At 66.3% G+C, this 53035-nt stretch carries 66 protein-coding genes (2 of these 66 running past the window's edge); 45 read left to right on the plus strand and 21 right to left on the minus strand.

Annotated features, from left to right (window positions below; all coding sequences use genetic code 11):
* The 11 genes from HFK18_RS20855 to HFK18_RS20905 all read right to left on the minus strand — a co-directional run.
* A protein-coding gene (locus HFK18_RS20855; protein ID WP_180167704.1) for a peptidase crosses the window boundary here: on the minus strand, positions 1-135 show its 5' portion. 1071 nt of this gene lie to the left of the window's left edge; 135 of the gene's 1206 nt are visible here — the first part of the coding sequence; the start codon lies at positions 133-135; the stop codon falls past the left edge of the window.
* Positions 136-351: 216 nt separating this feature from the next.
* On the minus strand, positions 352-921 hold the full coding sequence (locus HFK18_RS20860; protein ID WP_180167705.1) for a phage virion morphogenesis protein: 570 nt from the start codon (positions 919-921) through the stop codon (positions 352-354).
* Positions 921-2198, minus strand: coding sequence for a phage minor head protein (locus HFK18_RS20865; protein WP_180167706.1), 1278 nt, complete (start codon positions 2196-2198; stop codon positions 921-923). The genes HFK18_RS20860 and HFK18_RS20865 overlap by 1 nt, the downstream gene beginning before the upstream one ends.
* Positions 2199-2201: 3 nt before the next feature.
* Positions 2202-3728, minus strand: coding sequence for a DUF935 family protein (locus HFK18_RS20870; protein ID WP_180167707.1), 1527 nt, complete (start codon positions 3726-3728; stop codon positions 2202-2204).
* Positions 3725-5461, minus strand: coding sequence for a hypothetical protein (locus tag HFK18_RS20875; RefSeq protein ID WP_180167708.1), 1737 nt, complete (start codon positions 5459-5461; stop codon positions 3725-3727). Before HFK18_RS20875 ends, HFK18_RS20870 begins: the two co-directional genes overlap by 4 nt.
* A complete protein-coding gene (locus HFK18_RS20880; protein ID WP_180167709.1) occupies positions 5462-6019 on the minus strand; it encodes a DUF3486 family protein in 558 nt (185 codons plus the stop codon).
* Between the two features lie 4 nt (positions 6020-6023).
* Positions 6024-6347 (minus strand): hypothetical protein, encoded by a 324-nt coding sequence (locus tag HFK18_RS20885; protein WP_343202983.1) that lies wholly within the window; start codon positions 6345-6347, stop codon positions 6024-6026.
* Entirely contained in the window at positions 6344-6661 is a 318-nt protein-coding gene (locus HFK18_RS20890) for a hypothetical protein (RefSeq protein ID WP_180167710.1), read from the minus strand. Before HFK18_RS20890 ends, HFK18_RS20885 begins: the two co-directional genes overlap by 4 nt.
* On the minus strand, positions 6658-7164 hold the full coding sequence (locus HFK18_RS20895; protein ID WP_180167711.1) for a lysis system i-spanin subunit Rz: 507 nt from the start codon (positions 7162-7164) through the stop codon (positions 6658-6660). Before HFK18_RS20895 ends, HFK18_RS20890 begins: the two co-directional genes overlap by 4 nt.
* Complete coding sequence (locus HFK18_RS20900) at positions 7164-7682, minus strand: lysozyme (protein WP_180167712.1); 519 nt, start codon at positions 7680-7682, stop codon at positions 7164-7166. The genes HFK18_RS20895 and HFK18_RS20900 overlap by 1 nt, the downstream gene beginning before the upstream one ends.
* Positions 7683-7920: 238 nt before the next feature.
* Positions 7921-8286 carry a hypothetical protein gene (locus HFK18_RS20905; protein ID WP_180167713.1) on the minus strand — a complete coding sequence of 122 codons (366 nt, stop codon included), beginning with the start codon at positions 8284-8286 and terminating at the stop codon, positions 7921-7923.
* Between the two features lie 479 nt (positions 8287-8765).
* Between HFK18_RS20905 and HFK18_RS20915 the strand changes: the two genes are divergently transcribed.
* Genes HFK18_RS20915 through HFK18_RS21035 form a run of 25 tightly spaced genes read left to right on the plus strand, consistent with a single transcriptional unit; the run spans position 8766 to position 20949 of the window.
* Positions 8766-8969 carry a DNA-binding protein gene (locus HFK18_RS20915; protein ID WP_080353083.1) on the plus strand — a complete coding sequence of 68 codons (204 nt, stop codon included), beginning with the start codon at positions 8766-8768 and terminating at the stop codon, positions 8967-8969.
* The gene (locus HFK18_RS20920; protein WP_180167715.1) at positions 8966-9187 is read left to right on the plus strand and encodes a hypothetical protein; all 222 of its coding nucleotides are present in this window, start codon (positions 8966-8968) and stop codon (positions 9185-9187) included. The genes HFK18_RS20915 and HFK18_RS20920 overlap by 4 nt, the downstream gene beginning before the upstream one ends.
* Positions 9184-9477, plus strand: coding sequence for a helix-turn-helix domain-containing protein (locus HFK18_RS20925; protein ID WP_008267142.1), 294 nt, complete (start codon positions 9184-9186; stop codon positions 9475-9477). The genes HFK18_RS20920 and HFK18_RS20925 overlap by 4 nt, the downstream gene beginning before the upstream one ends.
* 14 nt (positions 9478-9491) lie before the next feature.
* Positions 9492-10427, plus strand: coding sequence for a hypothetical protein (locus HFK18_RS20930; protein WP_180167716.1), 936 nt, complete (start codon positions 9492-9494; stop codon positions 10425-10427).
* A gap of 1 nt (position 10428) precedes the next feature.
* Entirely contained in the window at positions 10429-12243 is a 1815-nt protein-coding gene (locus HFK18_RS20935; protein ID WP_180167717.1) for a DDE-type integrase/transposase/recombinase, read from the plus strand.
* Positions 12243-12401, plus strand: a complete 159-nt coding sequence (locus tag HFK18_RS20940) for a hypothetical protein (protein ID WP_180167718.1) — start codon at positions 12243-12245, stop codon at positions 12399-12401. Before HFK18_RS20935 ends, HFK18_RS20940 begins: the two co-directional genes overlap by 1 nt.
* The gene (locus tag HFK18_RS20945; RefSeq protein WP_180167719.1) at positions 12398-13573 is read left to right on the plus strand and encodes an AAA family ATPase; all 1176 of its coding nucleotides are present in this window, start codon (positions 12398-12400) and stop codon (positions 13571-13573) included. Before HFK18_RS20940 ends, HFK18_RS20945 begins: the two co-directional genes overlap by 4 nt.
* 1 nt (position 13574) lies before the next feature.
* The gene (locus tag HFK18_RS20950) at positions 13575-13973 is read left to right on the plus strand and encodes a hypothetical protein (RefSeq protein ID WP_180167720.1); all 399 of its coding nucleotides are present in this window, start codon (positions 13575-13577) and stop codon (positions 13971-13973) included.
* 1 nt (position 13974) lies between these two features.
* A complete protein-coding gene (locus tag HFK18_RS20955; RefSeq protein WP_180167721.1) occupies positions 13975-14211 on the plus strand; it encodes a hypothetical protein in 237 nt (78 codons plus the stop codon).
* Positions 14204-14443 (plus strand): hypothetical protein, encoded by a 240-nt coding sequence (locus HFK18_RS20960; RefSeq protein ID WP_180167722.1) that lies wholly within the window; start codon positions 14204-14206, stop codon positions 14441-14443. The genes HFK18_RS20955 and HFK18_RS20960 overlap by 8 nt, the downstream gene beginning before the upstream one ends.
* Entirely contained in the window at positions 14443-14751 is a 309-nt protein-coding gene (locus HFK18_RS20965; protein WP_180167723.1) for a hypothetical protein, read from the plus strand. The genes HFK18_RS20960 and HFK18_RS20965 overlap by 1 nt, the downstream gene beginning before the upstream one ends.
* A 1-nt stretch (position 14752) precedes the next feature.
* Positions 14753-15142, plus strand: a complete 390-nt coding sequence (locus tag HFK18_RS20970) for a hypothetical protein (RefSeq protein WP_024957596.1) — start codon at positions 14753-14755, stop codon at positions 15140-15142.
* Positions 15132-15407, plus strand: coding sequence for a hypothetical protein (locus HFK18_RS20975; RefSeq protein ID WP_111111857.1), 276 nt, complete (start codon positions 15132-15134; stop codon positions 15405-15407). The genes HFK18_RS20970 and HFK18_RS20975 overlap by 11 nt, the downstream gene beginning before the upstream one ends.
* Positions 15400-15627, plus strand: coding sequence for a hypothetical protein (locus HFK18_RS20980; RefSeq protein ID WP_088611135.1), 228 nt, complete (start codon positions 15400-15402; stop codon positions 15625-15627). The genes HFK18_RS20975 and HFK18_RS20980 overlap by 8 nt, the downstream gene beginning before the upstream one ends.
* Positions 15624-16103: a hypothetical protein gene (locus tag HFK18_RS20985; protein ID WP_180167724.1), complete on the plus strand. Its 480-nt coding sequence runs from the start codon at positions 15624-15626 to the stop codon at positions 16101-16103. Before HFK18_RS20980 ends, HFK18_RS20985 begins: the two co-directional genes overlap by 4 nt.
* On the plus strand, positions 16103-16357 hold the full coding sequence (locus HFK18_RS20990; RefSeq protein ID WP_180167725.1) for a hypothetical protein: 255 nt from the start codon (positions 16103-16105) through the stop codon (positions 16355-16357). The genes HFK18_RS20985 and HFK18_RS20990 overlap by 1 nt, the downstream gene beginning before the upstream one ends.
* Positions 16354-16965, plus strand: a complete 612-nt coding sequence (locus tag HFK18_RS20995; protein WP_180167726.1) for a DUF3164 family protein — start codon at positions 16354-16356, stop codon at positions 16963-16965. The genes HFK18_RS20990 and HFK18_RS20995 overlap by 4 nt, the downstream gene beginning before the upstream one ends.
* A gap of 1 nt (position 16966) precedes the next feature.
* Entirely contained in the window at positions 16967-17659 is a 693-nt protein-coding gene (locus HFK18_RS21000) for a hypothetical protein (protein WP_180167727.1), read from the plus strand.
* A complete protein-coding gene (locus HFK18_RS21005) occupies positions 17646-18551 on the plus strand; it encodes a recombination-associated protein RdgC (protein ID WP_180167728.1) in 906 nt (301 codons plus the stop codon). Before HFK18_RS21000 ends, HFK18_RS21005 begins: the two co-directional genes overlap by 14 nt.
* An 8-nt stretch (positions 18552-18559) precedes the next feature.
* Entirely contained in the window at positions 18560-18928 is a 369-nt protein-coding gene (locus HFK18_RS21010) for a DUF2528 family protein (RefSeq protein WP_180167729.1), read from the plus strand.
* Positions 18921-19721 (plus strand): hypothetical protein, encoded by an 801-nt coding sequence (locus HFK18_RS21015; RefSeq protein WP_180167730.1) that lies wholly within the window; start codon positions 18921-18923, stop codon positions 19719-19721. Before HFK18_RS21010 ends, HFK18_RS21015 begins: the two co-directional genes overlap by 8 nt.
* Positions 19714-19953, plus strand: a complete 240-nt coding sequence (locus tag HFK18_RS21020; protein ID WP_148239615.1) for a hypothetical protein — start codon at positions 19714-19716, stop codon at positions 19951-19953. The genes HFK18_RS21015 and HFK18_RS21020 overlap by 8 nt, the downstream gene beginning before the upstream one ends.
* Entirely contained in the window at positions 19941-20141 is a 201-nt protein-coding gene (locus HFK18_RS21025; RefSeq protein ID WP_180167731.1) for a hypothetical protein, read from the plus strand. The genes HFK18_RS21020 and HFK18_RS21025 overlap by 13 nt, the downstream gene beginning before the upstream one ends.
* A complete protein-coding gene (locus HFK18_RS21030; protein WP_180167732.1) occupies positions 20138-20602 on the plus strand; it encodes a regulatory protein GemA in 465 nt (154 codons plus the stop codon). Before HFK18_RS21025 ends, HFK18_RS21030 begins: the two co-directional genes overlap by 4 nt.
* Positions 20599-20949 (plus strand): Mor transcription activator family protein, encoded by a 351-nt coding sequence (locus HFK18_RS21035; RefSeq protein WP_158229107.1) that lies wholly within the window; start codon positions 20599-20601, stop codon positions 20947-20949. The genes HFK18_RS21030 and HFK18_RS21035 overlap by 4 nt, the downstream gene beginning before the upstream one ends.
* A 132-nt stretch (positions 20950-21081) precedes the next feature.
* Here HFK18_RS21035 and HFK18_RS21040 read toward each other — a convergent pair whose 3' ends face one another.
* The 3 genes from HFK18_RS21040 to dmeF form a co-directional block, all read right to left on the minus strand.
* Positions 21082-21405 carry a hypothetical protein gene (locus HFK18_RS21040; RefSeq protein ID WP_180167733.1) on the minus strand — a complete coding sequence of 108 codons (324 nt, stop codon included), beginning with the start codon at positions 21403-21405 and terminating at the stop codon, positions 21082-21084.
* A 75-nt stretch (positions 21406-21480) separates the two neighbouring features.
* Positions 21481-21897, minus strand: a complete 417-nt coding sequence (locus HFK18_RS21045; RefSeq protein ID WP_089238360.1) for a hypothetical protein — start codon at positions 21895-21897, stop codon at positions 21481-21483.
* A 91-nt stretch (positions 21898-21988) separates the two neighbouring features.
* Entirely contained in the window at positions 21989-22966 is a 978-nt protein-coding gene (gene dmeF, locus HFK18_RS21050) for a CDF family Co(II)/Ni(II) efflux transporter DmeF (protein ID WP_180167734.1), read from the minus strand.
* A 79-nt stretch (positions 22967-23045) separates the two neighbouring features.
* On the opposite strand from dmeF, the gene HFK18_RS21055 reads away from it, so the two are divergent.
* Entirely contained in the window at positions 23046-23297 is a 252-nt protein-coding gene (locus HFK18_RS21055) for a metal-sensing transcriptional repressor (RefSeq protein ID WP_343202984.1), read from the plus strand.
* Between the two features lie 89 nt (positions 23298-23386).
* On the opposite strand, the gene HFK18_RS21060 is transcribed toward HFK18_RS21055, so the two are convergent.
* Complete coding sequence (locus HFK18_RS21060) at positions 23387-23758, minus strand: MerC domain-containing protein (RefSeq protein ID WP_180167736.1); 372 nt, start codon at positions 23756-23758, stop codon at positions 23387-23389.
* 69 nt (positions 23759-23827) lie between these two features.
* Here HFK18_RS21060 and HFK18_RS21065 point away from each other — a divergent pair, with 69 nt between their 5' ends.
* Positions 23828-25156 carry a GTP-binding protein gene (locus HFK18_RS21065; protein WP_180167737.1) on the plus strand — a complete coding sequence of 443 codons (1329 nt, stop codon included), beginning with the start codon at positions 23828-23830 and terminating at the stop codon, positions 25154-25156.
* A gap of 195 nt (positions 25157-25351) precedes the next feature.
* Here HFK18_RS21065 and HFK18_RS21070 read toward each other — a convergent pair whose 3' ends face one another.
* Together HFK18_RS21070 and HFK18_RS21075 are read right to left on the minus strand one after the other, a co-directional pair.
* A complete protein-coding gene (locus HFK18_RS21070) occupies positions 25352-26959 on the minus strand; it encodes an ATP-binding cassette domain-containing protein (RefSeq protein WP_180167738.1) in 1608 nt (535 codons plus the stop codon).
* Between the two features lie 166 nt (positions 26960-27125).
* On the minus strand, positions 27126-28025 hold the full coding sequence (locus tag HFK18_RS21075; protein ID WP_180167739.1) for a LysR family transcriptional regulator: 900 nt from the start codon (positions 28023-28025) through the stop codon (positions 27126-27128).
* A 227-nt stretch (positions 28026-28252) separates the two neighbouring features.
* Here HFK18_RS21075 and HFK18_RS21080 point away from each other — a divergent pair, with 227 nt between their 5' ends.
* Both HFK18_RS21080 and HFK18_RS21085 read left to right on the plus strand, forming a co-directional pair.
* A complete protein-coding gene (locus HFK18_RS21080; protein ID WP_180167740.1) occupies positions 28253-29431 on the plus strand; it encodes a serine hydrolase domain-containing protein in 1179 nt (392 codons plus the stop codon).
* Positions 29428-30612: an MFS transporter gene (locus tag HFK18_RS21085; protein WP_180167741.1), complete on the plus strand. Its 1185-nt coding sequence runs from the start codon at positions 29428-29430 to the stop codon at positions 30610-30612. Before HFK18_RS21080 ends, HFK18_RS21085 begins: the two co-directional genes overlap by 4 nt.
* A 297-nt stretch (positions 30613-30909) precedes the next feature.
* Here the strand turns inward: HFK18_RS21085 and HFK18_RS21090 are convergent, their stop codons facing one another.
* Positions 30910-32532, minus strand: a complete 1623-nt coding sequence (locus tag HFK18_RS21090; protein WP_180167742.1) for an EAL domain-containing protein — start codon at positions 32530-32532, stop codon at positions 30910-30912.
* 228 nt (positions 32533-32760) lie between these two features.
* Here HFK18_RS21090 and cycA point away from each other — a divergent pair, with 228 nt between their 5' ends.
* Positions 32761-34134, plus strand: a complete 1374-nt coding sequence (cycA, locus tag HFK18_RS21095) for a D-serine/D-alanine/glycine transporter (protein WP_180167743.1) — start codon at positions 32761-32763, stop codon at positions 34132-34134.
* Positions 34135-34530: 396 nt separating this feature from the next.
* Positions 34531-35307 carry a lytic transglycosylase domain-containing protein gene (locus tag HFK18_RS21100; RefSeq protein WP_180167744.1) on the plus strand — a complete coding sequence of 259 codons (777 nt, stop codon included), beginning with the start codon at positions 34531-34533 and terminating at the stop codon, positions 35305-35307.
* 7 nt (positions 35308-35314) lie between these two features.
* On the opposite strand, the gene HFK18_RS21105 is transcribed toward HFK18_RS21100, so the two are convergent.
* Positions 35315-36850 carry a hypothetical protein gene (locus tag HFK18_RS21105; RefSeq protein ID WP_180167745.1) on the minus strand — a complete coding sequence of 512 codons (1536 nt, stop codon included), beginning with the start codon at positions 36848-36850 and terminating at the stop codon, positions 35315-35317.
* Between the two features lie 150 nt (positions 36851-37000).
* Between HFK18_RS21105 and HFK18_RS21110 the strand changes: the two genes are divergently transcribed.
* Positions 37001-39085, plus strand: coding sequence for an SMP-30/gluconolactonase/LRE family protein (locus HFK18_RS21110; RefSeq protein ID WP_180167802.1), 2085 nt, complete (start codon positions 37001-37003; stop codon positions 39083-39085).
* On the opposite strand, the gene HFK18_RS21115 is transcribed toward HFK18_RS21110, so the two are convergent.
* Positions 39063-39470 carry a YciI family protein gene (locus tag HFK18_RS21115; RefSeq protein WP_089238385.1) on the minus strand — a complete coding sequence of 136 codons (408 nt, stop codon included), beginning with the start codon at positions 39468-39470 and terminating at the stop codon, positions 39063-39065. The two genes, HFK18_RS21110 and HFK18_RS21115, sit on opposite strands and share 23 nt — an antisense overlap.
* A 721-nt stretch (positions 39471-40191) precedes the next feature.
* Between HFK18_RS21115 and HFK18_RS21120 the strand changes: the two genes are divergently transcribed.
* The 13 genes from HFK18_RS21120 (at position 40192) to HFK18_RS21180 (ending at position 52645) form a co-directional block, all read left to right on the plus strand.
* Positions 40192-40608, plus strand: coding sequence for a YciI family protein (locus HFK18_RS21120; protein ID WP_180167746.1), 417 nt, complete (start codon positions 40192-40194; stop codon positions 40606-40608).
* Positions 40609-40647: 39 nt separating this feature from the next.
* On the plus strand, positions 40648-41070 hold the full coding sequence (locus tag HFK18_RS21125; protein WP_049454401.1) for a VOC family protein: 423 nt from the start codon (positions 40648-40650) through the stop codon (positions 41068-41070).
* Positions 41071-41104: 34 nt separating this feature from the next.
* Positions 41105-41515, plus strand: coding sequence for a VOC family protein (locus HFK18_RS21130; protein ID WP_180167747.1), 411 nt, complete (start codon positions 41105-41107; stop codon positions 41513-41515).
* 24 nt (positions 41516-41539) lie between these two features.
* On the plus strand, positions 41540-41896 hold the full coding sequence (locus tag HFK18_RS21135; RefSeq protein WP_099821553.1) for a DUF1428 domain-containing protein: 357 nt from the start codon (positions 41540-41542) through the stop codon (positions 41894-41896).
* A 45-nt stretch (positions 41897-41941) separates the two neighbouring features.
* Positions 41942-43204, plus strand: a complete 1263-nt coding sequence (locus HFK18_RS21140) for a sigma-70 family RNA polymerase sigma factor (protein WP_180167748.1) — start codon at positions 41942-41944, stop codon at positions 43202-43204.
* A 107-nt stretch (positions 43205-43311) separates the two neighbouring features.
* On the plus strand, positions 43312-44508 hold the full coding sequence (locus HFK18_RS21145; RefSeq protein ID WP_025878385.1) for a hypothetical protein: 1197 nt from the start codon (positions 43312-43314) through the stop codon (positions 44506-44508).
* Positions 44499-45599, plus strand: coding sequence for a hypothetical protein (locus HFK18_RS21150; protein ID WP_180167749.1), 1101 nt, complete (start codon positions 44499-44501; stop codon positions 45597-45599). The genes HFK18_RS21145 and HFK18_RS21150 overlap by 10 nt, the downstream gene beginning before the upstream one ends.
* A 110-nt stretch (positions 45600-45709) precedes the next feature.
* Positions 45710-46384: a hypothetical protein gene (locus tag HFK18_RS21155; RefSeq protein WP_180167750.1), complete on the plus strand. Its 675-nt coding sequence runs from the start codon at positions 45710-45712 to the stop codon at positions 46382-46384.
* A gap of 16 nt (positions 46385-46400) precedes the next feature.
* Positions 46401-48047 carry a CsgG/HfaB family protein gene (locus HFK18_RS21160; protein ID WP_180167751.1) on the plus strand — a complete coding sequence of 549 codons (1647 nt, stop codon included), beginning with the start codon at positions 46401-46403 and terminating at the stop codon, positions 48045-48047.
* A 390-nt stretch (positions 48048-48437) separates the two neighbouring features.
* A complete protein-coding gene (locus HFK18_RS21165) occupies positions 48438-50087 on the plus strand; it encodes a M28 family metallopeptidase (RefSeq protein WP_180167752.1) in 1650 nt (549 codons plus the stop codon).
* 161 nt (positions 50088-50248) lie between these two features.
* Positions 50249-51508 carry a histidine kinase gene (locus tag HFK18_RS21170; RefSeq protein ID WP_180167753.1) on the plus strand — a complete coding sequence of 420 codons (1260 nt, stop codon included), beginning with the start codon at positions 50249-50251 and terminating at the stop codon, positions 51506-51508.
* On the plus strand, positions 51498-52268 hold the full coding sequence (locus HFK18_RS21175; RefSeq protein ID WP_180167754.1) for a LytTR family DNA-binding domain-containing protein: 771 nt from the start codon (positions 51498-51500) through the stop codon (positions 52266-52268). The genes HFK18_RS21170 and HFK18_RS21175 overlap by 11 nt, the downstream gene beginning before the upstream one ends.
* A gap of 32 nt (positions 52269-52300) precedes the next feature.
* Positions 52301-52645 (plus strand): hypothetical protein, encoded by a 345-nt coding sequence (locus tag HFK18_RS21180; RefSeq protein WP_180167755.1) that lies wholly within the window; start codon positions 52301-52303, stop codon positions 52643-52645.
* Positions 52646-52684: 39 nt separating this feature from the next.
* Here HFK18_RS21180 and HFK18_RS21185 read toward each other — a convergent pair whose 3' ends face one another.
* Positions 52685-53035 carry the 3' portion of a hypothetical protein gene (locus HFK18_RS21185; RefSeq protein WP_025878393.1) on the minus strand. Its footprint extends 264 nt past the window's final position, so only the last 351 of its 615 coding nucleotides appear in the window; its start codon lies off the right edge, out of view; the stop codon is at positions 52685-52687.

Consider the following 53035-nt stretch of genomic DNA (forward strand, 5'->3'; position numbering starts at 1 on the left):
CGCTTCATGCAGCGCCGGGTCGTAGCTGTCGGCGATCTGCTGAACATCCGCTTCGCTAAAGGTCAGCGTGCGGCCGTCTTCGGCAACATGCGTGCCGGCTTTGAATATCTGCAGGGTGGCGGCGGGCTGGTTCATGCCGCCAGTTTTCCCGCAGAGTCGTCTCATGTACTGGGACCGCGGTCCGCATGAAACTTGCCGCGCTGATGTGCATTGCGCATGCGGTGCTCAGCCTGCACACAAGAGCGCATCGACGCGCGCCGCAAAGGCGTGTCAGACACCAATCAGGGCTGGGGCAGGTCCGAGTGTGGCGCGTGGCATGCTGAAGCGCGCAGAGCGCCTCCCACGCGACGATCACTCGAAGGCGCCGCTCATGTGATCTTGAGCGATATCCAGCAGCTCTTTCTCATCCTCGCGACTGACGCCAAGCCAAGGGCGAGCAGCGATGGTGTTCGTATATGCGGGCATCGTGATCGAGCGTTTGTAGCGCGCATTCTTGCGATTGGCTTTGACGAACCGGCTACCGCCTTTGCCAGTCTTCAGGTGGATCTTGGCCGGGCGCGCCGCGTGACGGATGGTGCCGCCGAACTGATGGATAGCGCCGTAAGGCGCATTGGTTCCGACCAAGACGGCCTCATTCCCATCCGTTTGCCACGATGCCATGTCGCCGAGCATGTGGAAATCAAACTTCAGAATCGGGACGCCGGGGCGCTTCTTCTGTTTCCAGCGTTTGTAGCTTGGCTCCAGTGCACGCCATCGCTGTCCGGTCGGATCACGCTCCTTCTTGGCTCGCTCGCGTGTCGACCTCAGCAGGTACTCGCCCCAGTCTCTCAGGATCAGTTGCCGTGCTTCGCCCTCCAGCTGGCGCAGCGCATCAGCCAGCGCAGGTGTTGCCGAATCCAGGGTGACTTCGAGCTGCGCCATCAGAGTGCTCCCTGCAGCAGCTGCAGCGTGCCATCGGCGACGCTGCGCTTGAGATCAGAAGGCATCAGCATCTGCAGCTGGGGCTGGATGGTGCTGACGCCCGTTTCGGAGATGGCCACGTCGACCACCATGAAGGCCGGGCGCCCCACCGCAAGGACATACCGCAGGTGGCCTGCGGCCACGTCCAGAAGGATGGCCACTGCATCGAGCAGGCGAATCGGTAGCTCGGCCGCGGCGATGGCCACCGCGCCAGGTCGCGTGATGGGAAGTTGCTCGGCCAACACCGCGAAGGCCGCCGTCGCTGGCCGAACGGCAGCGCGCTGCAGCTGCGACACCAGCCCGGGAGACAGTGCGCCGGCCAGGTAGCGAGCAGCGTGCGCGGCATCAGCGTCAATGCTGGCCAGCCAGCTGGCGTAGCCGGCCTGCAGGGCGTCCCGGGCGCGCGGCCGCGCCAAGGCCTGGGCGGCACTGGCCGCAGCGGGCGCCGCTGGCAGCCGCGCGCCCGTCTCCAGTGCATTCTGCAAAGCGGAGATCAGCTGCCCGGTCAGCGATGGCGGTGTTGCCGGACCACCACGGGCACTGGGCCAGTGATCGGCCGTAGCACCTGGCGCGTAGCCGAAGCCAGGATCGACGCCTGCCGGCGTCAGCACCGTGCGCGGCCCACCGGGACTGCGCTGCCCGATGGTCACTGACTGCATCACGATCTCGGGGGCCGTGTCAGGACTGTCCTTGCCCAAGCGGCGCAGATCGCGCTCATTGAGCGCATCGACATAGCACTGGCAGCCCCAGCCGTTGGCCGGATAGTGGTAGCGCCACCACGGATCGTCATGGCGCAGCACCAGGCCATTCCAGGACACGTGCAGCGGCCGAGGGTGCTCGACGGCATCGTTGTGGTTGTAACGCCAGAATGGCCGCACCTTGATCAGCTGCTGCAGCTGGGCCCAGCGCCCGGCGTTGTAGCTCTGGCGCAGGTTGGTCTCGTAGATCACCCGCGAGCGCCAGTTCCGACCGCCCTTGTAGTCCCAGCCATGCGTGGCCACGATCCGATCGAAGTCTTCGCGGAACTGCTCCAGCGTGCGGCCTTCGGCGATGACACGGTCGATGGACTGCCGGAAGTCGGCCAACAGTGCATCACGGTTGGCGCCAGCCACCATGAAGCTGGTGTCGTGCTCGGCCTCCCATACGTCCAGGTAGCTCTCGGTGAGCACGTTCTTCTTGCGGCGGAAGAACTCGATCTGCTCCTGGAACGGCAGTTGAGCGTAGGCAACGCCGGCCATTGATCAGTCTCCCGCGCCCTGGACGTCGGTACGGCCGGCCAGCGTCGCTGCCGTCATCGCATCCGCCATCACCGAGGCGTAGTCGTCCAGGGTCATGTTCGGATGCAGCTCGAACAGCCGGTCGCGCAGCTCCTCCATCGAATCGACCTCATCGACCAGCTGGCGGATCTGCTCCACCCAGCCACTGCCAATGGGCGATAGCTGCCGATCAAGCTGCCGGCCCAGGCCGACGGCAGGATCAGGCGCCTTTGGGGTGCTGTCGGCAAAGGCCGCCGGATAGTGTCGGCGCAGCAAGCTGACCACCGCACCGCCAGCATCGGCGAACTGGGCGCCATCGATCGCCGTCGGCCCCGCAGGCGGCTCCTGCTGCGCCTGGACCGGCTCGTAGTTGTCCCCATAGGTCTGGTCCATGTAGACCTGCTTGGGCTTGTAGCCCAGGTCGAGGATCTTCTTGTCACGGCTGGCGGTGGCGTCCAGATCCTCCGGCTCTTCCGTGACGCGGTAGACCCGTGGGATGGCCGCGCCGGGGAAGTTCCATTCGGTGAGCCAGCGCGCCGGCCCCTTGTTGAAGGACTCGCACACCAGGTCGGCATCGGAGGTGATGATGTCGCGGCGCACTTCCCGCTGCAGCTGGTCGTTGCCCAGCTTGCCGGGTGTGCCTTGGGTGCTGGCAGTCTGGCCCAGCACGACCTTCTGGATCGTGGCATCCATGTAGTCCTGCAGGGCCTTGTAGTCGGCCGTGCCACTGCGCCCGACCTCCAGCAGCGCCAGCTCCATGCCCTTGGGCATGATGATGCCGCTGTCGGTCTGGATCGCGCGGGTGGCCTGCAGCAGCTTGGCCTTCTCCGGATCGGTCGCCTCACTGTCGTACTTGCCCACCGCAGTGGGCATGCCGAACTTCTCCAAGAAGATCAGCCAGAACTTCAGCCCGTTGCGCTTGAACAGCACCGGCCAGTACAGCCAGTGCGCCAGGCCCAGGCCGTAGGGCTCATCGTCATGGTCGGCACCGGAGCAGAAGTTCCAGAAGTACGGTGCGAGTGCCGGGACGCCCTCCGTCATCTGCGTCTGGGTGAGCAGGCGCAGATCGCCTTCCTTGCCGTAGCGGAAGCGTCGGCGATTGCGGACCTTGATCGCCTCCAGGCCGATGCGGGTGCCGTCGACCTTGTACAGGATCTCGGCCACGCCATAGCCGTAGAACACGCCAAACAGCATCTTGCGGGTGACGTTGTCCCAGCCGATCCCGTGCAGCTGCTCCTGCAGATACTCTGCCGCCTGGCGGTCGATGCGCTTCTCGCCACCGGGCTCCACCTGCCATTCGCATGCCACCACCGAATCCTGGCGCGAGCCGAAGGTGGTTTTCACCTCTGGATCGGACAGCACCTGCTCGTAGATCTGCAGGTCATAGCCGCCCCGATTGCGCAGCACGCTATCGAAGGGCAGCAGCAGCGGCCCGGTGTAGCCACGGGTAATGTCGATGCCATCGGCGGTGGTGGCAATCTCGCGGCCGATCTCTGGGCGGGCGATGGTCATACGAATCCTCCAAAATCATTGCCGCCGCTGACGGTGCCGAAGGCATCATCGGTCACGACGGTGGCCACGCCGTCGGCTCGGCCGTCGCCGATGTAGGCGCGCGCACCGGCCGCCTGGAACTCAATGGGCACCGAGCTGACGTGGTTGAGCGCGGCAAACTGCATCAGCACGCCGGCGATCGCGCCGTCGCCGTGGCGCACCAGCTCCGGATCCTGCAGGTCCTTGCGCTCCAGACGCGGCACCATCGGGATACCGTCGACGTACTCCACCGCGCGGTGGTCGTCTTCCAGGGACGCGTCCCTGGGAAGGCTGATGAAGCCGTCTTCGAACAACGCGATGTACTTGGGCATCCATTCGGCGTACCACGGCCGCGACAGGGTGACCTCATGGATCGGGCCGCCGCTGTAGCGCCCCGTCTCCGCATCGAGCTCGGCCCGGCCGTAGCGGTCGCCGGTGTATTCCATCAAGGTCTGGCCCGGGCCTGTGGCGTCGCCGGCGAACGACCAGCGCCCAGGGAATCCTTCCTTCAGCGCGTCCAGCAGCGCCCACAGGATCTGCTCCTGCTGGCGGGTGGGCGCGTTGGCCATCTCTATCAGGAACGGCACGTCCCGGCGCAGATCCTGACTGACCTTGGCCGGCTTGATTACCGAGAAGTGGCGGTGGCGCGCGAAGTCCATGCCGATCGCCCAGCGGCCAGTGAACCCGGCCACCGCAGCACGCAGCACCGGCAGCAATGTGGTGGCGATCCAGACCGCGCACCAGATCTCGCGCTCCTTCTCAGAGCGCTTGGGGAAGTCATCATCGAAGACCAGGCGCAGCACGGGCCGGACCTCGGGCATGGCCCGGTCGATCCAGACTGAGGGAATGGCCGAGCCATCTCCGTCGCGCGGGATGACGTCCAGCTCCTCACGCATGGCGGCCTTGCGCGGACCATAGGCCGAGCGGATGGCGGTGTACCACTCCTTCTTGCCCTCGGCGGTGGCCACCTTGCCACGCATGGCGCAGACCCGCTCATACAGCCCGTTGGACACAGCATCATCGAAGCTGATGCGAATGACCCCGGCCTTCTTGCCGTAGCGGCCGGCCTGGACGTCTTGCACCAGCTGGTTGAACGGGTTCTTCTTGCCGCGGTGGGTGGACCACACACGGATCCGACCACCCCAGATCAGCAGCGCAGTGGCCGACTCGAGCACCTTGGCCACGTCCTTGTGCAGCGCCGCTTCGTCCAGGTCGACCACGCCCTGCAGGCCGTGGATGTTCTCCGGGCGAGAGGACAGTGCCGTGATACGGAACCCGCTGGCGAAGCGAACGCGAAACGCCTGGATCTGCCGGCTGGTGCCGTCCGGCTGCTGGTCCTGGAAGATGTGCTGCTCGATGCGTGAGGCTTGGCCCTGGGCAATGATCGGCGCGAACTTGGCCACGTAGCCAATGAACTCCAGGCCCTTTTCCTTGGTGTCGGCCATGTACCACACGTTGTCGCCGCCGGCGTCCTTGGCAGAAGCGGCGGTGATGGTGTCGCTCAGCGCCTGGGCGAAGGTGATGCCAGTACGGCGGCCCTTTTCGCAGACCGCGATATCCAGCCCTTCCTGCATCCGGATCCATTCCGACTGATGGGCCATCAGCACGCCGGCCTTGCTTGGGTCGAAGTTGGCCGAGATCGAGCGCACGCTCTCAGGCAGCTCATCCCAGTCCAGGACGCGCTCGGTATCCGGCAGGGGACCCAGTGCACTCACTTAGCCGACTCCATGCAGCACCTTGTTGCGCCAGAACTCCACGCCCTCGGCGTCCAGGCCCTTGGCCCGTGCAGCTTCCTCGACCCGGCTGGCCGCGTCGACCAGCGCCTTCTGGCGGATCTCGCCGGCAAACTTCTCGCGCACGATGGAAGAGCGGGTCAGCTCGGCAATGGCCTTGGCCGCCTTGCTATACAGCGCAATGCGATCGGCGGGGGAAATGCTCTCATCGTCCTGATCGGCCGCTTCCTGAAACTGCAGCAGCGCTTCGAACAGGTCGGTCTGCAGCAGGCCCATCAGCGCGCTGCCGCGCTCGGCGGCATTGTCCGGCGCCTGCTCGGCCACCAGCTTCATCGCCTCGGTGCTGGCACTGATCGAAGCCAGGCGGCGCTTCAGCCGCTTGGCGCGTTCGTTGACGGTGGTCTTGCTGATCTCGTAACCCTGCTCGCCCAGCCATTCGGACAGCGAGATGCTGCCGCCGAAGGCATTGGCGACCAGGCGCCGATCCAGCTCGTCGCGCACTTCGACGGGCAGCAGGTCGATCTTGCTCACAGGAGGCATGGGATCACCAGTACTTCGGCGGGCGGGCGATGCCCGGTCCGCAGTCGATGCTGTACTCGACAATGTCCACCCCGTGGCGGGTCAGCTCCGCCGACCACGGCCCGGAAGGAGATTTGGTGATCTCGATCAGGCGACGGGTGTCCAGGTAGTCCAGCTCCCGGCGCACCTCCAGCGCGGTGGAATCCGGATACATGTCTTGGGCGGCGCCGGTCAGGACGGCCTCACCGATCGGATAGGGGCGAGAGCGATCCAGCACCAGCAGCATCAGCCAGCGCAGCTGCTCCCGGCGCAACTTGCCCAGATCTGGGCCCTGATTTCCGTGACTCACGGCGTGTTCCCCTTGCTTTGCATATTCGTGATCTTCGACGCCACCGCATCAATCTTGGCCTCGATGACGCTCTGCCCGCGGGCATAGTCCTCGCGGCGGACGTAGTCCTTGACCACTTCCAGGCGGAAGTCGGTGAGGTGGTTCTCAACCTCGCGCCATCGCTTGCTGTCGTTGATCAGGATCGCCAACTGCTGATCGGTGCGTTGTTGCAGCTGGTTGACCAGCCAGCGGCCGCCGGCGATCAGACCGCCGAGCAGCGTGATACCGATGCCGGCAAACCACACCAGGTACAGCGGCTGTACTTCAACGATCATGGGGAGACCTCGGCGGGGGCGTGCTGTCCGGTGAGGACGCCGATGACGCGTTGGCAGGCCTGGACGTGGTTGTTGGCGTCGCGCCCGACTTGAACAAGATCCCCCGCAACCTCTGTTCGTAGTTGGGCGCTCTCATCACGTTCGACGGCGCCAGAGACGGCTTGGGACAGGCGGGCGGTGTGGCAAGTGGCGAGGTCGTCGCGCAGCTGGAGATTGCCAGCGCGCAGGTCAGCCACAACAGCAGCAGGGATGGACGCGGACGCCTCCCGATCATCTTCATGTTCGTCTCCGATCTGGGCCATTTCCCTGGCCTGGGTATGCTCGGTGTCGCGAGCACTGCGCTCGCTTTCCAGCTGCAATTGAAGCGTGGTCACGCGCTGCTGCGCCCTGGTATCACGGGCCTGCGCATCCAGGGCATTGCCGCGATAGAGAAGTGCTGCGGCAATGGCGACCAGCAGGAGCACCAGCAGCAGGGCGACCGTTGCGGTCAGGGTGCGGACCATCAGTACCGGCCCTCGCACATTGCCCGCTCGGCGGTGCGGCGGCGCTCCAGGCCTTTGTAGGGCTTGCCGCCAGCATTGGCCCAGTTGCTCAGCTGGGCACAGGCAAGGTCCCAGCGGCCTTGGTTGGCGTAGACACGGATCCGCGGCTGCTGACCGTTGCGCAGCGTGCACAGGCCGTCCTTGACGCCAGCACCACCCGGACCGACGTTGAAGGCGAACGACGTCAGGGCGGCCGCCTGGTAGTCCGTCATCGGCACCTTGATGCAACTCTGCACGGTGTTCCAGGCGACGCCGAGGTCCGACTGGAGCAAACGCTCGCATTCGGCGCGGGTGTAGGTGCGCTGTTCTACCTTGGCCGTATGGCCGTAGCAGACCGTCAGCTTGCCGACGACATCACGATAGGGCTGGGCCGAGTAGCCCTCGAAGGGCTGCACCAACCCGAGCAGCAACGCCAGCATGGTTGCCAGCATTCCGCCCGCGATGGGCAGTGCCTTGTTACCGGGTTGCTCTGCTGCCATGCGCCATCTCCAAGGAAAGATGGCCGACGGGCAGACGAGGATGCCCGCCGGCCAGGTGCGCCATGCGCACACCAAACCGATGGGCAGAGTTTCAGCTTCTATTGAGCCAGGGTCTTGGGACCGCGGTCCGCATGAGCCACTGCGGCGCGCGTCGAAGAGTGACTCTTATGAGCGTCGAGAGGCAATTGGGACTTTGAAAGGCCAGTGCCCAGGACATCGACGCGCTACATCTGGGAAGTCAAATCGGCGGGAGGCTTAGCCCCTTGTCTTCACATACCAGTTGGACCGCCTCCGGAGAGTCGAGGCCCATTACGTGAGCAGTCAACTTTCCATTCATATCGAATAGCAATCCAGTCACTGGGGTGTAACCACCATACGCACCGAAGCCGTTTTTGGAATTCACCAAGCCACAGAATGAACCTTCCCCATCGACCCGGACATTACTGAATCGCGCACTAGAGGCATCCTTAAGCTGAGTTTCAAGTCCAGCCTTAATCGCCGCAAGCTCTTTCTGAGTAGCCTCGCGCGCGCCTTCGCTGGCATGCGCATACGCCGCGATCGCCAAGCAAAAACCGAGCACCAGCTTCTTCTTCAATGCAGGCATTCCACTCTCCTTAGTCAGACGCTGGAGTGCGCCTTCTGCGCACACCTCGTGCAGTGTCGTTTCGAACATCCCGCTGATGAAGTGCCGAAAGGATGTTCAGAACCTCCCGCCGGCTATCGTCAGAAGACGACCAGAAAAGGCTAACCAGCAAGTTGAATTGCTCCAAGTCCTCTTCTTTCATGCCGGCCTGAGAAACGCTTCGGCGACCAACCAGCACGTACAGCGGGTCAAGTCCCACTTCCGCCCATCCGGCCAACGCTTCCGCACCCGGAGACGACTCTCCCAGCTCCCAGCGACCTTGCGTCTTTTTAGACGCCCCGACGAGCGCCGCAAAGTCAGTCTGCGAGTACCCCAGCGCGAGCCGTTGCTCACGAAGCCTTTCGCCGATAGTCAAAAATGTCTCCAGAACCCATTGACAAGGGTCATAAATGTCTCCACGATGTGCCCTAGGTAGCCACAATTGACCACAGGGTACTGCAATGAGCCTGAAAACTGGATCAGAGGTCCGGAGACATTTGCTTGCCAGCGGAATTTCCATTTCTGAATGGAGCCGCTCGCATGGCTTCAACCGCCACACCGTTGTCGACCTCCTTCGAGGCAAACGAAAGGGCAACTTCGGCGAAGCCCACTTGGCTGCGATCGCATTGGGCATGAAGGCCGGCCCAAAGGATGGTCAGCGATGAGCGGCTTGGACGAGATTCCGACCCGCGAACTGGAGCTGCTGCTCACCTCAGCCCGCGACCAGTACGCCACCGCCGTGAACAACTGGCAGCGGGCCGTCGAGTCGGACGCGCCTCTGGCCAACACCCTGCCGCTGGCTGGCGCCGTCGACGCAGCTGACCGCCGCGCCGTCCGGATCCTGAAGGAGTTGGCGCGCCGCCAGCAGGACGCTGCGGCATGAGTGAGCAAAGCATCTTCGCCCGCCTACTGTTCGCCCTGGCCGGGCACAGCCGCACCGGCCTGCGCCTGAAACCGATCGCCGACGGCATCGGCGAATCCCCCAGCACCACGCTGCGCAACCTGCAGCGCCTGGCCGAAGACGGCCTGGTCGAACGCTCCCCCTTCGATCAGGACAACTGGCGCCTGTCCCCCCGAATTGTCCAGATCGCCCTGGCCCATCAAGCCGAGGTGGCTCGTGAAGAGCGGCAACTGGACGACTTCAAGAACCGCTACAGCCGTAGCCCCAACTGATGACGAGGATCGAAATGGCAGAGAAGCAACCCAATAAGCGCGGCGCCAAGCCGCTCGCCCAGGCCGAGCCGGTTGTCCAGGATCTGGACTCGGACAAGCTAGCCGAGCGCAGCCAGGAGCTGGTCACCCTCGGTGAGCACCAGAGCGAGGTGGTGGATCAGTTCGGTGACGGTCTGCCGTGGCACCCGGACCACTATGAGAACGCCATTCGCGGCGAACTGCGCCGAGGCTGCGAAGCCTTCCTGCGCGCTGGCCGCTATCTGGTGGTGGCCCGCGAATGCGCAGCACATGGTGAGTGGCAGCAGATGCTGGAGCGGCTGAGCATCAGCAAGTATCAGGCGCTCCGGATGATGGAGGCCGCTCGTCGCATCTCAGCACTGTCAAAAGTTGCGGATCCGCAACTTTTGATTGGAGCCGCAAGGAACCAAACCCACCTGATCGAACTGCTCTCCCTGCCGGAGGACCAGTTCACCGAACTAGCAACGGAGGGCGAAACCAACGGCCTGACTCTGGATGGCGTGGAACACATGTCGCTCCACGAACTCCGCGCCGCCATTCGCGACGCCCGCGCCGATCTTGACGCGAAAGACCAGCGCATCACCAAGTTGAGCGACGATCTCAACAAGGCGGAGGAGAAGACGGCAAAAGCTCAGAAGAAGTGGAAGAAGGCCACGCCGGACGAGCAGTCGCAGGAGCTGCTGACCCAGCTGGAGCAGGCGGCCGCCCAAGTGCGCATCGCCATCGCCAGTGGCAGCGAAGAAGCCGGCTTCAGCGGCGCAGCGATCACGCTCATGCAGCACGCCGAGCAGCACGACCTCAACGTTGACGAACAGGTGGCCGGGATCATCGCCAGCCTGATCAACGACCTGCGCCTTGTCCGCGACCACCAGGAGGTGGGCGTCACGGTGATCCATGACCGCCGCCTGGCCGACTGGAAGCGGGAGGGCTGATATGGCCCTCAGCGCCAGCTTGATCGAGCAGGCCGCTGCCGACCTGCTCTGCGCCGGGCACGGCCAGAAGCGCGCCATTGCCGAGCGATACGCCGCCGAATGGGGCTGCAGCGTACAGACACTGTACCGACAGGTCTCGAAGGTGACCTGTTCACTGAAGCCCCGCAAGCGCCGCAGCGATCGGGGCAACTCCGACTGGACCCAGCAGGAACTGGAACTGATTTCCGCTGTATTGCTGGAGTCGCGTCGCGGCACTGGCAAGCGCCTTGCCAGCATCGGCGAGGCCATCGACATGCTGCGCGCCAATGGCATGGTTCGCGGCGAGACTGTGGATGCCGGTACCGGCGAGATCCGACTGCTCAGCGAAAGCTCGGCAGCCAAAGCCTTGCGTACCAACCGCCTGCACCCTGATCAGCTGTCGGCACCTGCACCGAAGGTGCAGCTGGCCAGTGAACACCCCAACCAGGTGTGGCAGGCCGATCCAAGCCTGTGCGTGCTGTATTACCTCAAGCGGCAGGACGGCCTGCATGCGATGCCGGCAAGCGAGTTCTACAAGAACAAGCCCAAGAACCTGGCTCGCGTGGAGAACGAGCGTGTCTGGCGCTACGTGTTCACCGATCACACCACCGGCGCCTTCTACGTGGAGTACGTGCTGGGCGCCGAGAGCGGCGAGAACCTGTGCCGCACCTTCATCAATGCCATGCAGTACCGCGGTGCGGCTGATCCGTTCTGCGGTGCACCGACGATGGTGATGGTGGACCCTGGCAGCGCCAATACGGGCGCGATGTTCAAGAACCTGTGCGCCGCCCTGGGCATCCGGATCTGGATCAATCAGCCAGGCCAGCCGTGGGCGAAGGGCCAGGTCGAAAAGACCAACGACCTGATCGAACGCAAGTTCGAGCACCGCCTTCGCTTCGACAACGTGCAGAGCCTTGAGCAGCTCAATGCATCGGCGTGGCGCTGGATGCGCAACTTCAATGCCACCGCTCAGCACACCCGGCACAAGTCCTCGCGTTACCAGGCGTGGATGACGATCAAGCCTGATCAGCTGCGCCTGGTGCCGGCGGCGGAGGACTGCATGAAGCTGGCGACCCGCGCCCCGGAACTGCGCAAGGTCAACCCACTGCTGCGTATCAGCTTCCTGGGCAAGACCTTTGATGTGTCCGGCGTGCCGGGCGTGATTGTGGGCCAGAAGCTGACCGTTGCCCGCAATGCCTTCGGCAGCGAATTCGGTGCACAGGCACTGTTTACCGACGATGCTGGCCGCGACACCTGGTACACGATGGAGCCGCTGGAGGCGGACGCATACGGGTTCACCGGTGCAGTGGCTGTCGGCACATACCGCGCGCATGCCGATACTCCGGCGGACACGAACCGCAAGCGGGTCGAGCGCTTGGCGATGGATGCCGAGACCGACGAGCAGGCCAAGGCGCAGCGCAAGGCCAAGGCAATGCCGTTCGGTGGCCGAATCGATCCCTACAAATCGGTGCAGCAGGCACCTGAGATTCAACACCTGCCGCGGCGCGGGCATCGGGTGGACGTTGCGGTCCCCGATGTGGTCGAGGCCCCTCGCTTCACGGTTGATTCGGTCACGCCCATCCGCGCGGAACTGCCGCCCCTCAACCACGTGGAAGCGGCCATGCGCCTGAAGCCTCTACTGGAGGCGGCGGGTTCGGCCTGGACGGCGGATCACTATGCCCGCACCGCCCAGCGCTGGCCGGAAGGCCTGCCTGTGGATCAGGTCGAATCCTGGGCGCAGACCCTGGCAACGCCGGAGCGTGGTGGCCTGCGCTTGGTGGAAGGAGGTGCAGCGTGATGGCTTCGCTCGACAGCATCAAGAAAGACGCACGCCTGATCCAGGAGCGCGACGGATTCGGTTACTGCCAGGCGCTGGAGATCGCTGCGCGAAAGGCCGGCTTCAACACCTATGCAGCTGCGAAGGCCGCCTTGCAGGGGCGGAGGGCTCGCCGATGACGTTGCGTCTGAAGCGCCTGCTCACCGAGGCCGGCATTAAGCAGGGAGACCTGGCCAGCGCTGCAGGCCTGAGCCGTCCGGCCCTCAATGCCTTGATCAACCACGGCCAGCTGCCCACCAGCTGCGATCCGGCAGCGGTGCGCGCTGCCATCAGCTCCTGCCTGACCCAGCACGGCGTGACCGACGCCCGCTGGCATGAAAAGGAGGGGCTGACGTGCGGGGTCACGCCAGCCCCGGTTTCCCCACCGCAAGACACCGATAACGACAACGACATTCACGACGAGGAAGATCCCATGCTACTGCGTTTTCAGGCTTTGACTCCACAGGCCAAGCGTCACTTCGGCCTCACCAGCAATCCCTTCGCCGATCCGGCCAGTGCCGACGAGGTGTTCCTGTCGCCGGATATCCGCTATGTCCGCGAGAGCATGTACCAGGTGGCCCGCCACGGCGGCTTTGCTGCGGTGATTGGCGAGAGCGGCGCTGGCAAGAGCACGCTGCGCGAAGACCTGGTCGATCGCATCCAGCGCGAGGAACAGGCCGTCATTGTGATCCAGCCCTACGTGCTGGCCAGCGAGGGCAGCGATGCGGTGGGTAAGACCCTCCGCAGCCACCACATCGCTGAGGCGATCATGGCCTCCGTCGCGCCGCTGGCTAAACCGAAGAGCAGCCCCGAGGCCCGCTTCCGCCAGCTGCACGAATCGCTGCGTGACAGTGCTCGCGCCGGCCACAGCCACGTGCTGGTGATCGAGGAGGCACACAGCCTGCCGCTGCCGACGCTGAAGCACCTCAAGCGCTTCCGCGAGCTGAAGGATGGCCTGCGCCCGCTGCTGTCGGTGATCCTGATCGGTCAGCCCGAGCTGGGCGTGAAGCTCTCCGAGCACAACCCGGAGGTACGCGAAGTAGTACAGCGCATCGAGATCATCACGCTGCCGCCGCTGGACAACGAGCTGGGCGCCTACCTGGCACACCGCTTCAAGCGCGCCCAGGTGCCGCTGGACAAGGTGGTGGACCAAGGTGCCATCGATGCACTGCGCACCAAGCTGGTTCCTTCGCGCGGCGCCGGGTCGCTGCTGTACCCGCTGGCGGTCCAGAACGCACTGACCGCTGCGATGAACCGCGCCGCTGACCTGGGCGTGCCGACCGTCACCGCTGACGTCGTACGGGGGGTGTGAGATGCGCACGGATCTGACCGCCTCGCTCCAAACCGCACTCGGTCTTGTCGCTGATGAACGTCACCGGCAAATCGATGTGAAGGGCTATTCCGCCGAACACGACGACGAGCATGCACAGGAGGAACTCGCAGCGGCTGCAGCGTTCTACCTGCTTCCGTCGTGGATGAACCAGGACGTTGTGAGTGTCGATGCGAACGGTGCGATGGAGATCGCACCCCTCCAGCAGTTGGTCGCCGGCAGCGCATTCAACCCCAGCGCCTGGGAAGGTCTCAGTCGACTGGAGGACGACCCGGAAGACGACGTTGAGATCCGCATCCAGAACGTCGTTCGTGGCTTGGCGCTTGGCATTGCAGAGCTGGAGCGACTGCTGCGCCTTCGCGACAACCAGGAGGGCATCTGACATGGCAATCCGAACTGAGGGCTGGCCGGCCGTCGAAGACATGGTGGTTGAGCCGATGACGGCGCAGTGGCCGCTTGCAACGCGTGTTGTGGCGGTTCCCTTTGAAATGCAGGACCGTCCGGCGCCGGTGAATGTGGACATCCTGCAGGTGGTGATCGTGCCGCGCGCCAACTGGGAGCGCATCACGGCACATGTTCCGGCCGATGTGCTGCAGCGTGAGGGGGTGGCTCATGGCTGATTTCAACACCTCTGGGCCGCAGTACCTGCGCAGCTTCGCTTTTTACTTGATGCGCGATGCCGAGCTACCTGATCGACAGGTGACGGTGATGCACCGGGACCTGTTCCGTCGCGCCGGCATTGAGTGGCGCGATGGCCAGAGCATGGCTTCGCTGCTGGACAGCCTCAACCTGCAGCAGCTGCGTGCGCTGGTCGACCAGCTGCGCGACGGCGATGACGACGAGGAGGAATGATGGCCGTTCCGACCCTCCAGCGTTGCCTTGGCCAGGTGCACAACCGCAAGCGCCACAGCGCCCAGCACCCCCAGCGAAAGAAGTCCATCGGGGTGCTGGTGCAGGACTGCCACATGTTCCCCACAGCGTCGCGAGTGGGGGCTATCCAGGTACAGGATCCTGACTCCAGGCGTGAGTACCTGATCGAGGTGTGGATCCACACCGGCGTGCTGGTGATCTCGCAGAGCACCGACAAGCGCTGGCTGCTGGAACTGGACGAGATTCTGGACCTGGCGATTGCCGCCGGCATTGATCGGGGGGCCATCTGACATGCAGCTGGCCCTGCTACCGCAAGAGCTGTCCCCACAGACCGTGCTTTTGCAGTTGCAGGGCCGTCGCGGCGCCGTCAACGGCATCACCGCCCGCGACCTGGTGCAGCAGATCACCTCACGTACCAGCACTGCCGACGAGCGCCGCCTGCGCCAGATCATCGAGCAGCTGCGGCGCGAGGGGCACCCGATCTGCGCCCACCCGGCTCACGGTTACCACCTTGCCGCCAGTGCGGCCGAACTGGACCGCGCCTGCACCTTCCTGGTCGGGCGCGCCATGACCTCCCTGGAGCAGGTCAGCGCGATGAAGCGCGTTGCGCTCCCGGATCTGTACGGACAACTCGGGCTGGACAAGCCCGCTACCGACGAGGAATCCAACCATGAACCATGAACGCAATTCCGACGTGCTGTATGCCGCCGCCAACACCGCACGCGAGCTGGAGAACAGCGGCGTCGAGATCCTGGGCCTGCACAGCAATGGCCGTCGCGCGGTACTGATCCTGGACCGCCCGCCGACGATGGTGGGTGGCCACCTCAAGCGCCGCCAGCCCAACGGCAGCGGCGGCCAGGACCGCGTGATGGCCGCCGAGTACCAGGGCGTGCAGCTGGAGTGGACCCAGCGTCCGCCGATGCTGAAGGAGGTGGCACATGGCTGACCGTGGCCAGTTCCTGGTAGTCCCGGCCGAGTGGGTGGGCGGTGACGCCTTCACCGATCCGGCCCAGGCCATCGCGGATGCCGAGGCACGCAGCAAGGTCGACGGCAAGCACCGCGCCGTGGTCTGCGTCGTCGCCCGCACCACGCCCAACCCGGCGCCGGTCATCGTGCTGACCCGCTCCGAGGCCGGCGTCACCCAACCGCAGGTGGTTCAGCCATGAGCGCCATCCCCAGCCCCGCGCTGCAGCATGCTATCGCCCTGTCGCTCGGCGCCAGCGTGGTCCGGTCTGACGACCTGATCGACCGGGTGATGGAGCACGGCTTCCAGTACCGCGGCTACGTGTCCAACGCGGTCGCCAAGGCGGTGCGATGCGGAATGATCCTGCGCGTTGGCGAAGGGCTGGCCCGCAACTACCGCCTCAACCCCGACTGGAAGATCGACCCGACGGCGTTGGCCGCCGCGCAGGCACAGCGTGTGCGCGGCCCGCGGCCAGGTACGACAGGGGCACAGAAGGCCCAATCTGCTGCTGGCGGCTACAAAGGCCCCGCCTTCGACAAAGGCCCCCTGGCGCCGTCCATCGGCACCGTATGCCAGTCCCAGGAGGATCTGGAAGGTGAGCTGCCGCCTTACCTCGGTGGCCGCCTGGTCGATTCGCTGCACAACCACTTCGATCGCATCTTCGGCGGGGTGGAGTGATGGCACGTACCGGCCGCCAGCGCTACGACCACCTTCGCGCGATGCGCTTTGCGCTGTGGGCGCGTACACAGAACCCGCGCCAGCTCACCCCACAGCGCATTTCCGGCCTGCTCGGCATCTCGCTGGATGCCGCCCGCCGCTGGCGCGCCGATTGGTTCGTTGCCGTCAGTCCGGTCCACGTCGAGGGCGTCCCGGACGTCCTTCGACCCACCCAACCTTTTGCCAGCAGTACCGCCCAAGGAGGCACCCAATGACCCCACCCATTCCCGAAGGCTACCGCGAGGACCGCAACGGTCGGCTGGTACCCGAGGCACAGATCAAGCCGATCGATCTTGCCCGCGATCAATTGGTGCAGGAGACGATCCAGCGCGCCCTGCAGCTGCGTGAAGCGCTGCGCACCTTCAAGGCTGACGCGTTCGCCGATATCGGCGCGTTTGTGCAGCTCAGCGGCGAGCAATACGGCGCCAAGATCGGCGGCGACAAGGGCAATGTGAGCCTGTACTCGTACGATGGCCGCTTCAAGATCCTGCGCGCCTGCCAGGACAGCATCCAGTTCGATGAGCGACTGCAGGCGGCCAAGGCCTTGATCGATGAGTGCCTCAACGACTGGACCGAAGGCTCGCGTGCCGAGCTGCGCACCCTGGTCAACAGCGCCTTCAAGGTGGGCCAGGATGGCAGCATCAAGACGGCAGAGGTGCTGTCACTGCGCCGCCTGCAGTTCGATGACGCCCGCTGGCAGCGGGCGATGACCGCGATCAGCGACGCGGTGACGGTGGTGGGCAGCAAGGTCTATGTGCGGCTCTACGAGCGCGACGCACGCGGCCAGTACCAGCCGATCTCCCTTGATGTGGCGGGGGTCTGACATGCCGAAGATCCGAGACACCTGCACCTTCCGCTTCGACGGCGTTCGCGGTGCACTGAATGCCAGCACCCTGGCGCTGGCAGTGGCGATCGCCGACCAGGCTGCACGGGCCGACGTGGAAATCCACGCGCCGGCCGTCGAGCTGGACGGGCTGCGCTTCTTCGACGCCAACTGCGGCAACGTCCAGGGCGAAGACGGGACAGCTGCTCGCTATGCCATCCGCCAGGCGGTGCGGTATATCGAAGCGCGCGGGGACGTTTTCCCTTGGCGCCTGAAGCGTCATATCTCCCAGCCGGGCCTGCTGCACTTCGAAGAGCGTACCGACGTTGAGGTGGCCACCTCCGGCCCGCGCCACGCGTGCGTCAACTGCGATATGCCCACCGGCGCCGCCGCGACGCCCATGTGCGGTCCTTGCGCCCAGCAGGCGGTAGGTGCGATGGCGTCTACCACTGCTGACGCGATCCGGCGCATGGACGGGCTCGACTTCGTGTGTGGCCTGCGCGACCCGCAGACGAAGCGGAACGTGGCCACGGCCATTGCCCGCCAGGTCGGGCATGGCATGGCCGAGAAGTGCGAAGCCCAAGCCGAAGCGGCCATCGACGCCATTCTCGCGCTGCTGCTCCACCCGCCGATGGTGGTCTTGCAGGGCAGTGTCCCAATCAACCTCCTGGAGGGTGGCCATGTTCGTGCGTAACTTGGTGCTGTTCCGCTTCCCAACGAGCACCGACTTCTCCGAGGTCGAGATCGCGCTGCCGTATGGCGTGCTGAAGCCGGTGGGCCCGCTGGAAATGAACTCGCGCGGCTTCATTTCCCCCTTCGGCCGGGAGGAGCAGGAGCATCTGTCCTGCCGGCAGGGCGATTTCCTTTGGTTGACCGTGGGCGGCGAGGACAAGATCCTGCCCGGCGCGGTGGTCAACCGTGCGCTGGAGAGCCGTCTTCAGGTCATGGAACAGGAGCAGGGGCGTCGACCTGGTGGTCGTGAGCGCAAGCGCATGAAGGACGACATCCTGCACGAGCTGCTGCCCAAGGCCTTCGTCAAGAACAGCCGCCACGACGCCATCTTGGACCTTGCCAACGGCTACGTGGCTGTGGACACCTCCAGCCGCAAGGTGGGCGAGGCCTTCGTGTCCGATATCCGCGGCCTGCTCGGCAGCTTCCCGGCGATGCCGCTGAATGCCGAAGTCGCGCCGCGCTCGATCCTGACCGGCTGGATCGCTGGCGAGCCGCTGCCAGTTGGCCTGTCCCTCGGTGAATCCGCCGAACTACGCGATCCGGTCGAGGGTGGCGCCAAGGTGCGCTGCAGCGATCAGGAGCTGCGCAGCGACGAGATCGACAAGCACCTGGATGCCGGCAAGCAGGTCACCAAACTGGCTCTCGTGCTGGAGGACTCGGTGTCCTTCGAGCTGGGCGATGACCTGGTGGTGCGCAAGCTGAAGTTCCTGGACGGCGCGCTCGCGCAGCTGGAGCACGCCGACGACGACGGCCACCGCGCCGAGTTCGATGCCCGCTTCGCTCTGCAGAGCGGCGAGATCCGTCGCCTGTTCCTGATGCTGGAACAGGCCTTCCACCTTTCCAAGACCCCGTGAGGCCCAACATGACCATCAAGCGCTACAAGATCGAACGTGACTGGGGCGAAGGCCAGGTACAGCTGGAGATCGACCACAGCATCCTGACGCCGGAGGTGGCGGCGGAAATCAACAAGTTCTGGACGGGCGCCGAAGAGCGCCCCGATGAAGCCGATGGTGACGCCGTGCTGGCCGTCATCAAGATGGCAGGGGCCGAGTTCATGAGGTGGGTGCTGGACGTGAACTCCAGCTATTCAACCTACGGCATGCAGCGCCAGTTCGATGAACAAGAAGGATGGCCGTCACCGCACGGCATCCGCCTGGTCGACTGGGATGACCGGCCCGACCTTGATTCCTGCCTCATGCAGGTCAAAGAAGTTGAGGTGCAGCATGGATGAGACCGTGTACGACGCCGCATGGCGGGCCTACAAGGCAGCGCCTCGGGCCGTGGCCAATGGTCCTTCCCGCGCGGCAGTGAGGGCAGCTGTGGATGCGGCCCTCGCCGCCCGCCAGCCAGTGGAGCCGAATGAGTATGTGGTGGGGCTGGAAGTCGAGATCCGAACCCTTCGTCAGCGGGCCATTCGCGCCCACCAAATCTGCAACCTGGCGAGGGTCAACTACCCGGAACTCGGCGAGCTTGCCGATGATGGATGCCTGCATGAGGCGATCCACGACATTCTGCGGGTAGATCATGCCGGCCCGCCGGCACAGATCGCGAACTTTGCAGCCTGCTGCGCTGAGGGTGGCGGAAGCATCTCCGGGTGCAGTTGTGTGAACCCGAACCACGTCTTCCTGCCACCACAGGCCCGACCGAGCGACGACTTGCTCTGGGATCAGACCCTGCATCAGCGCGACAGCTATCACGAGATTGCGGACGAGCTGGCCGACCACATCGCGCGCATCACCGGTGTTGATATCGGCGAGCACAGCAGCGCCAATTGCCCGTGGCAGAACGCCATCGACGCGGCCGAGGAGTACACGCCCGCGCAGGGCTGGGTAGTCGCCGACGGGCAAGGCACCCGCTGGCGGAAGTGGGGCGACTTCGGTCCCGAGTGGACAGCCGACATGGACGCAGCGCTGCAATTCGCTCGTCGCACCGACGCCGAGGCCTTCGCCAAGGAGGATGAAGATGCATGGCTGATTCAGCCAGTGGGAGCGCCCGCGCAAGAGGTCGAGGTGAGTGATGGCTGACCGCAAGCGCAACTTCGCCCTCGAGCAACGCCTGCGTTTCATCGACTTCCTGCTGGACCATTACGGTCGGGTAAACCGCAGCGCGCTGATGGACTACTTCGGCATCAGCCTGCCGCAGGCGAGCATAGATATCCGCACCTACCAAGAGCACGCTGGCGCAGGCCAGATGCGCTATGACCTGTCTGAGAAGTGCTACCTGGCGGAGAAGGAGTTCAAGCGATGCTGGCCGTGACTGAAAAACACCAACGGACGGCGCCCCTCACCAAGAAGGTCCAGGTCGCCGACGTCCTGAAGGCCGGTGGCCGTATCGTGCCTGGTGCGCGCGGCGACCTGCTGCGGCTTCTGAATCAGTCCGGCCTGGAGATTCCGGCCTGGCAGACCGCCCTACGGGCCGCCCAAGGCGCAAGGAGCAAGGCATGACCCGCGCTCGCAAGGCCGGCGACGGCCGTAACCGGGTACTGGCCGCGATCCACGCCGGTGCCAAGAAGCTCAGCCTCTCCGAGGACGTCTACCGTGACCTGGTCGAGCGTGTATCCAGGGAGCATGGCGTTGCCCAGCGCAGCGCCGGCAGGTGCGATCGCCGGCAGCTCGATGCGATCGCCAACGAGTTGCGCCGCTTGGGTGGCATCCCCGCCAAGGCAGCGTATGCCGCCAAGCGCTGGGCCGGCCGTCCCAAGGGCGACCTGTCCCCGCAGCTGTCCAAGATCGAGGCGCTGCTGGCCGATTCGGGGCGCGAGTGGGAATATGCACATTCGGTGGCCCGCCACATGTTCAAGGTAGGACGCCTGGAATGGTGCAACCCGGATAAGCTGTCCAAAGTGATTGCCGCTCTTCAGATCGACGCCAATCGCCGTGCCCGGCGGGAGGCTCCTTCGGCATGAAGTCGATGGAGGCCCGCCGTCACGAACTCCTCAGTGAAATCGCCGAAGTGGTGGCGGGTTTGCTGGGTCGTGAGCACGCGCTCCCCACCGAGGTTGCTGACTTGGTGGGGGCAGCGGTGGCCGATAGCTTGGCCGAGCACTGGGGCGGACAGACCATCACGTACCCGAAGGACGCGCACTTCAAAGCTACGCAGCGGGAGATCGAGATCTTGCGGGCCTACCTCGCAGGCACCTCTACCGCTAAACTTGCACACGACACCGGTATGCACGAAAGAAGCATCCGTCGGTTGATTCGCCGGGCCCAGGCGCGGGCAGGCGGACTGGATCAGCTGGATTTGTTCGTCTGATTCAGGGATTGCGCCAGGCGCAACGGCTTTTCATATCGATCCGCCATTGTCAGCCTTCTTCCGGGGTCTTCCGGCTAGATATCTCGCAGCCCCCCCTGATATATCTCACCCCTGAACAGCATGGGCGCGGCGCTACCGCAGGTCGGTGCAGCTGAATCCGTGGATGGTTCCCTCTCCTGAGATCAAGCCGACGCCTCGTGAGGGCTGCATGCCCTGCAACGCGCACGATCGGCGATGGGCATCCTGGGTGGCGGCGGGCTGCCGGTCGAAGTCGTAGCGCATGCTGCCGTCTTCCTGCAGCAACCAATGCACCGTTACACGCCTGGCGCGTTCCCCTTCGATTTCCCAGTCGAAGGTGCGCATCACCACGACGTCGCCGTCATCGGCCTCACGCACCTCGTCATAAGCACCTTGGGTCTTTGCAACGATCGCGGCCAGCAGGAGAAGAACGGTCATCGGTATTCCTCCTCGAAACCGGCAGCGTGTGCCAGCGGCATCGCTGAGGCCATGGGAAGAATTGCAATCTGGCCGCTACTGACACTTCACCGCATACACCGGCCCCGCGCCGATCAACAGCAGCGCCATGTAATCGCTGTCGCGTGCCCGCGCCTTCAACGTGGCGCCGTCCTTGACGTGGAAGATGCCGAAGCCGCCGGCCATGCGGATCAGCGCGCTGTCGATCTGGTCGGCGTCGTCGCGGAAGTACTGCTGGATGTCGCTGCGGCTGGCCTTGTACAGCGCATTGGGTTCGCGCTGCCATTGGCCGTCGCGCTCGAAGGACACGAAGTACTGGCTTCCTTCCTTTTCGATGCGGAACTCGGCGGACTTGCGCGGGCTGGTGGCGAAGCAGCCGAGCATCGGGTCGGAAGAGAACGGCAGCTGGGTATCGCCGGAACAGGCCACCAGCAGCAGGAGGGCACCGGGCAGCAGCAGGCGGAGCGCGCGCATGGGATGTCCCGACGGGGCAGGTGCGGCCAGTGTAGGCAGCACGCGGTGGCGCCCGGTACAGATTTTCGGCAAGAACCGCGGCGCGCCGGGGTCACGCGCTGCGGTGGATCTCCACGGTGACGTGCACCAGCTCTTCATGGATCGCCAGCGCCTGGCGCACGGTGTCCGGATCGAGCGTGGCATCACTGGTGACCACGCTGGCGGCGACGGCGTACTTGCCACGCCCCACCTGCCACACGTGCAGGTCGGCCAGGCGTGCCGGCCACGGACCCTGCTCGATCACTTCGCGTACCTCGGCCACCACCGGCGCATCCATCTGCGCGTCGAGCAGGATGCGGCCGCTGTCGCGCAGCAGGCCGATCGCCCACGCGGTGACCAGCACCGCGCCGACCAGGCCCATCACCGGGTCCAGCCAGGTCAGGCCGAGCAGCTTGCCGCCGAGCAGGGCAACGATGGCCAGCACCGAGGTGGCGGCGTCGGCCAGCACGTGCACGTAGGCCGAACGCAGGTTGAGGTCGTGCCCGTGGGAATGGCCGTGATCGTGGTCATGCCCATGGTGATCGCCATGGTCGTGTCCGTGTCCGTGGCCATGATGGTGATGCGCATGACCGGGGCTGTCGTGCAGCCACCACGCGCACAGCAGGTTCACGCCCAGGCCGACCGCGGCGATGGCGATGGCCTCGTTGTAGTGGATGGGCGCGGGCACCCACAGCCGTTGCAGCGATTGCACGGCCATCAGCGCGGCAACACCAAGCAGGGCGATGGCGCTGGTGTAGCCGGCCAGGATCTCGATCTTCCAGGTGCCGAACGCAAAGCGCGGATCGTGCGCGTAGCGGCGTGCACAGCGGTAGGCGAACACCGAGAGGCCCAGCGCCAGTGCGTGCGAGCTCATGTGCCAACCGTCGGCGAGCACGGCCATGGAATTGAACCACCAGCCACCGACGATCTCGACCAGCATCATGCTGACGGTGAGCCACATGGCGCGACGGGTATTGCGTTCGGCCAGCGGGTTACCGTCGTCGAAGCGGTGTTCGTGGCGGCGGGCAGCGGCGAGGGCGTCCAGGTGCATGGCGGAAGTGATGGATGGATACCCCCATAGGGTATATGATCCGCCCATGGCGCATGTACACAGGAATCGAAAGCAGCTGTTGACCCGGGTCCGTCGCATCGGCGGCCAGGTGGCGGCGTTGGAGCAGGCGCTGAACACGCCCGAGAGCGAGCCAGGCGACTGCGCCGACGTGCTGGTGCAGGTGGCCGCCGTGCGTGGCGCTGCCCATAGCCTGTTGATGGAACTGCTGCACGAGCACCTGCAGGAACACGTGGTGGGCGCGGAAGATCCGGCCCAGCGGGCGGCCGAAGCCGAGGTGCTGGTGGAGCTGCTGCGGCGCTACGGCAAATAGCCGGGTAGTACCGGCCGTTGGCCGGCAACCTGATGAACTGCGGACGTAGCCTGCAGTTGCCGGCCAGCGGCCGGCACTACCCCGTGGCGTTATCGGTGCCGGTGCCGCGCGTTCCAGATGTGCGTGGCGGCCAGCAGCAGACTGCCGGTGACCGTCAGCGGGGTCTCCCACGCGTGCGAGGGCAGCGCCAGGGCGCCGGCCATCAACAGGGCCAGGCCGATACCGGCGCTCAGCCACGCCAGTGCGGGCAGAGGATGGCGGCGTTCGGCCCGCCACAGGGCGAAGCCAGTCATCGGCAGCGCGATGGCCACGAAGACCAGGTGTACCCATTCCGCTTCGGCCCAGACGCCGAACAGCGGCAGCGCGGCCGCCAGCAGGGGCAGTGCCAGGCAATGCAGCAGGCACAGGCTGGACAGGGCGACGGCCCCGGTATCAAGCAGGGCGGCGGAGGGCGACTTCATGTAGGGAGGTTCCTTGCGCGACAATTGTTATACAGTAACATTCCCGTTCCGCAGCCAACCCGCTCCGACATGAACACTGTTTCCCGCGCCGACCGTCGCCTTCCGGTCACCGTGCTCTCCGGCTTCCTTGGGGCCGGCAAGACCACCCTGCTCAACCAGATCCTGCGCAACCGCGATGGCCTGCGGGTGGCGGTGATCGTCAACGACATGAGCGAGGTCAACATCGATGCGCAGCTGGTGCGCGATGGTGGCGCAGAGCTGCGTCGCACCGAAGAGACGCTGGTGGAGTTCAGCAACGGCTGCATCTGCTGCACGCTGCGCGATGATCTGCTGCAGGAGGTCCGGCGCCTGGCTGACAGCGGCCGCTACAACTACCTGCTGATCGAATCGACCGGAATCGGCGAGCCGATGCCCGTAGCGGCCACCTTCGCGGTGCGCGATGAGCACGGCTTCAGCCTGAGCGATATCGCGCGGCTGGATACGATGGTGACGGTGGTGGATGGCAGTGCCTTCCTGGCCGATTTCGGTTCAACGCTGCGCTTGGCCGAGCGTGGTCAGCAGGCGGGGCCGGACGATGACCGCGGCGTGGTCGACCTGCTGTGCGAGCAGGTGGAGTTCGCCGACGTGATCGTGGTCAGCAAGGTGGACCAGGTGGACGACGAAGTGCTGCAGGACACGCTGGCGGTGCTGCGCGGGTTGAACCGCGACGCGAAGCTGCTGCTGTCCGCGTTCGGCGATGTGCCGCTTGCCGAGCTGCTGGATACCGGTCGCTTCGATTTCGATCGTGCGCAGCAGGCTCCCGGCTGGGTGAAGGAGCTGCGCGGCGAGCACACACCGGAAACCGAGGAGTACGGCATTGCCAGCTTCGTCTACCGCTCGCGACGGCCGTTCCACCCAGCCCGCTTCGCACGCACGTTGCAGCACGGCATGCCCGGGGTGATCCGCAGCAAGGGCTGGTTCTGGCTGGCCAACCGCATGGACTGGGTGGGCGAGTTGAACAGCGTGGGCGCGGCCACGCGCACCCAGGCGGCGGGCTTCTGGTATGCGGCGCGAGAGCGTGTACGTGCCGGACAGGAGGACACCACGCCGCTGCTGCCGCCAACGCCACTGCCTTACAGCGATCTGGGCTGGGCACGGCAGCAGGCCGACTGCTGGAGCGCGCCGTTGCCCGATGCACAGGAATTCCCGGACGCGGCGGCGCACGCGGCGATGGCACGCCTGTGGCACCCGCTGTGGGGTGACCGCCGGCAGGAGCTGGTGGTGATTGGCGTGCACATGGATGAGCGCATGGTGCGGAATGCGCTGGACGCATGCCTGCTCAACGACGACGAACTGCAGGCCGGGCCTCTGCTGTGGCAGCAGATGCCGCAGGTATTCCCGGTGTGGAAGCGCGGATGAGTAGATCCACGCCATGCGTGGATGCCAGCCGGCGGGAGCCGAGCATGGGCTCGGCTCTACAACGCATCGCTTCCGATGGACGTGGACGCATTGCCAGCCGGTAGATCCACGCCATGCGTGGATGAATGCTCGGCTGGCAGTAGATCCACGCCATGCGTGGATGCCAGCCGGCAGGAGCCGAGCATGGGCTCGGCTCTACAACGCATCGCGCCACTGCCAACCTGCATCACCGACCTGCACCACCTGCGTTGGCCGCAACGCCTGCAGCAGGTGCGCGTCATGGCTGACCATCAGCAACGCCCCCGGCCATGCCGCCAGCAGCTCTTCCAGCGCCTGCAGCGCGGCCAGGTCCAGCGCGTTGCCCGGCTCGTCCAGCAACAGCAGCTGCGGGGCAGGTTCGGCATACAGCACGCTGGCCAGCGCACCTTTCACCCGCTCGCCATCGCTGAGGCTGCCGGCCGGACGCTGGATGCGCTGTGCATCCAGGCCCAGCAACGCCAACCGCGTGCGCAGCACAGCCGGATCGGCCGTGGGATGGGCGGCCTGCACCGCGTCGAGAATGCTCTCTTCGCTGCGCAGATTCAGCAGCTGCTGGTCGAGCAGGGCCAATGGCGCATGCCGATGTACCTGTCCACTATCTGCGGGCAGCTCGCCGGCCAGCACGCGCAACAGCGTCGACTTGCCGCTGCCGTTGTCGCCGACCACGGCAATGCGCTGGCCACGACGGATCTCCAGCTGCAGTGGCGCACGACAGCCGCGCGGCAGCACCAGCTCATGCGCCTGCAGCAAACGGGCTTGGCCACGCTCGCCTTCGCCACTGAACAACGCCAGTTCCGGCGCCACGTGCACCGCTGCGGCGGCAGCGCGCACCTGCGCGGCGCTGGCCTGCAGGCGATCGCTCTGGATCTGCTGCGCGCGCCCGTGGCTGGCTTCGGCGCGCTGCTTCTGCCGACCGAGCAGGATCGGTGCCTGGTTGGCCTCGCGCGCCTCGCGGTTGCCGCGTGCCTGGCGCTGCTGCTGGCGCTCGTGCTGCTCGCGCGCGCTGCGTTGCTGCTGCCGGTGCTGGGCGCGGACGTGGTCAAGCTGGGCGGCGGCGGCCTCGCGTTCGGCGGCACGCGTGTCGGCATAGTGCTGCCATGGCCCGCCATAACGATGCAGGCCGTGCGCATCCAGTTCGACGATCTGCGTCATCTGCGAGAGCAGGGCGCGGTCATGGCTGATCGCCAGCAGTCCGCCCTGCCATCGCTGCAGCTGTGCATACAGTTGGCGGCGGTGATGGGCATCGAGGTGATTGCTCGGTTCGTCGAGGATCAGCCAATCCGCGCCGCTGGCCCACGCGCCGGACAGCGCCACCTGCATCGCCTGGCCACCACTGAGCCGCGCGGCGGGTTGCGCGGGATCAAGGTCGGCCGGCAGCTGCATTGCCTGCCACTGCTGCTGCAGGCGTTCGCGCAGGTTCCAGCGGTCGCCGATGCAGGTGAAGTCCGCTGCATCGACGCTGCCCGCTTCGATACGCGCCAGCGCCGCCAGTTCGGCGCCCACGCCGGCCAGTTCGGCGACCGTGCCACGTGGCGGATAGCCGGGCGTAGGCAACAGGAATACCTGGCCACTGCGGTGCACCTGACCCTCGTCGGGCGACAGCTGGCCAGCGAGCAGGCGCGCGAGCACGCTCTTGCCGACGCCGTTGGCGCCGACCAGACCAGTGGCCACCGGTTCGAAGGAAAAGGACAGATTGGAAAACAGCGGTCGGCCATCGGCCAACCGATACGACACGCGATCGAGCGTGAGGGAATGCGAAGTCATGCGACCTCCATGAATGCCTGGTTCTCCCCTGCGCGCAGGGGCGGGAAGATTCGGGCCGTCTAGTGCGAAGACGGCGGCATCACTGGCGCATTGGTCGCGAGCCTCTATGAGGAATGAGTGGGCAGTATAGCGCCGTGAGCTGAATGGTCGCGGCCGCTGCGCCGCGTTACGGCACCGTATCCAGCCGCGCGCCGACGAACTCGATGAACACCCGCAGCTTCGGCAGTACGTGGCGGCCCGACGGCCACAGCAGGTGGAACGTGCCGCAGGAATGCACGTGCTCATCAAGCACGGTGACCAGCCGGTCGTCAGCAAGTGCATCGCGTACCGAATGCACTGGCACGAACGCCAGGCCACCGTCGCGCAGTGCCAGTGCCACCCGCGCCTCGATGGTGTTGGCGACCAGGTGCACCGGCAGTTCCTGTGCCGTGTCACCCTCGGGCCAGAGGATCGGCCACGGTTCGAGTTTGCCGCTGCTGGGGAAGCGGTAATGCAGCAGGCGGTGCTGCAGCAGGTCCGCCGGCACCTGCGGCGTGCCATGCCGTTGCAGGTACGCCGGTGATGCGACGACGCAGCGTGGGAACACACCGAGGCGGCGCGCGGTGAGACGTGAGTCGCTGGGCTCGCCGACACGCAGCACGGCATCGAATCCCTCTTCGATGACGTCGACCAGTCGATCGGAGAAATCCAGCTCCAGGCGGATGTCGGGATAGGCGGCCATGAATTCCGCCATCAACGGCAGGGTAAGGTCGCCCACCAGCGGCAGGCTGATGCGCAGGGTGCCGCTGGGGGTTGCATGCTGCTGGGCCAGTTCGGTGCGTGCGGCGTCGCGCTCGTCCAGGATGCGCCGGCAGCGCGCCAGGAACAGCTGGCCCTCGGCGGTGAGGGTGATGCTGCGCGTGCTGCGGTGGAACAGGCGTACACCGAGCGCCTGTTCCAGCCGGGCCACGCACTTGCCGGCGGCCGAGGCGGAGATGCCTTGTACGCGGCCGGTTTCGACGAAGCTGCGGGTGTCCGCGGCGTGGACGAAGGTCTGCAGGTTGGCCAGGTTGTCGAGGACGGACATGGGGAAGGTCGCTGCGAAAGAGGGCAGGGTAGGCGGCGGTCGGCAGGCCCGGTGACGCAGCCGGTGCAACAGTGCAGTGCGGGCGCTTGGCGGGTCGGTGCGGCCCAGTGGTTCCGGGCATCATGCCAATTACGGACCGTGTGGTCCATGATGCGCGGAGCCCGGCCCCGCTTTTTGCGGGCGCCGAAGCTGCCTACCGTGGCGGCCTCTCCCCACGGATCATCTCGATGACACTCGCCCTCCCTGTTGATACTGCGCCGGTACTGCCCGCGGTGAGCGCGCTGCTGCAGGCCGTGCACCCGCAGCGTCTGGTCGGTGCGGTGGTGCTGGTGCGCGAACACGGCGTGCTTCGCCATGCCAGCGCCAGTGGCCTGGCCGATCGTGAAGCGAATACACCGATGCGCCGCGACCAGCTGTTCCGGCTGGCTTCGGTGAGCAAGCCGCTGCTGACCACGGTGATCCTGCGGCTGGTTGCCGAGGGCGTGCTCGACCTGGATGCGCCGGTGCAGCGCTGGTTGCCGGCGTTCCGCCCGGCACTGGCCGACGGCAGCCAGCCATCGATCAGCCTGCGCCAGCTGCTCAGCCACAGCAGTGGGTTGGGCTATCGCTTCCTGGAAGCCGACGCCGAGGGGCCTTACGCGCAGGCGGGCGTAAGCGATGGCATGGACGCGAGCGCGGTGACGCTGCAGCAGAACGTGCAGCGCATCGCGCAGGCGCCGCTGTTGTTCGCGCCGGGCAGCCAGTGGCTGTACTCGCTGGGCGTGGATGTAGCGGGCGCGGTGGCTGAAGCGGCCACTGGCGAAAGGCTGCAGGTGTTGTTCGACCGGTTGTTGGCGCAGCCGTTGGGCCTGCGCGACACCGCGTTCGCCACCGGCGAGGGCAGCCGTCTGGCGACGCCGTATGTCAGTGACGTGCCGCAGCCGCATCGCTTGCAGGAGGGCGAGGTGGTGCCTGCCTTCGAGGGCTCGGTGGGCATCGAATACAGCCTGGCACGGGCGACCGATCCACACCGTTATCCGTCGGCCGGTGCAGGGCTGGTGGGCACCGCTGATGAGGTGATGACCGTGCTGGAAGCGTTGCGCGATGTGCGCGCCTCGCAGCTGCTGCCGGAATGGCTGGCGGCGCAGAAGGGTACGCCTCAGCTGGGCGAACTGGGACCTGTCGATCCACCCGGTTGGGGCTTCGGCCTGGGCTTTGCCGTGCTGCGTGATGCCGCAGCCAGCGGCACACCACAGACCGTGGGCACATGGCGCTGGGGCGGTGCCTACGGCCATAGCTGGTTCGTCGATCCGGCGCGCGGCCTGAGCGTGGTCGCGCTGACCAACACGCTGTACGAAGGCATGCACGGCGCGTTCGTGGATGAACTGCGCGATGCGGTGTACGCCGATCTGGAGACGGCGCGATGAGCGGCCACGCGATCGATGCCGGGGCACCGGCCGGTGAGGCAACGCGATTGCCGTGGCGTGGTCTGCTGGCCTTGGCCGGTGGTGGCTTCATCACCCTGTTGACCGAAACGCTGCCGGCCGGCGTGCTGCGGCCGATGGGCGAGAGTCTCGGCGTCAGCGACGCGGCGGCAGGCCAACTGGTCAGTGTGTACGCATTGGGCTCGCTGCTGGCTGCGCTGCCGATGACCGCGCTGACCCAGCGCCTGCCGCGTCGTCCGCTGCTGCTGGCGGCGATTGCCGGCTTCATGGTGGTCAACACCGTGACCGCGCTCAGCCACGACTACGTGCTGACCCTGGTGGCGCGCTTCCTGGCCGGCGTGGGCGCGGGCCTGCTGTGGTCGCTGGTGGCCGGCTACGCCGCGCGCATGGTGGTGCCGGAACTGCAGGGCAGGGCGATCGCGGTGGCGATGATCGGCTCGCCGTTGGCGTTGTCGCTGGGGGTGCCGGCCGGCACGTTGCTGGGCCAGCAGATCGGCTGGCGCTGGGCGTTCGCGTTGATGAGCGTGCTGGCGGTGCTGCTGCTCGGCTACGCGCGATGGGCGCTGCCCGCATTGCCGGCGGCCGGCGCGGGCCGGCGCATGTCGCTGGGTTCGGTCTGGCGCATGCCCGGCATCCGCAGCACGCTGCTGGTGATGGTGCTGTACGTGCTGGCGCACAACGTGCTGTACACCTACATCGAGCCGTTGGCGGTGCAGGCCGGCGCGGGCGGCTGGCTGGACCGGCTGCTGCTGGCGTTCGGCATCGCCGCGATCGTGGGTATCGCCATTGCCGGCTGGGGCGTGGACCGCCATCTGCGCGCGCTGGTATGGGCCAGCGTGATCGGCTTCGTGCTGGCGGTGGTTTCGCTGCTGCTGTGGCCAAGCGTGCCGGGCGTGCTGCTGCTGGTGACGATCCTGTGGGGCGTCGCATTCGGTGCCGTGCCAACCCTGTTCCAGACCGCACTGGCCCGCCGCGCCGGCGCCGCTGCCGACCTCGCGCAATCGATGCTGGTAACCGGCTGGAACCTTGCCATCGCCGCCGGTGGCGTCGGCGGCGGCCTGATGCTGCAGGCCAGCGGCGCCCAGCACCTGGCCTGGTTGCCGTTGCTGCTGCTGGCGGTGTGCGCAGCCTGGCTGTGGGCTCGTCCGAAGGCCTGGGCATAGGCGTCGATCATCGGTGACGGAGTTGCCGGGGTTGCCGGCCAGCGGCCGGCACTACAGAGAACAGAACGTGCGAGCGCAGCGACCCGCTGTTGTTTTTCTCTTCTCTCTTACGTGGTGGAACGCCGCAGAGATCTGTCCCGGGTCGGGCGGGGTGGGTACGCGGGGGTGTCCGCGGCATGGATGCCGCGGCCAAGCCTCCATGGACGGATTCACGGCGTCCCCCGCGTACCCACCCCGCCCGACCAACCCACGAACCGCTCTTAGCGACCCACCACGAGGGGCCGCGCCGTTCGCCGACTACTCCTCCCCCGCCTGCTCGCGCTCGAACGGCACGCTACGCGGATTCTGCATATGCTCCCGCGCCGCGCCGTACTGCTGCTGGCGCTTGCGATGGAAAGCGATGAACTCATCGCGCGGCAACGGCCGCGAGAACAACCACCCTTGGCCGAACTGCACGTGCTGGCTGTGCAGGTAGGCCAGCTGCGCTTCGGTTTCCACGCCTTCAGCCACCAACCACAGGCCCAGCTCGCGGGCCATGCCGATGATGTGCGGGGTGACCGGGCTGGTCGCGCTTTCGGTGCCGATCGCATCGATGAAGGACTTGTCGATCTTCAGTGCATCCAACGGCAGCTGCTGCAGGTACTGCAGGCTGGAATAGCCGACACCGAAATCATCGATGGCCACGCTGTGACCCGCGCGTCGCGCCGCCGCCAGCATGGTGCGCGCACGGTCGATGTCGAGGAAGCCATGTTCGGTGGCCTCCAGCCAGATCTGCTGCGGCAGGATGCCGCTGCCGGCCATGCGCTGCGAGATCACCTTCAGCGCCCGCCCGCTGCTGATGTCCTCGGCCGCCAGGTTGATCGCGATGTGTGCGCTGCGATCCTCGGCCAGCAGTTCACGCATGTCGGCAACCACGTTCTCGATCACCAGATCGGTGATGGCGGCGATCATCCCGGCCTCTTCGGCCAGGGGAATGAACAGGTCCGGACGCACCTGCGTGCCGTCGGGACGCTGCCAGCGCACCAGTGCCTCGGCGCCGACGCAGATGCCGGTATCCAGTTCGATGATCGGCTGGTAATGCAGATAGAGTTCGCGGCGGCGGATGGCGATGCGCAGCTCGCCGCGCATCGACAGCCGTCGTCGCGACAGCCAGATCACCAGGCCGGCACCGGCGGCGGCCATCAGCAGCCCCAAGGGCACGAACAACCACGCCTGCTGCCGGAAGGTAGCGGCCAGCGCGGTGCGTGGAGCGGTGGCGATCGCCAGCCATTCCCCGCTGCGCGCGCTGGCGTACAGCGTGTCGCGGTCCAGGCCCTCGCCGGGTTCGCGCAGCAGTTTCTGCAACAGGGTCGGGTCCATGCCGTCCTGCTGGGTCAGCAGCCGTCCATCCGGGCTTGCCAGGGCCAGCCGCACGTCTGGATCGACGATGACGTCGACGAAGCGACGGGGGTCGACCAGCACGTCGTACGACCCGTACATGATGGACAGCATCGGCCGCCGGCCCGCCGCCTCGGGGCGCACGTCCACGGTGATGCCGACGCCATCGCTGGTGACGTGGTCCGGCGTGGGCTGGTCCACATCCCGCAGGAACGGGCCCCACGACGTGCAGCGCAGCTTGCCGCCCTCGAAGTAGCCCATCTGGTCGGACGACGGCGTGGTCATCACCAGGGTCTGCATGCGCTGGATGTGTTCTGCCCCGCATGGCGGCAGCACTGTGGCCTCGGCCGACTTCAATGCCGCCAGCGCTTCCTGGTAGGACACTTCGGTACGGCGCAGGCTGCGCTCGGCGATGGCATGCAGGCGCTGTTGCTCGACGCTGACGGCGCGATCCCAGGTGGCATAGACCATGACCGCGATCGGCACTGCAGCGGCCAGCACGGCCAGTACGGTGCCGCCGATGATGACCCGCAGTCGGCTCATGACCGGGGCTCCAGAGAGGTGTGCAGGGCTGGGCACATGGGCGGGGCCGGTCCTTGGGCGATGGCGGTATATGAACACGGCGCCGGGCTGGGCGGAATGGGACAAATGCGGTAACGGGTCACATTGTGGTGAAGGCGACACTTGTTGACGGTCCTGGTCCGTCCGGCGCTGGTGTTGTGGCAGCCGGAGGACTACCGTCGGACGCTTCACCCGCCTCTTCCCGCGCCCATGACCGAGCCCGCCACGCCCCCCGAGCACCTGCGCCGCAGCCTGTCCAACCGTCACCTGCAACTGATCGCCATCGGCGGTGCCATCGGCACCGGCCTGTTCATGGGCTCGGGCAAGACCATCAGCCTGGCCGGCCCGTCCATCGTGTTCGTCTACCTGATCATCGGCGCGATGCTGTTCTTCGTGATGCGCGCGATGGGCGAGCTGCTGCTCTCGAACCTGCAGTACAAATCCTTCATCGATTTCTCCACCGATCTGCTCGGGCCGTGGGCCGGATTCTTCTGCGGGTGGACGTACTGGTTCTGCTGGATCGTCACCGCCATCGCCGATGTGATTGCCATCGCCGCGTATGCGCAGTTCTGGTTCCCCGGACTGGATGCATGGATACCGGCGTTGGCCTGCGTGATGCTGCTGCTGGCGTTGAACCTGGTGACGGTGAAGCTGTTCGGCGAAATGGAATTCTGGTTCGCGCTGATCAAGATCGTGGCGATCTGCGCGCTGATCATCACCGGTGCCGGGCTGGTGGCGTGGGGCTTCACCTCGCCCAGCGGGCACACCGCAGCGCTGTCGAACCTGTGGAATGACGGCGGCATGTTCCCGATGGGCCTGGTCGGCTTCTTCGCCGGTTTCCAGATCGCGGTGTTCGCTTTCGTCGGCATCGAGCTGGTGGGTACCACCGCTGCGGAAACGGCCGACCCGGAGCGCAACCTGCCCAAGGCGATCAACTCGATCCCTGTGCGCATCATCATCTTCTACGTGCTGGCGCTGATCGCGATCATGGCGGTCACCCCATGGCGCCAGGTGGTGCCAGACAAGAGCCCGTTCGTGCAGCTGTTCGTGCTGGCCGGCATTCCCGCCGCTGCCAGCCTGATCAACTTCGTGGTACTGACCTCGGCCACCTCGTCGGCCAACAGCGGCATCTTCTCCACCAGCCGCATGTTGTTCGGCCTGGCCGAGGAAGGCCATGCACCGCGCGGCCTGTCCAAGCTCTCGCGCGCAGCGGTGCCGGCCCGGGGCCTGCTGTTCTCCTGCCTGTGCCTGCTGGGCGGCACCCTGCTGATCTACCTGATCCCCAACCTGGTGACCGCCTTCACCCTGGTGACGACCCTGGCGACGGTGCTGTTCATCTTCGTCTGGTCGCTGATCCTGGTGGCCTACATGGTCTACCGCCGTCGCTACCCAGAACGCCACGCGGCCTCGATCTTCAAGATGCCCGGTGGCGTAGCGATGTGCTGGGCCTGCCTGCTGTTCTTCGCCGCCGTGCTGGTGCTGCTGAGCCTGCAGGCCGACACCCGCCAGGCGCTGGTGGCCAGCCCTGCATGGTTTGTGCTGCTGGGCGCGGGCTACTGGCTGCGGCGGAAGATGGCGCGCTAGTCGGGGAAGACCCTCGCCAACAGATCTCACGGCCTCGGTGAGTCCCATCCACGCATGGCGTGGATCCATGTGTCGACCAAGGTCGACACCCACCAACAGCCGCAAGGTCGACACCCACCAACAGCAGCACAGAACACCGTTCCCAGGTCGCGGGGAATTGTCGAAGGCGGGGTGGGTCCGGTTGCGGGGGTGTCCGCGGCATGGATGCCGCGGCCAAGCCCCCACGGATGGGTTCACGGCGTCCCCCGCAACCGGACCCACCCCGCCATCCCACGGATAGCCCGCCGTTGCTGTTGCTGTTGAGGTTGCCGTTGCCTCTGCGGGTGCCGGGCGCCGCCCGGCCGAAAACCCCCATTCACTCATTGTTAGCGGCCGCCGCCGGATCATCCGGCCGCCATGTCCCTCCGTCCCGCCCTCGTCGCGCTGTTGCTGCTGTCTGGCCTGTGGCCAGGGCTGGCCGCTGCGCGCACGGTCTACCGCTGCGTCCAGGGCAACACGGTCAGCCTCGCCACCGCACCGGAGCCCGGCTCGCGCTGCACGCCAAAGGAGATCGACGACAGCGCCGTGCAGGCCCCCAACCTGTGGGGCAACATGGGCGTGTTCAGTGGCGTGCTGTACGAGCGCGAACAGGACGGCAAGCTCGTCTACTCCACCCGCAACCTGCCCGGCTCGCGGGTGTTCCTGAAGTTCACCGTGGCCACACCGCCGGGCGAACCGGCGCATGAAGGCCTCGGCAAGGTCGGCAAGCCCCAGCTGGCCCAGCACGCAAAACAGTTCAAGGCGGCGGCCAAGGCCACCGGTGTCGACGATGCCTGGTTGCGGGCGATCGCCCATGCCGAAAGCAACTTCGACGCGCTGGCGGTGTCCAGCAAGGGCGCGCAGGGCGTGATGCAGCTGATGCCCGATACCGCGCTGGAATACGGCGTGCGCGATCCATTCTCGCCGCAGCAGTCCATCGACGGCGGTGCCCGCTACATGCGCGCGCTGCTGCGCCGCTACAACGGCGACCGTCCACTGGCAGCGGCGGCCTACAACGCCGGCATCGGAGCGGTGGCACGCTACAAGGGCGTGCCACCGTATGCCGAAACCCTGGCCTACGTGGACAAGGTGATGGCCCTGTACACCCGCTATCGCGAGGCGATGGGCATCCGTATCGAAGTACCGGCGAAGTAGCCGGCGCTCAGCGCGACGTGGCGCTGCCCACCAGGTCGTAACGCTCGATGCGGCCGACCCGCGAGACTTCGGCCTGCACATCGGAACGCTGCTTGAGTTCGCGCCAGGCGGCATCGATGCGCACATCGCCCGGCAAAGAGGGGTACACGCGCATGTCCTGCAGGCTGGCCAGCGCATCGCTGCGCTCCAGCGGCGAGCGCAGCTGCTCGATCAGCACCGCTGCGGCTCCATCCAGATCGCCTTCTTCCAGCAGCATCTCGCGATAGAAGAGCCGAGCGCCCTGGCGCTGGGCGACGATGACCGCACGTGCTGTGGCAGCAGCGGTGGCATCACCACGCTCGCGGGCGGCGGCGAAACGGATCAAGGCCTGCGCCGCTTGGCCATAGCCGCTCAGATCGGTCAATGTGGCCATCGCAGCGTCTGCTTCCTGCGTCTGGCCAAGTGAGTTGAGCACGAAGGCCAGGTTCATCTGGTGCTCCAGGCCATCCGGACCGAATGCGCCGATGCGGGCGGCCAGCTTCGCCGTCGCCAGCGCCTCATCGGTGCGCTCCAGGCGTCGCAGTGCTGCGATGCGGCTGTTGAGCAGCCACGCCAACCACTCCGCTTTGGCAGCGGACGGCGATTGTCCTTCCGCGACGGCCTCGGCCAGATCAGCGGTCAGCGCCAGTACTTCCTCGTTGCGGTCCAGCATCAGCAGCGTGCTGCTGAAATCCACCAGGCGTGCATCCAGGTCACCGTCCAGCAGGCCGGATACGCGCAGGGCGTCCAGATGGACCTGCGCGGCCTTGACCGGATCGAAGCGTGCATCGGCACGGTCCACGTAGCGGTCGAAACGCTTGTCGCTGCGCAAGCGGATCAGCTCGGCCGGGGTGTCGATGCGGGCCAGCGTTGCCCGTACGGCATCGCCGCGACCGTTGTCGGCCTGCAGCGTCGCCAGATCCAGCCACAGGCCGGTGGGTTCGATGCCGCCACTCTTCCAGCCGTTGTCGAACAGTGCCTGCAGCAGCGCCATGCGCTGCACGGGCTGTTCGCGCAGGTGGTACTGCAGGTAGCTGACGGCGTGATGGTCGATCGGCAGCGGGCCGTCGGCACGCGCCAGCGCCTGTGTCAGATGCTCGACTGCCGCTGCCGGCTGGTCATCATTGAGGTCCAGCGAGACCAGCGTGGCCAGGATGTGCGCATCGCCCGGCAATGCCTGCAGTGCCTGCTGCAGATAGCGCCGCGCCAGTGCGGGCTGCTTCTGCTTGGCGGCGGTCCAGCCGGCAAACTGCGCGGCGCGCCCCCGGCGCTCGGCATCGAAGTCGGCCAGCAGCGGACTGTCCATCAGCCGTTCCATGGCGATCAGCGCGGCGAGCGTATTGCCACTGCGGGACTGCTCGATGGCTGTATCCCACTGCTGCGCGTACGCGGCATGCGCAGCATCCATCGCTACATCGGACGGAGGCTGCGAGGTGGAAGCGGCAGTCCGCGGCACGTTGGCCAGGGCAGGCGTGCTGGTCAGCGCGGCAAACAGCAGCATGAAAAGTGGGGTGTAGCGGGGCATGGTGGGCCTCCGTCCATGGAGCGGACATTGAACCTGCTGTGACAGCGCAGGACAAGCGCTGTGAGATTGCCCTGACCATCGGCCATGGCGCTGCACGGGCGCAGCGATTATCGTTCGTGCCTCTTCATGCAAGCACAGGCAAACGGAACGATGGCGCGGTGGCAAGGGATGGCGGTGGGTGCGGTGGTGGTGGCAACAGCGGTGGCCCTGGCGGCAACCTGGTGGGAATTCCCCGCCTCCGGTCCGCAGGTGCCGGCTGGCCCCGTACCGACGCCGCTGGCGTGGACCGCACAGATCGAGCTGCTGGCCGGCGACGGTCATCCGGGTGATCGCGATGGCGCCTCGGCGCAGGCACGCTTCGCCGATCCCTACGCACTGCTCGGCAGTGCCGATGGCAGCGTCTATTTCACCGATGCCGGTGACAACAACCGCATCCGCCGCCGCCTGCCCGATGGCCGTATCGAAACGGTCGCGGGGCAGGGCGAGGGTCGTGTTGATGGGCCTGCCCTGCAGGCAAGTTTCAACACCCCTTCGGGTATTGCCGCCGATGCACAGGGCAATCTGTATGTGGCCGACACCGGCAATCATGCGATCCGGCGCATCAGCACCGATGGACAGGTGACCACGCTGGCCGGTGGCCAGCAGGGCTTCGCCGATGGTCCCGCCGTGCAGGCGCGCTTCGATGGACCGATGGGCATCGCCGTGGATGCGCAGGGACAGGTGTACGTGGCCGATACCTGGAACGACCGCATCCGCGTGATCGGTACCGATGGCAACGTACGCACGCTGGCCGGCGGCGACCGCCCGGGCTTCGCCGATGCGCCCGGTATTGACGCTCGCTTCGATACGCCGGTGGCGCTGGCCTTCGACGCGCATGGCGCACTGCTGGTGGCCGATCTTTTCAACAACGCGATCCGCCGCGTCGGCGCCGATGGCATGGTCAGCACTGCAGTCGGCAAGGGTGAGGTCATCAACGGTCCGCTGTCACTGGCCACCACGCACGACGGTGTGCTGTATGTGGGTGACCTGGACGGGCGCATCGTGCAGGTGACCCCGCAGGGCCATCAACTGGCGCTGCTGGGCAATGACCGCCTTCCACGCCTGGCGCGGCCCAGTGGCCTGGCCGTGGAGGCCGACGGTGCTCTGCTGGTGGCCGACTCCGCAGGCTATCGCCTGCATCGCCTGCGCCCGCTGCCGGTGGGTGAACTGCCCGCACCGGCGTTGGTCGGGCCGGCCTCCGATGCGGCGCTGCCGGACAGCGGCGGGCGCTGGCCACTGGCACCACAGAATGGCTGGCATGAAGTAGTCGGCACGCTCGGCGAAGTGCGCGGCACCTTCCAGGGTGAGAGCCGCCATCACCTGCACGGCGGCTTCGACGTGCGCGGCGATGTCGGCCAGACCGTGCTGGCGATCGCCGAGGGCAAGATCAGCAGCCCGATTGCCGCCTGGAACCTGGGCGGGCAGGCTGAAGGCTTGGCCGTGGACCGGTTGAAGTACATCCACATGCGCGTCGGTCGTACGCCACGCGGCGAACCGTTCGACGCGCGCTGGCAGCCCCTGTACGCCGAAGACGGCACGCTGGAGCGCATCCGCGTGCGGCGTGGCACGCGCATCCACGTAGGCGACCGCCTGGGCAGCATCAACAGCCAGGCGCACGTGCACCTGGCCGTGGGCAATGGTGGTTTCGAGACCAATGCAGTGGCGCTGGGATTCAAGGATTACGCGGACCACTTCGCACCGCGCATCACCGATGTGGCGCTGCTGGATGACAACGACCAGCCGCTGGCTGCCGGCAGCGATGGCGTGGTGCTGCTGGCCCGGCAGGGACGCGGCGTGCAGATCGTGGTGGAAGCCTGGGACCAGGTGGACAACAACCTGCCGCGTCGCCGGCTGGGGCCGTACCAGGTGGGCTACCAGATCCTGGATGCCACCGGGCAGCCACTGCAGGGCTACGAGCAACCGCGCTGGAACATCGTCTTCAACCGCATGCCGCCGCAGAAGCAGGCGGTGAAAGTGGCTTACGCGCCCGACAGCGGCATCACCGTGCACGGCAGTGCGGTCACCCGCTTCCGTTATCTGGTGACCAACACCGTGCGCGATGGCCTGATGGAAACCGGTCGCTGGCAGCCGGCGGCGTTGCCGCCGGGCGAGTACATCGTGCGTGCCAGCGCGCGCGATTACAGCGGCAACGAAGGCGTAGGCCCGCGCGAGATCAGGGTACGGCTGCTGCCATAGCCGCAGCGGGGGCGCCGCAGCGTTCGCGCTCGGCGTCCATGTCTTCCAGCGGCCGCACCTCGATGCTGCCGAAGCGTGCCCACGGGAAGCCCTGCGCGATACGCATGGCCTCATCGCGGTCGTGGGCGACGATCAAGTTGAAGCCGGCCAGCAGTTCGCGGGTTTCGGCGAAGGGGCCATCGAGCACCCGGCTGTGGCCATCGCGCACGCGCAGGGTCTGCGCCGATTCGATCGGCTGCAGTTTCTGCGCGGCCAGCAACGTGCCTTCGGCCTGCAGTTTGTCGGCATGGGCGAGGCAGTCGCGCATCAACGTATTGAAGTCGTCGATGGGCAGGGTGCGCAGCAGTGACGGGTCGATGTAGATCAGAAGCAGGTACTGCTGCATGGCGGAGTCCTGGCGGGGGCGGGGGTCCATGATCGCGCAGGTTTGCGCGGCGGCATGCTGCACTGCGAAAGGCAGAGCGGGAGGCGCGCCTTCGGCGGGGATCGGCGAACGGCGGGGCCCCTCCGTGGTGGGGTGGGTTGGTCGCTGAAAGCTGGATTTCTGAGTAGGGGCTGGGCGGGTGGGATTGGCGGGGACGCCGTGAATACGTCCCTGTAGGCTTAGCCGCGCCATCCATGGCGCGGATACCCCGCCAACCCCACCCGCCCAGCCCCAGACAGATTCCGGTGGCCGCACCACCACGGGAAATCACAAGCAAGAGCAAAAGCGGGTCGCTTCGCTCGCAAAGCCAAGGCAGCCAGCCCACTGCTGTTGCTGTTGCTGTTCCCTTTTTTCCTGATCTTCCCGTGGTGGACGTCGCAGGAACCTGTCCGTGGCCGGGCGGGTGGGTTGCGCAGGGGCGTAAGCGCCATGGATGGCGCGCCCGAGCCTACAGGGATGTATTCACGGCGTCCCCTGCGCAGCCCACCCGCCCGGCCAACCCACAGAGATGCAGCTCTTCACGACCAACCTACCCCGCCACGGAGGGGCCCCGCCGTTCGCCGATCCCCGCCGAAGGCGCGCTCTCCGCGATAAAAATAATTTCCCGGAAGCTGTCGATCCTCACGCTCCTGGTTCGTTGTAAGAGAGAAGGGCACGCACCCGCAGCCCAGCGGAGACCGCAATGAAAGTGATGGTGATCGTCAAAGCCAACGCCGATTCCGAAGCCGGGCGCATGCCCAGCGAACAGGAACTGGCCGCCATGGGCGCCTACAACGAACAACTGGTGGCCGCCGGCATCATGCTCGCCGGGGAAGGCCTGCATGCCACCCAGCGCGGCCGCCGTATTCATTTCGGCAGCGGTACGCCGCGGGTCGAGACCGGCCCGTTCGGTCCGGCCGGCGAGCAGATCGCCGGGTTCTGGCTGTGGGAGGTGCGCTCGCTGGACGAGGCCACCGAATGGGCCAGTCGTGCGCCCTTCAGTGCGGGCGGTGCGCTGGAACTGCGCCCGTTGATCTCGGCCGAAGACTTCGGCGAAGCCTTCACCCCTGAATTACAGCAGCAGGAACAGCGTCTGCGTGAGCAGCTCGACCGCGCCTGAGTACGGCCGCGCATTCATCCCAATCGACGGAGTATTCCCATGAAACTGATTCCCTTCCTCGGCTTCAGCGGCCAGGCCCACGACGCGATGGCGTTCTATGCGAAAGCACTCGGCGGCCAGGTCACCTCGGAAATGAAGTACCGCGACATGCCGCCGTCCGACGGCTCGCCGGGCTGCAATGAGATGCCGGCAGATACGCTCGACCATGTGGCCCACAGCCAGTTGGAGATCGGCAGCGCGATCGTGATGGCGGCCGATGGCCCCGGTGGAGGCGAGGGTGGTTCCACCACCATCAACGTCGACGTGGACAGCATCGAAGAAGCCGAACGCGTGTTCGCCGCGCTGGCCGAAGGTGGCCAGGTGCAGATGCCGATCGCCGAAACGTTCTGGGCGCACCGCTGGGGCATGTTGATCGATCGCTACGGCAAGCCGTGGATGGTCAACTGCATGAAGCAGCCCTGATTCCTTCTTCCTTCATCCACAAGGAGCTTCACCGATGAGTGCACCGCAACCACAGATGATCTTCGTCAACCTGCCCGTGCAGGATCTGAACGCGTCCAAGGCTTTTTTCGCTGCGCTGGGCTACAGCTTCAACCCGACCTTCACCAACGATGATGCGGCCTGCATGGTCATCAGCGAGAGCATCTTCGTGATGTTGCTGACCCAGCCGTTCTTCAAGCAGTTCACCACCAAGGCGATTGCCGATGCGCATGGCCACACCGAGGTGATCACCTGCCTGTCGGCGGACAGCCGCACGGCGGTGGACGTGATGGTGGACAAGGCGCTGGCTGCCGGCGCCAGCGAACCACAGCCGGCGCGTGACTACGGCTTCATGTACCAGCGCGGCTTCCAGGACCTGGATGGGCATCTCTGGGAAATCGCACACATGGACGGCGAGCCGGGCTGACCGGCCGTCGCAGGGAGAATCCCCATGGCTTACGTGGATGCTTACGTACTGCCGTGCCCGCAGGACAAGGTGGCGGCCTATCGCCGCCTTGCCCGACAGGCCGGCGCGGTATGGAAGGATCATGGCGCGCTGCAGTACATGGAATGCGTGGCCGATGACGTGCAACCCGGGAAATCGACGTCGTTCCCGCAGGCGGTGAAGCTCAAGCCGGGCGAAACGGTGATCGTGGCCTTCGTGGTGTTCCGCACGCGCGCGGCGCGTGATCGCATCAACAAGAAGGTGATGGCCGACCCGCGGCTGGCGCATATCGGCCCCAAGGACATGCCATTCGATACCAAGCGCATGTTCTGGGGTGGCTTCAAGCCGATCGTGGACGCGTGAATGCCGGTGCTTGTGCCGGCCGGGCCCGCATGCTGTGATCGCTGCATGCACGAGCCCGCCATGAGCCAGCGCCTGGACACCCTCTGGCGGATGGAATCGCCAGTGTTGATCGCGCGCCTGGCGCGGCTGCTCGGCGGTGATGTCGGCCGCGCCGAGGAGCTGGCCCAGGACACCTGGCTGGCCGCGCTGGAGCGCTGGCCGGTGCAGGGCATCCCGGACAATCCCGGAGCCTGGCTGATGACCACCGCGCGCAACCGTGCCATCGATGTGCTGCGCCAGCACCAGCGGGTGGCGCAGCAGCATGCGCAATGGGGAGAGGAACTGCATCCGGCCGCCTTGCCCGCGCCCGACGACAGCCAGGCCCTGGAAGATGACATCGGCGATGACCTGCTGCGGCTGATGTTCGTGGCCTGCCATCCCGTCCTGCCTGCCGACGCGCGGGTAGCGCTGACCCTGCGCCTGCTGGGCGGGCTGACCACGATCGAGATCGCACGCGCGTTCCTGCAGCCGGAGCCGACCATCGCCCAGCGCATCGTGCGCGCCAAGCGTACGTTGGCGCAGAAGCAGGTGCCCTACGAAGTGCCGCGTGCCGATGCATTGCCGGAACGGCTGGCGTCGGTGCTGGAAGCGATCTACCTGGTATTCAACGAAGGCTACGCGGCCAGTGCGGGCGACGACTGGATGCGACCGGCACTGTGCGCCGAGGCGCTGCGGCTGGCGCGCATTCTGGCCCATCGGATGCCGGCGCCACCGGCGCTTGGCCTGTTGGCGCTGATGGAACTGCAGGCCTCGCGCGCGGCGGCACGGGTGGATGCGCAGGGCGCGCCGATCCTGCTGGACCAGCAGAACCGGGCGCACTGGGATTGGCTGCAGATCGAACGCGGGCAGCAGGCATTGGCGCGTGCGGTGTCGGCAGGCGGCGGCGATGATCCGTATGTGCTGCAGGCGCGGATCGCCTTCTGCCATGCCAGTGCGCGTCGCGCCGAAGACACCGACTGGGCGCGGATCGCCGCACTGTATGCGCAGTTGCTGCAGGTGATGCCGTCACCGGTGGTGGCATTGAACCGGGTGGTGGCGGTGTCGCGCAGCGAAGGTGCGTTCGCGGCGTGGGCGCTGTTGCAGCCCTTGCTGGACGAGCCACGCCTGCAGGGCTATGCACCGCTGCTGGTGGTGCGGGGTGAGCTGCTGCAGCAACTGGGGCGGGAGCAGGATGCACGTGACGCATTCGCCTCGGCAGCGGCCCTGAGCCAGAACCAGGCAGAGCGGACCCTGCTGCGGCAACGGGCCGGCCTGCCGCCGGAAAATTGAAGCCGACAAGGTCAGCACTTGTCGGTTTGCCCCGGAGCGGCTATGTTTCGCGCCCAGCGGGCGTGTTCACGCCTGTCTTTCGTGTGTCATGACCGAGGAGCGGTTGGATGTTTTCAAGGACGAAGAGCGCACCGCGCGCTTTTGCGCGCCTGCTTGCCTACGCCCTGTGCCTGGCCGTATGGCCGTTGGCCAGCCAGGCCGCAGACAAATCGCAGCAGGCCTACTGGGCCGGCTTTGCCTATACCGCTGACGCCGCCGCCGTACAGGCGACCACCCCGCATGCGCACGCCGTGCTGGAAAAGCGTGGCCTGATTCCGCTCAACCAGACCCTGGCACAGGCGCTGAAGCGCCGCGCGCCGGCCAACCTGGAGCTGATCGACCAGCCGGTGGCGATGCTCGATGGCACTACCAGTGCCGTGGTGCTGGCCGCTGCGCTGGACCGCGAACTGGTGTCGGTCGAACCGATCGGCGACCAGTACAAGGTGCTGGTGGAAGTGGCCCTGCAGGCGCTGTTCTTCGATTTCCGCGAGCGCCAGGTGATCGCCTCCTATCCGCTCACCCTGCAGCGCATCGACGTGCAGGAGTACCGCCCGGACAGCGACGACATCGACGCGATCGTCGCCGATCTGCTGTACGGCGGTGCCGATACCAGCCTGTCGCAGGTGCTGGCCACGACCCTGGCGCAGGCCAAGCTGCCGGAAGCGGCCACGCGTCGCCTGCAGGTGGGTGCGGTGACCCTCTCCGACGCCACGCTGGCCAAGCTGCCCGACCCGAAGTGGGCCGGTCCGCTGCGTGCCACGCTTGCCCATGAACTGTCCAAGACGCTGTCGTCCAATACCGGTGTCGGCCTGCTGCCGCCGGCCTCGGGCCAGGCGATCGGCGGTGCCATGGCGGCGCGCTTTGCCGACGGCAAGGTCTACCAGCTGAAGATCCCCGAAGCGGACTACGTCATCAGCCTGCAGGTGGATGCGCTGAAGAACGGCGTCATCAGTGAAACGCCGGCGATGAAGACGATGCTGTTCGGCGCCTTCTTCACTGCCAAGGTCACCGAGCCGTTCTCCGGCAAGGTGTACTTCGAACAACCGCTGCGCAAGGGCGCCACCAAGGTGGTGCCGGTCACGCAGTGGCAGGTCGACCAGTGGTCGGCCAGCTACGAAACCCTGCTGGCCGGCTTCGATGCCTTCGCCGGCGCCGCCGCCAAGCGTGCCGATTCGCGCGCCTGGCTGGACGAGCAGAAGCCGGGCGGACGCCCGCTGCAGCAACAGACCCAAGCCCTCCAGGAGTTGATCAAATCATGTCGTTGATGCGTACCATCCTGCTCATCCTCATCGCCCTGGCGGTGGCCTCGCCGGTCGCCGCGCAGACCGCCAGCTCGCGCGGTACCGGTTCGGCCAGCTACAGCCTGCGCCTGAGTGCCGATACCCGTGCCCAGGCCCTGAACAAGGCCAAGGCCAATGCACTGGAGGCGTACATCGCCGAATCCGGCGCGGCCAAGCTGCGCCTGTTTGAATCGCGTCGCGCCGAATTCCTCGGTGAAATCGACCGCTACGTGCTCAGCGCGGTGCAGCTGTCGGACACCGAAGACAAGAAGGCCAAGACCTACAGCGTCACCGTCCGCGCCGAGATCAACACCACGCTGCTGCAGACCAAGCTGGATGCCGGTTCGGCCGTGGCCGGTGCCACCGCTGCGCAGCGCTCGCTGCTGACCTTCCTGTTCATGGCGCGCTCGCAGGACACCGTGCAGTCGTTCCAGGACAAGGAATACCGTCGCGTCGACGCCAGCAGCAGCTACAGCGAGAACACCCGTGAAGGCGACAGCTTCCGCGGCAACTCGGTCAGCACCAACGGCAGCATCAACCAGAACGGCTCGGTGTCGGTCACCAGCGGCGGCAGCACCACCGCGCGCAGCGACAACATCAGCTGGAAGGTGGCCAACGCCGCCGAAGTCAACACCGCCATGACCGGTGCCTTCAGCGCTGCCGGCTACGAAGTGGTTGAAGCCGAATACGTGGAAGGCGAGTCGCGCGGCCTGCTCAGCATCGAGCGCATCCGCAAGGACTTCAGCACCGGCAACGATCTGTCCGCGGCCACCCTGCGCGATACCGCCAACGGCATCCGCGCGGCGAACATCCCGTACATCGCCGTCGGCACCCTCGACGTCGGCATGCGCGACAGTGATCCGGCCAGCGGCAACACCCGCGTGTTCGTCACCGTCACCGGCAAGGTGCTGGACGTGACCGGACGCTTCCCGCGCACCGTGTCGTCGGTGGGCCCGGTGCAGTTCTCCGGTACCGGCCCGAACGAAACCGTCGCCCGTACCAATGCGCTGCAGCTGGCTGCCGAAAAGGCGGCCCAGCAGATGATCAACGAACTGAACGTCAAGGCGGTCCGCTGACGTTGCCGCTGCGCTCGCCGGGCATGGCCCGGCGCTACCGGTGGGCTGACCAGCGCCACCCATTGCTTCCACGTGCCGCATCGCGGCCGTCTCTCCCAAAGGAATCTTCCATGATCCGTAATACCGCTCTCGTCGTTGCCATCGCGGCCGCTACCCTGTCGATGCCGGCCCATGCCCAGTTCGGCAAGCTGAAGGACATTGCCGGCGCCGCCACCGGCACCTCCAGCAGCAGCGCCAGCGCAGCCGCTCCGGACGAAGCCGCGCAGGAAGCGCTGGTCCGTCGTTTCGTCAGCTCGCAGTCGCACTCGCTGCAGGCACAGACCTCCTTCGCCCGCGCCTTCGGCCTGGCCGAGCAGGTGCAGCTGCTGGAAGCCGAGCGCCAGGCGCTGTCGTCCGGTTCGGTGAACGTCGACGCGATGAAGAAGTCGGTGTCGGTCAGCGAAGCCGCACAGGCTGCCATCGACGAGCGCCAGGCCGCACAGCCGGAACTGAACGCTGAATCCAAGCAGCACTACGCCGAAGGCCTGGTCTCGCTGCTGGCCTCGGCTGCCGAAGCACAGAAGCTGAGCGGCGAAGCCAGCGGCTTTGCGGCCGGCATGAAGAACCTGGGCGCCACCCAGATGGCCACCGTTGGCCGCAAGCTGGCCGCTGGTGCCTGGGTTGCCAAGGAATCGCCGGGCTTCATCAAGGGCCTGTACGGCTCGACCAAGTCGGCCGTGACCTTCGCCAAGAAGAGCAAGGTGAAGGTGCCGTCCAACGCCGATTCGATGCTGGATTCGCTCTGATACGAGGCAGCTCCGCATGCGTACGACGACTCGATTGATCGGCCTGGGCCTGGCCGCGGCCCTGCTGGCAGCCTGCGGCAAGCAGGATGCACCGGCAGAAACCGCACCCGCCAAGGACAAGGCCGCCAGTGCACTGGCCAGCAATGCGCCGGTGCAGGAAGCGCCCCTGCGTGGCACGCCGGATTTCGGCGGCACCACCCAGGTCGCGCGCGAAGCCGACGGTATCGGCAGCACCCCGGAACTGGCGGTGCTGGCGGCATTGCAGTCGGCCGTGGCCCAGGTCAACGGCGTACGCGTGGCCAGCCAGATGCAGAGCCTGCGCGCAGGCCTGCATGTGGACGTGGACGGTGAACACGTCGGCGATATCCGCGCCGACGCGTTCTCCCAGCAGATGATTGCCGGCTCGCAGGGCGCGGTGCTCGGCTATGAAATCCTCTCGCAGGATGAAGTGAGCCAGCTCGACGAAGAAACCATTGCCCGCGTGCGCGCCAGCGACGAAGGCTGGAGCTTCAAGGGTTCGGCATCGGCCAGCGCCTCCGGCGAAGCCTCCGCCAAGGGCGGCTCGGCGTCGGCCAGCGTCAAGGAAAGCTACGAAGAACAGGTCAAGGTCGACGCCAAGCGCGGTGCCAGCTCCTTCGATTCGGACGTCACCCGGCGCAGCATGCGCAGCTACTGGAAGGTGCGTGTCCGCGCGCAGATTGTCCAGTACCGTGCGCCGGATGAAGAAGGCAAGCCGAAGATCGTGGTGGCGCTGCCGCGTACCAAGTCGGGCAGTTATGCCGTTGGCGATGGCCGGGTGAATGCCGACGAGGTCGCCCAGGCGATCCGCGCGCGGCTGTCCGACACGCTTACCCAGACCCAGCGCTTCATCGTGCTGGACCGCGAGTTCGGCGACGAACTGCAGGCCGAGATCGACCACATCAACAGTGGCAATGTGCGCCTGCAGGACACCGCACGCGTTGGCCAGCAGCTGGCGACCGACCTGATCCTGATTCCGACCATCGAACGTTTCGAGTACCCGCGCAGCGTGCGCAACCTGCGCATGTCCGATCGCCAGGTGACCTCATACTCCGGTGGCGGTCGCATCACCCTGCGCCTGGTCAACGCCACCACCGGCCAGGTGGTGATGTCCGACAGCTTCGACCACCAGCTGGCCTCGACCGGCCCGAGCACGCTGCCGCGCGTGGTCAACGGCCGCAGCATGGCTGCCTCGATGATGGATTCGCTGTCCGGCCAGATCGGCAGCACGATCGTCACCACGTTGTTCCCGGTGTCGGTAGTGTCTGTCGATGGCGACCAGGTCGTGCTGAGCCAGGGCGGTGACACCGTGCAGGTCGGCCAGCGCTGGCAGGCCGTGCGCCTGGGCGAAGAGCTGAAGGACCCGCAGACGGGCCGCTCGCTCGGCCGCAGCGAGCATCCGTGCTGCACTATCCGCATCGACCGTGTTGCCGCGCAGACCTCCTACGGCACCCTGGAAGAGGGCGTGGACGCAATGCGCGGTGGTTTCCGTCCGGGCCAGATCGAACTGCGCCAGAAGCTGGGCAGCAAGCCCAAGGCAGCCGCCGGCGCAACCGCATCGGCCGCCCCGGCCGCCGCCGCGCGCCCGGCCAGCAAGCCGAAGTCCAAGCCCGCCGCCGCCCCGGCTGAAGACCCGAACTGGTAACACGTCCAAGCAACACACAGATGGGGTCAGAGCCCTTTCCCGCCGGGAAAGGGATCTGACCCCTTCTTGTTTTCGTTCTCCATGGTGTCGACCAAGGTCGACACCTACCCGAGCAGACCGCCGTTCCGACAGATTGCGGAGATCTGTCGAAGGCGGGCTGGGTCCGGTTGCGGGGGTGTCCGCGGCATGGATGCCGCGGCCAAGCCCCCAGGGATGGGTTCACGGCGTCCCCCGCAACCGGACCCACCCCGCCTACCCTCAAGAAACCAGCTTCTGCTGTTGCTTCGGCTGTTGCCGTTGCTTCGGCTGTTGCCGTTGTTTCGGCGGGTCCCGGGCGCCGCCCGGGCGAACCCCTTACACTCCAGAACGATTTCCCTGCTGGAGAGAGCAATGAAGCGAGTAGTACTGGGCGTGCTGGCCCTGTCGGTGTCGAGCGCACTGATGGCGGCCACGCCGAAATTCGATGGCGCGCGGATCTCCGCCGACGTCAAGGAACTGGCCTCCGACGCCTACGAAGGTCGCTCACCGGCCACCGCCGGCGAAGAAAAGACCATCGCCTTCCTCAGCAAGCAGTTCGCCGATGCCGGCCTGCAGCCCGGCGGAGACCTGAAGGACGGCAAGCGCCTGTGGACCCAGGCCGTGCCGCTGCGCAAGGGCGACATCGTTGGCACCCCGCAGCTGTCGCTGCAGCAGGGCGGCAAGACCATCACGCTGGAGCAGGGCAAGCAGATTGCCGTGCGTGCAGCCATGAACGGCGCCACCAACGTGGATATCAGCAAGGCACCGCTGGTGTTCCTCGGCTATGGCGTGAAGGCGCCGGAGCGCAACTGGGACGACTTCAAGGGCGTGGACCTGAAGGGCAAGATCGCCGTCGTGCTGATCAACGACCCGGACTTCGAGACCGGCAAGGGCGACTTCGATGGCAAGGGCATGACCTGGTATGGCCGTTGGCCGTACAAGTACGAAGAAGGCGCACGCCAGGGCGCACTCGGTGTGCTGATCGTGCATGAGACCGCACCGGCCTCGTACGGCTGGGCCACGGTGGCCGGTTCCAACACCAACACCATGTTCGACGTAGTGCGCGACAACCCGGCCGACAGCCACCCGCTGCTGGAAGGCTGGATCCAGCGCGATCTGGCTGTGGAGCTGTTCCGCGCGGCCGGGCAGGATTTCGAAGCATTGAAGAAGAAGGCGCAGCAGCGCGACTTCACCCCGGTACCGCTGACCGGCGCCAGCCTGGATGCGAAGTACGCGGTGAAGACCGAAGTGATCACCTCGCACAACGTGGCCGCGCGCCTGGAAGGCAGCACGCATGCGGACGAGACCATCCTCTACAGCGCGCACTGGGACCACATCGGCGTGGGCGAACCGGATGCACGCGGCGACCGCATCTTCAACGGCGCGCTGGACAATGCCAGCGGCACCGCCTCGCTGATCGAACTGGCGCGCGGTTTCGCCAAGGCCCCGCGTCCGCAGCGTTCGGTGGTGTTCCTGGCAGTGACGGCCGAGGAGAAGGGCCTGCTGGGTTCGGAATACTACGCAACGCACCCGCTGTACCCGCTGGAAAAGACCGTGGCGATGATCAACATGGACGGCATGGCGCCGTTCGGTCCGTCGCGAGATTTCGGCATCTATGGCGCGGCGCGCTTTGAACTGCTGGACCAGTTGAAGGACGTGGCCAAGGGCTGGGACATCCGCTACACGCCGGACCCGAAGCCGGAGGCCGGCCTGTTCTTCCGTTCCGACCACTTCCCGTTCGCCAAGCGTGGCGTGCCGGCGCTGTCCTGGTCGGCCGGGCAGGACTGGGTGGACGGTGGCGTCGCGGCGGGCAAGAAGGCGTCCGAGGACTACACCGCCAAGCGCTACCACCAGCAGGGCGACGAGTGGCAGCCGGACTGGGTGTTCGCCGGCGCCGCCCGCGACCTGGAAGTGCTGTACACCTTGGGCAACCAGTTGGCCAATTCACGAGCCTGGCCGAACTGGAGCAAGGACGAGGCGTTCCGCGCCGTGCGTGACGCCAGCGCCGACCAGCGCAAGTAAGGGAAGGCGGGGCGCCGCTCCGCCACACCTGGTAGCGCCGGGCCATGCCCGGCGTTTCCGTAAGGGCTTCCATCCACCCTTTCCGGCCCTTCGTCGCACACCGCTTGTTTGCCCGAAGGGCCGCTCTATGCTCGGCTCACCCCTTCCACCAAGGCGCCGCCGTGATCGCCAGCTTCTCCCTCATCATCCGTCACCTGCTGGCCTGGGCCGCGGCGCTGTTCGTTGCCGGCATGGTCTGGAGCGGCATCTTCAGCGGCATGAACGACGGCCCGGGCTGGGTGTTCGGGCTGCTGGTGATGTTCCTGATGATCTCCGCGCTGGGCAGCGCGATCACTCACGTGCGCCGGGTCTGGCTGGTGGCCGGTCGCCTCGATGGCGCCACGCTGTCCGGCCGCCAGCGCCGGCAGATCGAACTGCCGATGGATGCCGGCCAGGCCTTTGCGGTGGTCGAAGCAGCCGTCGGCGAACTGCCACGGGTGGAAGAGGTGGAGAGTTCTGCCGGCAGCCTGCAGGTGCGTGCCTATGTGCGTCGCGTCGACCTGTGGAACGGCCGGCAACCATCGCGCTGGAACCTGCCGGCGCGGCTGGCGATCAAGCGCAACAGTGTGCTGGCCACGGTAACGCCGGGGCAGGGCACCAGCACCGTCACTCTGCTGTTCGAACCGGACGCCGGCTGGTGGGCCGATCTGCTGGCACTGGATGAAGGCAGCAACTACGAGAACGCCGAAGCGGTGACCCGCGCGATCAGCCGCCGCGTGGCCGACCAGCGCCGCGACGAGCAGGCCGCCGCCGAACAGACCCAGGTGGAAAAGGAACTGTCGGTCGCGCGCTTGAACCTGCTGCACGCGCAGGTCGAGCCGCACTTCCTGTACAACTCGCTGGCCAACGCACAGGTGCTGACCCGCACCGACCCCGCGCGCGCCGAGCAGATGCTGGGCCACCTGATCCAGTACCTGCGCAGTTCGCTGCCGCAGGTGGATGAATCGATGTCCACGCTGGGCGTGGAGCTGGAACGTACCCGCGCCTACCTGGAAATCCTGCGCATCCGCATGGGCGCCCGGCTGGCGGTGGAAGTGCAGGTGCCCACCGAGCTGCACGAGGTGAAGCTGCCGGCGATGGCGCTGCAGACCCTGGTCGAGAACGCGATCAAGCATGGCCTGGAGCCCAAGCCCGGTGGCGGTACGGTCTGGATCCTCGCGCGTGGTTTCGATGACCACGTCACCGTGACCGTCGCCGACGATGGGCTCGGCTTCGGCCAGGGCACCAGCGGTACCGGCATCGGCCTGAAGAATTTGCGCGAGCGCCTGCGCCTGACCTGCGGCGAGCAGGCCGGGGTGGCGATCGTGGCCAATTTCCCGAGTGGTGTTGCCGCCACCATGACCCTGCCGCAGTCGGCCAAGGAGCCCAGCCATGCCGCTTGAAGCGCTGATCGCCGAAGATGAAGAGCTGCTGCGGCACTCGCTGGTCGAGCAGCTCGGGCGGCTGTGGCCGGAGCTGAAGCTGGTGGCCGAATGCGAAGACGGTGCCGGTGCGCTGGAACAGCTGGCCGAGAAGCAGCCGGACATCGCCTTCCTCGACATCCGCATGCCCGGCATCAGCGGCATCGAAGTGGCGCGGTCATTGGCCGAACTGAGCCCGCGAACGCAGGTGGTGTTCGTCACCGCCTACGATCAATACGCCATCGATGCCTTCGAGCAGGGTGCGATGGATTACCTGCTCAAGCCGGTCAGCGACGAGCGGCTGCTGGCCACGCGCGATCGCATTCTTGCGCGGCTGCCATCCGCGCGCCAGGACGATGCGGTGCTGGAGCGCCTGCTGCAGCGCCTCGGTGCAGGCCCGGCCGCCAATGATCGGCCGCCGCTGGCCTGGATCACCGCCAGCAACGGTCGCGATACGCAGCTGATCATGCTCGACGATGTGATCTATTTCCGCGCGGACAACAAGTACACCACCGTGGTCACTGCCGCCGGCGAAAGCCTGCTGCGCACACCGCTGCGCGAGCTGCTGGAAGTGCTCGATCCGCAGCACTTCCGCCAGGTGCACCGCTCCACCATCGTCAACATGAAGGCCGTCGCAGCGGTCAGCCGCGACGACACCGGCCGTGGCGTGCTGCGCCTGCGCCAGCGTGCGGAAACGCTGGTGGTCAGCCAGCCGTTCATGAGCCTGTTCCGCGGCATGTAGCCGTGGCCTTTGCCATTCACCGAGGAACGAACATGCGCCGTATCCTGCTTGCAGCTGCCGCCGTGCTGGCCATCGCCGGTTGCGAAAACTCCAGCAACACCTCAATCACCCGCACCAATGCCAATGGCGTGGACACGCTGTACAGCAAGAGCACGGTGGTCGATGGCGTGGCGCGTTTCGAGTGCATCGCCAGCAGCAGTGGGCAATGCCACTACCTGGTGCTGGCCCCGGGCTGCAGTACCGATGCTGCCTGTGCGACGCCGCCGCTGCGCCATTTCGCGGTGGCCGTAGGCAAGACCGAGCAGGTCAGTGGCCTGCCCAAGGACTTCCGCCAGTGCGTCAGCGACGTGCAGAAAGAACAATGCCACCGTGACTGAGCACGGTGGCATTGTGGCTCCCCCCGGATTGCGTTCGGCTCAGTAAGCCGGCTGCAGCGTCATGTCGTGATGGTGTTCGGTTTCACCGACATGATTCAGGCGACCCACCAGTTCGGAGTGCTGCTTCATGCGCCCGATCTCGGTCATGATGCGGATGTCCTCGTGGCGCAGCTCGCGCTTGGCGGTGACCGCCTGCTTGTAGTCCAGCACTTCCGGATAGTGTTCAGCCAGGTCCAGCGCTTCGGCCACGTGCTCGACGCTGTCAGCCTTGGAGGTGATGCGGGCGCGGCTGTTGAAGGCCTTCATCCAGCGCTCGAAGCCGGCGGTGCGGTCGAACATGTTGGCCATGAACCAGATCACGAACAGGATCGAGATCCACGAGCCGAACAC

Source organism: Stenotrophomonas sp. SbOxS2 (assembly GCF_013416715.1).
GTDB lineage: Bacteria > Pseudomonadota > Gammaproteobacteria > Xanthomonadales > Xanthomonadaceae > Stenotrophomonas > Stenotrophomonas lactitubi.

Excerpts from the sequence above, each read along its gene's own strand:
- HFK18_RS20860 (WP_180167705.1), bottom strand. The coding sequence starts at position 921 with ATGGCGCAGCTCGAAGTCACCCTGGATTCGGCAACACCTGCGCTGGCT.
- HFK18_RS20865 (WP_180167706.1), bottom strand. The coding sequence starts at position 2,198 with ATGGCCGGCGTTGCCTACGCTCAACTGCCGTTCCAGGAGCAGATCGAG.
- HFK18_RS20870 (WP_180167707.1), bottom strand. The coding sequence starts at position 3,728 with ATGACCATCGCCCGCCCAGAGATCGGCCGCGAGATTGCCACCACCGCC.
- HFK18_RS20880 (WP_180167709.1), bottom strand. The coding sequence starts at position 6,019 with ATGCCTCCTGTGAGCAAGATCGACCTGCTGCCCGTCGAAGTGCGCGAC.
- HFK18_RS20890 (WP_180167710.1), bottom strand. The coding sequence starts at position 6,661 with ATGATCGTTGAAGTACAGCCGCTGTACCTGGTGTGGTTTGCCGGCATC.
- HFK18_RS20895 (WP_180167711.1), bottom strand. The coding sequence starts at position 7,164 with ATGGTCCGCACCCTGACCGCAACGGTCGCCCTGCTGCTGGTGCTCCTG.
- HFK18_RS20900 (WP_180167712.1), bottom strand. The coding sequence starts at position 7,682 with ATGGCAGCAGAGCAACCCGGTAACAAGGCACTGCCCATCGCGGGCGGA.
- HFK18_RS20905 (WP_180167713.1), bottom strand. The coding sequence starts at position 8,286 with ATGCCTGCATTGAAGAAGAAGCTGGTGCTCGGTTTTTGCTTGGCGATC.
- HFK18_RS20915 (WP_080353083.1), top strand. The coding sequence starts at position 8,766 with ATGAGCCTGAAAACTGGATCAGAGGTCCGGAGACATTTGCTTGCCAGC.
- HFK18_RS20920 (WP_180167715.1), top strand. The coding sequence starts at position 8,966 with ATGAGCGGCTTGGACGAGATTCCGACCCGCGAACTGGAGCTGCTGCTC.
- HFK18_RS20925 (WP_008267142.1), top strand. The coding sequence starts at position 9,184 with ATGAGTGAGCAAAGCATCTTCGCCCGCCTACTGTTCGCCCTGGCCGGG.
- HFK18_RS20930 (WP_180167716.1), top strand. The coding sequence starts at position 9,492 with ATGGCAGAGAAGCAACCCAATAAGCGCGGCGCCAAGCCGCTCGCCCAG.
- HFK18_RS20935 (WP_180167717.1), top strand. The coding sequence starts at position 10,429 with ATGGCCCTCAGCGCCAGCTTGATCGAGCAGGCCGCTGCCGACCTGCTC.
- HFK18_RS20940 (WP_180167718.1), top strand. The coding sequence starts at position 12,243 with ATGGCTTCGCTCGACAGCATCAAGAAAGACGCACGCCTGATCCAGGAG.
- HFK18_RS20945 (WP_180167719.1), top strand. The coding sequence starts at position 12,398 with ATGACGTTGCGTCTGAAGCGCCTGCTCACCGAGGCCGGCATTAAGCAG.
- HFK18_RS20950 (WP_180167720.1), top strand. The coding sequence starts at position 13,575 with ATGCGCACGGATCTGACCGCCTCGCTCCAAACCGCACTCGGTCTTGTC.
- HFK18_RS20955 (WP_180167721.1), top strand. The coding sequence starts at position 13,975 with ATGGCAATCCGAACTGAGGGCTGGCCGGCCGTCGAAGACATGGTGGTT.
- HFK18_RS20960 (WP_180167722.1), top strand. The coding sequence starts at position 14,204 with ATGGCTGATTTCAACACCTCTGGGCCGCAGTACCTGCGCAGCTTCGCT.
- HFK18_RS20965 (WP_180167723.1), top strand. The coding sequence starts at position 14,443 with ATGGCCGTTCCGACCCTCCAGCGTTGCCTTGGCCAGGTGCACAACCGC.
- HFK18_RS20970 (WP_024957596.1), top strand. The coding sequence starts at position 14,753 with ATGCAGCTGGCCCTGCTACCGCAAGAGCTGTCCCCACAGACCGTGCTT.
- HFK18_RS20975 (WP_111111857.1), top strand. The coding sequence starts at position 15,132 with ATGAACCATGAACGCAATTCCGACGTGCTGTATGCCGCCGCCAACACC.
- HFK18_RS20980 (WP_088611135.1), top strand. The coding sequence starts at position 15,400 with ATGGCTGACCGTGGCCAGTTCCTGGTAGTCCCGGCCGAGTGGGTGGGC.
- HFK18_RS20985 (WP_180167724.1), top strand. The coding sequence starts at position 15,624 with ATGAGCGCCATCCCCAGCCCCGCGCTGCAGCATGCTATCGCCCTGTCG.
- HFK18_RS20990 (WP_180167725.1), top strand. The coding sequence starts at position 16,103 with ATGGCACGTACCGGCCGCCAGCGCTACGACCACCTTCGCGCGATGCGC.
- HFK18_RS20995 (WP_180167726.1), top strand. The coding sequence starts at position 16,354 with ATGACCCCACCCATTCCCGAAGGCTACCGCGAGGACCGCAACGGTCGG.
- HFK18_RS21000 (WP_180167727.1), top strand. The coding sequence starts at position 16,967 with ATGCCGAAGATCCGAGACACCTGCACCTTCCGCTTCGACGGCGTTCGC.
- HFK18_RS21005 (WP_180167728.1), top strand. The coding sequence starts at position 17,646 with ATGTTCGTGCGTAACTTGGTGCTGTTCCGCTTCCCAACGAGCACCGAC.
- HFK18_RS21010 (WP_180167729.1), top strand. The coding sequence starts at position 18,560 with ATGACCATCAAGCGCTACAAGATCGAACGTGACTGGGGCGAAGGCCAG.
- HFK18_RS21015 (WP_180167730.1), top strand. The coding sequence starts at position 18,921 with ATGGATGAGACCGTGTACGACGCCGCATGGCGGGCCTACAAGGCAGCG.
- HFK18_RS21020 (WP_148239615.1), top strand. The coding sequence starts at position 19,714 with ATGGCTGACCGCAAGCGCAACTTCGCCCTCGAGCAACGCCTGCGTTTC.
- HFK18_RS21025 (WP_180167731.1), top strand. The coding sequence starts at position 19,941 with ATGCTGGCCGTGACTGAAAAACACCAACGGACGGCGCCCCTCACCAAG.
- HFK18_RS21030 (WP_180167732.1), top strand. The coding sequence starts at position 20,138 with ATGACCCGCGCTCGCAAGGCCGGCGACGGCCGTAACCGGGTACTGGCC.
- HFK18_RS21035 (WP_158229107.1), top strand. The coding sequence starts at position 20,599 with ATGAAGTCGATGGAGGCCCGCCGTCACGAACTCCTCAGTGAAATCGCC.
- HFK18_RS21040 (WP_180167733.1), bottom strand. The coding sequence starts at position 21,405 with ATGACCGTTCTTCTCCTGCTGGCCGCGATCGTTGCAAAGACCCAAGGT.
- HFK18_RS21045 (WP_089238360.1), bottom strand. The coding sequence starts at position 21,897 with ATGCGCGCGCTCCGCCTGCTGCTGCCCGGTGCCCTCCTGCTGCTGGTG.
- dmeF (WP_180167734.1), bottom strand. The coding sequence starts at position 22,966 with ATGCACCTGGACGCCCTCGCCGCTGCCCGCCGCCACGAACACCGCTTC.
- HFK18_RS21060 (WP_180167736.1), bottom strand. The coding sequence starts at position 23,758 with ATGAAGTCGCCCTCCGCCGCCCTGCTTGATACCGGGGCCGTCGCCCTG.
- HFK18_RS21065 (WP_180167737.1), top strand. The coding sequence starts at position 23,828 with ATGAACACTGTTTCCCGCGCCGACCGTCGCCTTCCGGTCACCGTGCTC.
- HFK18_RS21070 (WP_180167738.1), bottom strand. The coding sequence starts at position 26,959 with ATGACTTCGCATTCCCTCACGCTCGATCGCGTGTCGTATCGGTTGGCC.
- HFK18_RS21075 (WP_180167739.1), bottom strand. The coding sequence starts at position 28,025 with ATGTCCGTCCTCGACAACCTGGCCAACCTGCAGACCTTCGTCCACGCC.
- HFK18_RS21080 (WP_180167740.1), top strand. The coding sequence starts at position 28,253 with ATGACACTCGCCCTCCCTGTTGATACTGCGCCGGTACTGCCCGCGGTG.
- HFK18_RS21085 (WP_180167741.1), top strand. The coding sequence starts at position 29,428 with ATGAGCGGCCACGCGATCGATGCCGGGGCACCGGCCGGTGAGGCAACG.
- HFK18_RS21090 (WP_180167742.1), bottom strand. The coding sequence starts at position 32,532 with ATGAGCCGACTGCGGGTCATCATCGGCGGCACCGTACTGGCCGTGCTG.
- cycA (WP_180167743.1), top strand. The coding sequence starts at position 32,761 with ATGACCGAGCCCGCCACGCCCCCCGAGCACCTGCGCCGCAGCCTGTCC.
- HFK18_RS21100 (WP_180167744.1), top strand. The coding sequence starts at position 34,531 with ATGTCCCTCCGTCCCGCCCTCGTCGCGCTGTTGCTGCTGTCTGGCCTG.
- HFK18_RS21105 (WP_180167745.1), bottom strand. The coding sequence starts at position 36,850 with ATGCCCCGCTACACCCCACTTTTCATGCTGCTGTTTGCCGCGCTGACC.
- HFK18_RS21110 (WP_180167802.1), top strand. The coding sequence starts at position 37,001 with ATGGCGCGGTGGCAAGGGATGGCGGTGGGTGCGGTGGTGGTGGCAACA.
- HFK18_RS21115 (WP_089238385.1), bottom strand. The coding sequence starts at position 39,470 with ATGCAGCAGTACCTGCTTCTGATCTACATCGACCCGTCACTGCTGCGC.
- HFK18_RS21120 (WP_180167746.1), top strand. The coding sequence starts at position 40,192 with ATGAAAGTGATGGTGATCGTCAAAGCCAACGCCGATTCCGAAGCCGGG.
- HFK18_RS21125 (WP_049454401.1), top strand. The coding sequence starts at position 40,648 with ATGAAACTGATTCCCTTCCTCGGCTTCAGCGGCCAGGCCCACGACGCG.
- HFK18_RS21130 (WP_180167747.1), top strand. The coding sequence starts at position 41,105 with ATGAGTGCACCGCAACCACAGATGATCTTCGTCAACCTGCCCGTGCAG.
- HFK18_RS21135 (WP_099821553.1), top strand. The coding sequence starts at position 41,540 with ATGGCTTACGTGGATGCTTACGTACTGCCGTGCCCGCAGGACAAGGTG.
- HFK18_RS21140 (WP_180167748.1), top strand. The coding sequence starts at position 41,942 with ATGCACGAGCCCGCCATGAGCCAGCGCCTGGACACCCTCTGGCGGATG.
- HFK18_RS21145 (WP_025878385.1), top strand. The coding sequence starts at position 43,312 with ATGTTTTCAAGGACGAAGAGCGCACCGCGCGCTTTTGCGCGCCTGCTT.
- HFK18_RS21150 (WP_180167749.1), top strand. The coding sequence starts at position 44,499 with ATGTCGTTGATGCGTACCATCCTGCTCATCCTCATCGCCCTGGCGGTG.
- HFK18_RS21155 (WP_180167750.1), top strand. The coding sequence starts at position 45,710 with ATGATCCGTAATACCGCTCTCGTCGTTGCCATCGCGGCCGCTACCCTG.
- HFK18_RS21160 (WP_180167751.1), top strand. The coding sequence starts at position 46,401 with ATGCGTACGACGACTCGATTGATCGGCCTGGGCCTGGCCGCGGCCCTG.
- HFK18_RS21165 (WP_180167752.1), top strand. The coding sequence starts at position 48,438 with ATGAAGCGAGTAGTACTGGGCGTGCTGGCCCTGTCGGTGTCGAGCGCA.
- HFK18_RS21175 (WP_180167754.1), top strand. The coding sequence starts at position 51,498 with ATGCCGCTTGAAGCGCTGATCGCCGAAGATGAAGAGCTGCTGCGGCAC.
- HFK18_RS21180 (WP_180167755.1), top strand. The coding sequence starts at position 52,301 with ATGCGCCGTATCCTGCTTGCAGCTGCCGCCGTGCTGGCCATCGCCGGT.